Source organism: Pseudomonas sp. 24 E 13 (genome assembly GCF_900004715.1).
GTDB lineage: Bacteria > Pseudomonadota > Gammaproteobacteria > Pseudomonadales > Pseudomonadaceae > Aquipseudomonas > Aquipseudomonas orientalis_A.
Genome location: NZ_CVTO01000159.1, coordinates 57,514 through 109,429, shown reverse-complemented (window position 1 = coordinate 109,429; position 51,916 = coordinate 57,514). Strand labels below are relative to the sequence as shown.

The 51,916-nt window shown below is 61.1% G+C and carries 29 protein-coding genes, 1 pseudogene and 2 riboswitches; of the genes and pseudogenes, 14 read left to right on the top strand and 16 right to left on the bottom strand.

The features are described 5' to 3' along the window. Nucleotides 1-2,322: pseudogene (locus BFP90_RS26105) on the bottom strand (hypothetical protein); the annotation flags it as partial. 199 nt (nucleotides 2,323-2,521) lie between these two features. On the opposite strand from BFP90_RS26105, the gene BFP90_RS26100 reads away from it, so the two are divergent. After that, nucleotides 2,522-9,706: an NEL-type E3 ubiquitin ligase domain-containing protein gene (locus BFP90_RS26100; protein ID WP_065898340.1), complete on the top strand. Its 7,185-nt coding sequence runs from the start codon at nucleotides 2,522-2,524 to the stop codon at nucleotides 9,704-9,706. 16 nt (nucleotides 9,707-9,722) lie between these two features. On the opposite strand, the gene metH is transcribed toward BFP90_RS26100, so the two are convergent. Then, nucleotides 9,723-13,433 carry a methionine synthase gene (gene metH, locus BFP90_RS26095; RefSeq protein WP_065898339.1) on the bottom strand — a complete coding sequence of 1,237 codons (3,711 nt, stop codon included), beginning with the start codon at nucleotides 13,431-13,433 and terminating at the stop codon, nucleotides 9,723-9,725. Between the two features lie 163 nt (nucleotides 13,434-13,596). On the opposite strand from metH, the gene BFP90_RS26090 reads away from it, so the two are divergent. Beyond that, complete coding sequence (locus BFP90_RS26090; RefSeq protein ID WP_065895381.1) at nucleotides 13,597-15,903, top strand: fatty acid cis/trans isomerase; 2,307 nt, start codon at nucleotides 13,597-13,599, stop codon at nucleotides 15,901-15,903. 52 nt (nucleotides 15,904-15,955) lie between these two features. On the opposite strand, the gene BFP90_RS26085 is transcribed toward BFP90_RS26090, so the two are convergent. Further along, on the bottom strand, nucleotides 15,956-20,368 hold the full coding sequence (locus BFP90_RS26085) for an SET domain-containing protein (RefSeq protein ID WP_065895382.1): 4,413 nt from the start codon (nucleotides 20,366-20,368) through the stop codon (nucleotides 15,956-15,958). 201 nt (nucleotides 20,369-20,569) lie between these two features. After that, nucleotides 20,570-24,988, bottom strand: coding sequence for an SET domain-containing protein-lysine N-methyltransferase (locus BFP90_RS26080; RefSeq protein ID WP_065898338.1), 4,419 nt, complete (start codon nucleotides 24,986-24,988; stop codon nucleotides 20,570-20,572). Between the two features lie 199 nt (nucleotides 24,989-25,187). Here BFP90_RS26080 and nfuA point away from each other — a divergent pair, with 199 nt between their 5' ends. After that, complete coding sequence (gene nfuA, locus BFP90_RS26075) at nucleotides 25,188-25,772, top strand: Fe-S biogenesis protein NfuA (RefSeq protein ID WP_003190728.1); 585 nt, start codon at nucleotides 25,188-25,190, stop codon at nucleotides 25,770-25,772. 255 nt (nucleotides 25,773-26,027) lie between these two features. Here the strand turns inward: nfuA and cobM are convergent, their stop codons facing one another. The 4 genes from cobM to BFP90_RS26055 all read right to left on the bottom strand — a co-directional run bounded on the left by cobM (nucleotide 26,028) and on the right by BFP90_RS26055 (nucleotide 28,138). Further along, on the bottom strand, nucleotides 26,028-26,774 hold the full coding sequence (cobM, locus tag BFP90_RS26070) for a precorrin-4 C(11)-methyltransferase (protein ID WP_065885264.1): 747 nt from the start codon (nucleotides 26,772-26,774) through the stop codon (nucleotides 26,028-26,030). 70 nt (nucleotides 26,775-26,844) lie between these two features. Next, a complete protein-coding gene (locus BFP90_RS26065; protein ID WP_065898337.1) occupies nucleotides 26,845-27,237 on the bottom strand; it encodes a cobalamin biosynthesis protein in 393 nt (130 codons plus the stop codon). After that, entirely contained in the window at nucleotides 27,234-27,938 is a 705-nt protein-coding gene (locus BFP90_RS26060) for a CbtA family protein (RefSeq protein ID WP_065898336.1), read from the bottom strand. The genes BFP90_RS26065 and BFP90_RS26060 overlap by 4 nt, the downstream gene beginning before the upstream one ends. 11 nt (nucleotides 27,939-27,949) lie before the next feature. After that, nucleotides 27,950-28,138, bottom strand: a complete 189-nt coding sequence (locus BFP90_RS26055; protein WP_065898335.1) for a CbtB domain-containing protein — start codon at nucleotides 28,136-28,138, stop codon at nucleotides 27,950-27,952. Between the two features lie 95 nt (nucleotides 28,139-28,233). Next, nucleotides 28,234-28,451, bottom strand: a riboswitch (cobalamin riboswitch). Nucleotides 28,452-28,493: 42 nt separating this feature from the next. Beyond that, a riboswitch (cobalamin riboswitch) is annotated at nucleotides 28,494-28,694 on the top strand. A gap of 92 nt (nucleotides 28,695-28,786) precedes the next feature. Between BFP90_RS26055 and cobW the strand changes: the two genes are divergently transcribed. From cobW to BFP90_RS26035, 4 genes are read left to right on the top strand one after another with little or no spacing between them, the layout of a single operon-like run. Continuing rightward, nucleotides 28,787-29,848: a cobalamin biosynthesis protein CobW gene (cobW, locus tag BFP90_RS26050; RefSeq protein WP_065898334.1), complete on the top strand. Its 1,062-nt coding sequence runs from the start codon at nucleotides 28,787-28,789 to the stop codon at nucleotides 29,846-29,848. A gap of 2 nt (nucleotides 29,849-29,850) precedes the next feature. After that, complete coding sequence (gene cobN, locus BFP90_RS26045; protein ID WP_065898333.1) at nucleotides 29,851-33,612, top strand: cobaltochelatase subunit CobN; 3,762 nt, start codon at nucleotides 29,851-29,853, stop codon at nucleotides 33,610-33,612. Beyond that, nucleotides 33,612-34,610, top strand: a complete 999-nt coding sequence (locus BFP90_RS26040) for an ATP-binding protein (protein WP_065898332.1) — start codon at nucleotides 33,612-33,614, stop codon at nucleotides 34,608-34,610. The genes cobN and BFP90_RS26040 overlap by 1 nt, the downstream gene beginning before the upstream one ends. Nucleotides 34,611-34,663: 53 nt before the next feature. After that, nucleotides 34,664-35,266 carry a vWA domain-containing protein gene (locus tag BFP90_RS26035; RefSeq protein ID WP_065895389.1) on the top strand — a complete coding sequence of 201 codons (603 nt, stop codon included), beginning with the start codon at nucleotides 34,664-34,666 and terminating at the stop codon, nucleotides 35,264-35,266. Between the two features lie 108 nt (nucleotides 35,267-35,374). Here BFP90_RS26035 and BFP90_RS26030 read toward each other — a convergent pair whose 3' ends face one another. Further along, on the bottom strand, nucleotides 35,375-36,322 hold the full coding sequence (locus tag BFP90_RS26030; RefSeq protein WP_065898331.1) for a DUF1853 family protein: 948 nt from the start codon (nucleotides 36,320-36,322) through the stop codon (nucleotides 35,375-35,377). 156 nt (nucleotides 36,323-36,478) lie between these two features. Between BFP90_RS26030 and BFP90_RS26025 the strand changes: the two genes are divergently transcribed. From BFP90_RS26025 to pepN, 6 genes are read left to right on the top strand one after another with little or no spacing between them, the layout of a single operon-like run. After that, nucleotides 36,479-37,369 carry an NAD(+) kinase gene (locus tag BFP90_RS26025; protein WP_057725186.1) on the top strand — a complete coding sequence of 297 codons (891 nt, stop codon included), beginning with the start codon at nucleotides 36,479-36,481 and terminating at the stop codon, nucleotides 37,367-37,369. Continuing rightward, the gene (locus tag BFP90_RS26020; RefSeq protein ID WP_370671708.1) at nucleotides 37,366-38,340 is read left to right on the top strand and encodes a metallophosphoesterase; all 975 of its coding nucleotides are present in this window, start codon (nucleotides 37,366-37,368) and stop codon (nucleotides 38,338-38,340) included. The genes BFP90_RS26025 and BFP90_RS26020 overlap by 4 nt, the downstream gene beginning before the upstream one ends. Further along, nucleotides 38,337-39,206 (top strand): rhomboid family intramembrane serine protease, encoded by an 870-nt coding sequence (locus BFP90_RS26015; RefSeq protein WP_065895392.1) that lies wholly within the window; start codon nucleotides 38,337-38,339, stop codon nucleotides 39,204-39,206. The genes BFP90_RS26020 and BFP90_RS26015 overlap by 4 nt, the downstream gene beginning before the upstream one ends. 14 nt (nucleotides 39,207-39,220) lie before the next feature. After that, complete coding sequence (locus BFP90_RS26010) at nucleotides 39,221-39,481, top strand: YeaC family protein (RefSeq protein ID WP_065895393.1); 261 nt, start codon at nucleotides 39,221-39,223, stop codon at nucleotides 39,479-39,481. Continuing rightward, nucleotides 39,478-40,308 (top strand): DUF2797 domain-containing protein, encoded by an 831-nt coding sequence (locus tag BFP90_RS26005; protein ID WP_065898329.1) that lies wholly within the window; start codon nucleotides 39,478-39,480, stop codon nucleotides 40,306-40,308. The genes BFP90_RS26010 and BFP90_RS26005 overlap by 4 nt, the downstream gene beginning before the upstream one ends. Nucleotides 40,309-40,321: 13 nt before the next feature. Next, nucleotides 40,322-42,979, top strand: a complete 2,658-nt coding sequence (gene pepN, locus BFP90_RS26000; protein WP_065898328.1) for an aminopeptidase N — start codon at nucleotides 40,322-40,324, stop codon at nucleotides 42,977-42,979. Between the two features lie 673 nt (nucleotides 42,980-43,652). Here pepN and BFP90_RS25995 read toward each other — a convergent pair. The 7 genes from BFP90_RS25995 to BFP90_RS25965 all read right to left on the bottom strand — a co-directional run bounded on the left by BFP90_RS25995 (nucleotide 43,653) and on the right by BFP90_RS25965 (nucleotide 49,711). Beyond that, nucleotides 43,653-44,054, bottom strand: coding sequence for a cupin domain-containing protein (locus BFP90_RS25995; protein WP_065885278.1), 402 nt, complete (start codon nucleotides 44,052-44,054; stop codon nucleotides 43,653-43,655). 82 nt (nucleotides 44,055-44,136) lie between these two features. Then, nucleotides 44,137-45,570: a MocR-like pyridoxine biosynthesis transcription factor PdxR gene (locus BFP90_RS25990; RefSeq protein ID WP_065898327.1), complete on the bottom strand. Its 1,434-nt coding sequence runs from the start codon at nucleotides 45,568-45,570 to the stop codon at nucleotides 44,137-44,139. Nucleotides 45,571-45,639: 69 nt separating this feature from the next. After that, nucleotides 45,640-46,407, bottom strand: a complete 768-nt coding sequence (locus BFP90_RS25985; RefSeq protein ID WP_065885280.1) for an SDR family oxidoreductase — start codon at nucleotides 46,405-46,407, stop codon at nucleotides 45,640-45,642. 22 nt (nucleotides 46,408-46,429) lie between these two features. Next, nucleotides 46,430-47,497, bottom strand: a complete 1,068-nt coding sequence (locus BFP90_RS25980) for a phosphotransferase family protein (RefSeq protein ID WP_065895398.1) — start codon at nucleotides 47,495-47,497, stop codon at nucleotides 46,430-46,432. Nucleotides 47,498-47,626: 129 nt separating this feature from the next. After that, nucleotides 47,627-48,580 carry a 2-hydroxyacid dehydrogenase gene (locus BFP90_RS25975; RefSeq protein ID WP_065895441.1) on the bottom strand — a complete coding sequence of 318 codons (954 nt, stop codon included), beginning with the start codon at nucleotides 48,578-48,580 and terminating at the stop codon, nucleotides 47,627-47,629. A gap of 141 nt (nucleotides 48,581-48,721) precedes the next feature. Then, nucleotides 48,722-49,156: a hypothetical protein gene (locus BFP90_RS25970; protein WP_065895399.1), complete on the bottom strand. Its 435-nt coding sequence runs from the start codon at nucleotides 49,154-49,156 to the stop codon at nucleotides 48,722-48,724. Between the two features lie 48 nt (nucleotides 49,157-49,204). Next, nucleotides 49,205-49,711 (bottom strand): DUF4822 domain-containing protein, encoded by a 507-nt coding sequence (locus tag BFP90_RS25965; protein WP_065895400.1) that lies wholly within the window; start codon nucleotides 49,709-49,711, stop codon nucleotides 49,205-49,207. A 553-nt stretch (nucleotides 49,712-50,264) separates the two neighbouring features. Between BFP90_RS25965 and BFP90_RS25960 the strand changes: the two genes are divergently transcribed. Next, nucleotides 50,265-51,542 (top strand): serine/threonine transporter, encoded by a 1,278-nt coding sequence (locus BFP90_RS25960; RefSeq protein WP_065895401.1) that lies wholly within the window; start codon nucleotides 50,265-50,267, stop codon nucleotides 51,540-51,542. Nucleotides 51,543-51,916 lie beyond the last annotated feature (374 nt).

Genomic DNA, 51,916 nt, shown 5'->3' with positions numbered 1-51,916 from the left:
GGCATGCAGCAGCACCATTGCGGTATTGAGCAACAGGTCGATCAACGCCAGTTCGCGGGTCGTTGGGTCGTCGCTGTCCAAACCTGCCAGGTCCTGCTCCAGGCTGGCGACCAGCACCATGAACCAACCCACCAACATGGCGGGGCCCTGCACCAGCGGCAACAGCAATGTATTGAACAGCAGCCACGCGCCTTCCATCACGATGGCCCAGCGGCTCTCGCCGTTGGAAACCGACTCGCGATCAGCCAGGTCGACCAGTGCGCGTGCGGTGCTGCCGTACAGGTGGTTCAACAACTGGCCGTTGACCTGTGATTGAAGCCACTCTCCAGCGCCTTCATCGACCGCCAGGCTTGCGGGCACAGGTTGCCGGGGAGGGCTGAACTCATCCCCGGGCAGGAAGCGAATGATGTGCGGTTCTCTGAAACCGCCGTTGGCGTAGATGGGGCGAGCCCTGTCGCTCAGCCAGGTCAGCACGCTGTCTTGCAGCTCGCCCGGTGCGGCCAGTGCGTCCAGCAGCGCCGGACGTGTCGGGTATTCATGCAGGCAGTCGATATACAGCGGCCGATACAGCAGGTGCGGGCCCGCACTGGCGCCTTTGGTTTCGATAATAAAGACGTTGTTGACTTCATCGGGCTGGGCACCGCTCTTGCGGCACAAGGCCAAGGGGCGCAGGACGATCTCCTGTCCATCGACGAGCCGGTCCGAGGGCATCTCGCCCATCAATGCCTTCACATAGCGATAACCCGTCACGGTGACGCCGTGCTGCTGTCGGATCTTGTATTCCAGCGCCTGCATCGGCAGCTTGACCTTGAGTTCGCGGGTAAACAGCGTTTCCCGGCGCCGCGCGTCGGCGCTGTCGGACAGCAGCAGGTCTTTGATGGTGTGTGGATAGGTACTGCCTATGTCGACACGCTGGATCAACCCGGTACTGCCCAACAGGTAATCTTCGTCGAGCCAGGTCGGCAGCGCCTCGGCGCCTTTGGCTGAGATCTTCAGGGTGCCCTTGGGTTTGCCGGCCAGGTTCTTCAGCGCCAGTTGCGTCAGCGACATTTGCACATGGTCGATAATGCCGGCGCCTCCTGGATAGCCGGCCGCCACGGCGAAGTCCAGTACCACCTCGTCGGGGTCGAAGTCGCCATGATCGGTTTGCATCTGCTTGCGCAATGCAGCGCGGCTGAAGCTGTGGATGTTTTCAATGCCCTCGTTGAACGAGCGCCCCTGGTTTTGTCGCAGCACCCTTGCCATGTCCTGTTGGTGCCGATGGTAGGCAAAACGGTCGTCGGCGCTGGCTTGCGTGAGCCATTCGGGCAATTGGTCGATTATCTTCTGCAGCAACGGGGCGGCAGGTGTCTTGACCTGGGTAAAGAGAACCGCCGGGTCCGTGAGCGTGTCCAGGCGCCGCTCAAGGGTTTTTTCGTCCTGGCCCTGGAACGTCAGGGTGGCGAGGTCTTCCAACTGCTGATTGAGGATCAGGCCGGCCTGTTGTTCGAACACGTTGCCATCAGGTTCGTTGCGTTTCCAGGTGAGCTGGTCGAACTGGAACTGGCGCTGCATCCTGGCGCCCCAGGCGTCACTGAAGTCATCGATTGAGGCAAACGCCTCGATCACGCCGTCCACGCTTTGCAGCAGAACGTTTTGATCACGTATCAACAGCAGGTCCGGGCTCAGCAGGCGGGTTTCTTCTGCGCCTTTGGACAGTGTGCTTTCAATGAAATAGACATGGGTGGTGGGTGTGGCGTGGGGCAGGCGTTCAACGCGCACCGGCCAGGTGGCGACGGCGGTCAGCATGTCCTGTTGGTCTTTGTTCAGGCTTGATTGACCGGCCGCTGCGGCAGTCATCTGGCCGTTGAGAAACTCGCTCAGCCATTGCCAGCGACTGCGGCCGTGGCTGTCGATGGCGCTCCAGTAATCAGCCAGGTCATGCTGAAAATGCAGGTAGAGCGAAGCTCGCACTTGGTCGATGATGCCTGCGATGACCTGCATGTCGATGAGGGGCAGCGCTGCCGGCTTGAGGATTGCCGGTGGCAGTTGCGTCAAGTAGTACGGCAGCTCGCGTTTTGAGCGCCAGTCAAGCAGCTGCGGGTCCAGTACCTGCGCGATAGCGACCTCCATCAGCGGTCGGTAGGTATAAGTGCCGGAGGGGGTTGGACTGGCCAGCTTGACCCTGAGCAAGTCCAGCTCCAGGGAGGGGTAGCGCTCCAGAATGCGGCTGCGCAGCGCATTGAAGACCACTGAGTACAAGGCCTGGCGTGTGGCGAAACGTTGATGGACTGCCTGGGCAGGTAATTGGCTCAGAGGCGTGGGGGTGTTTGGAGGGGGCATGGCAAAGTCCTTTCCTGTCCTGAGGTCGATGATGGAGACACCATTAGGAAATCGACTTTCGCCATTGCCGGTGCGGTATTCGGATACCGCGAGCAGGGCCGATGTTGCGACCGCTCGCGTGCGGTGCCGACCATATATGCACCACCTGGCACCTTGAGCCCCGTGATGTTCTGTCATTCCATTTCAAAGGAGTGACACCATGCCGGATTCATCCCCTGGTTCCGCCGTTGCCAAGCCGCTCGCAGCGACGCAGAGCATTCACGGCGACTTTCTCGAAAAGGCCGTGCCCCAATGGCTGGTCGAGGCAACACCTGCGCGCCGGTCGGCGCTTAAAGACACCGTCGCGGCAGTGCCGCAGTGGTACACGGACGCCACGCCCGCACAGCGCAACAGCGTCAACGCCAGCGTCATAGCCAGCGCTATCGCCCAGGTCCAATTGGACACCACCATGGCGACGTTCAAGGACGTCGACGCATTCGCCAGGCCTTTGCTGCTCAAGGCGTTGAAAGACCAGTACCAGGTGCAGGCCGATGTCGACAAGACCTTCCTGTGCCTGCGCAAGCCACTGGAGATCAGTGTCGCTGAAGTGGAGCTCACCTCGTTCGAGGTCCTGAAACTGTCGATGCTGCAGGCGGCTCAACACAATTTCGAGGCCTGGGAATGCAAACCTGGCGCTTACCACAAGAACTCAACGTTTGTGCTGGAGACCGCCACGCCTGGCACCTTTGAGCCGGCCACCGTGAGCCTGACGGTCAGCCAATTCATGACCCTGTGCCGCAGCCTTGATATCGGCGCGCAGTATCAGACTTACCTGAAGTCGTTCTTCGCACCGGTCGACACGCGCCCTCAACCGCCTCTTGAGCAACACTTCATCGCCAGCCAGAAAGCGGCCATGAAGGCCGCCGCTGAAAGCGCCGTGGTCAATGGAGATATCGAGCCTGCGGATTACACCATGATCCTGTCGGTGATCAACGGTAACGTTTACCCCACGCTCGGCAATAAGCGGGTCTGGCTTCTCGACATGAGCCTGATGAAAAAAAGGCTGACGGGCTGCGTCTATTTTTCAATCGGTGACCGCTACAGCGACGAGTTGATCCTCTACGTCCCCAATCACCCGGATCACCCACTCAAACGCTATACCTCCCGCCAACAAATGCGCGACGAGTGCAAACGCCAGTTCACTGACCGTGCGGGCATGGCGGCCGATGACCCCGCGCCAACGGCATACCAGAAGTTCTTCAGCCAGTTCCTGCCCTATGATCAGAGGCCCTACTATTTCAGCCAGTTCACGCAAAAGTCTGCCGATTCTCCCAGTGGCCCGTTGACCTCGCCTTGGCGATCGGTCGTGGAGTTCGTGTTCGGGCTATCGCCGATCACCCGTATCAGAGAGCTACCCCCTGAAAAGCCGGCGAAGATGGAGCCGGTAAGCGACCCTTACCTGGCGCCCGGTAACTTGATGCCTTACCGCGGTACAGGCACCTTTTCCGGGCTGCTCGACCTTTGGCCCTTCCTGTACGAAAAGCACCGTGACAAGGTCCTGGCCGACGCCCGTGCCCATGCAGTGCCCACCGCTGACGTGGATGCAAAGGCGCGCGAGGCCAAGCTGGCGCACCTGTTCGAAATCGGCATGCTGGCGCTCAACGCAGTCTCCATGTTCGTGCCCGTGTTGGGTGAAGTCATGCTGGCAGTGATGGCTGAGCAATTGCTCTCGGAGACCATCGAAGGTGTGGCCGACTGGGCCGAGGGTGATAAACGGGCGGCCAAGGCGCATCTGGTGGATGTGGCGGAAAATCTCGCCCAGATCGCCGTCATGGCCGGTGTGGGAGTGGCGGTGAGCAAATTCCGGGCTGTCAAGGCTGAACCGGTCATCGAAAACCTCAGTCCCGTGACCCTGCCCAATGGTGAGATGCGCCTGTGGAAGCCGGATTTGACCGGCTATGAAAGCCCCGTGACGCTGGAGGCGGCGTCAGGGCCCAACGCGATGGGCCAATACACGCTCAATGGCAAGACCTATGTTCGCCAGGACGGTCAGGCTTATGAGCAGGTTTTCGATGAGTCGATCAAGCAGTGGCGGATCAAGCACCCAACCAACTCCGAGTTGTACCAGCCGGTTCTGCAAAGCAACGCCCGGGGCGCTTGGCGTCATACCCTTGAGCGACCTGCCGGGTGGGATCGCCTGACGCTGTTGCGGCGCATGGGCCATGAAACCGAAGCGTTTTCCGATGCTGAGTTGCTCAAGGTCGCGGATGTCAGCGGGGTGAGCGACAGTGCTCTGCGTAAGATGCACACGGACCTCGCGGCTCCGCCGCCGGAACTGCTGGACGCCATGCGTCTGTTCAAGGCCGACGCAGGCAGTTCGCAGGTGATCGCGCAGTTGCGGGGCAGCCAACCGATCGACGACCATTATTTATTTGCACTGCCTCTGGTCACCGAGATGCCACGTTGGCCGAGGACTCAGGTACTGGAGGTATTCGAAGGGCCTGAACTCGTTGGCAACTCGGTGAAATACGGTTCTGGTCGCTTGGCGCGTGGAGCGGTTGCGCAGGCGCCGATCCAGATCACCCGCGCCGATGTACTGGGCGGGAAACTGCCCTCGGTGATTCTGGCCGCGCTGGATGAGGCTCAGGTGACCCGTCTGCTGGGCGGCGAAGGTGCTCGCGTACGTGATCTGCGGCCACAGGAGTTCAGCAAGCAAATCGCCGAGTATGCCCAGGCACGCAAACCGGATATTTTTGACAGTATTTACGCGGGAACCGAGCCGCCGGGCAGCCAGGTCAAACTGCTGCAACGTATCTGTCCCGGGCTCAGCGAAGCTGCCGGCGAGGACACCCTGGCTCACGCTTCCGCGCTTGACCTCAAACGTCTGGAAGCGACGCGCCGGGCGCCTTTGGCCATGCTCGAAGAGGCGCGCTGGTACGCGCTTCAAGGGCGACAGACGCGGGCGTATGCCGGTTTACGCAGCGAAACCATGGCCTCGGCGGACAGCCGTCGGCTGGCATTGCACACCCTCGAGAAACTGCCCGGTTGGCCGGACACCTTGCGCCTGGAAGTACGCGAAGACACTGACAGTGGCGTGTTACTGGACAGCATCGGCAGTGATACGGCCCGAAGCAAGAAGTATCTGGTGAAAAAAGGCCCGCGCTTCCAGGCGCTCAATGAGCGTGGGGAAGAACTCAACAGCCTGCCCACCCAGGGCGATAACTTTTATGCCTCGCTCATGCATGCCATGCCCGATGAGGTGCGTCAGGGCCTGGGTGTGCCGGATGTGAGTCAAAACGCGCTGCTGCGCGACAAGATCATCGAGTCCGCAGACCTTTATCGTAACCAGACAGTACGGCTGCTCGAGCCGCAGCGCAAAGGGTTCAAACCACCCGTACGGGTCAAGGACAAGTTGCTGGGCTATTACGCCAGCGGACGAGGTGCGGGCCTGGGCCCGAGCCTTGAGTCACGCGTGCAAGCGCTGTATGGCTTGAGCGATGAGCCGGCCGCGGACTATATCCGCCGCCTGCGAGCGCAGGGCAAGGACAACAGGACAATCTTCAACTATCTGCAAACCCGTGAGCGTGAATACACCACGCTGGTGTCGACACTCGACGGGTGGGTCGGTACCCAGGGCGGCACGGCTGCCGGCACTGCCCTCTTCAATGAAAAAGCCCGCTTGGCACATCAGTTGAAGGAGGCCTGGCGGATGGAGCCGTTGGCAGGAAAGGTGGCTGGCGCCGATCGCTTGCAGCTCTATATCGAAGAGCATCTGCCGCCCTTGACGACCGATTTTTCCCATATTCGTGATTTGACGGTACTCGGAAGGACGATGAACGATGCTGCGATTGACGCTTTCCTGGTGCGTTTTCCTGAAGTGCAGACGCTGTCGATTGGCGATACGTCCCAATTTTGGGGGGCGTTCTCCCAGACGCCCCGATTGTCGCTGACGACACTGCCCCCGGCGGTCTCCAGGATGACCGGTCTCAAAAGCTTGACGTTCGGCTCGGGAGCGGAGCACCTGGCGCCGGAGTTTCTCTCGAGGCTCAATACCCTGACTTCGCTGGAGGCGTTGCATATCGATTATCGCGGCTTCTCCATGGATGCACTCAAACCCCTTGACGTGTCCGCGTTGACGCAGTTGCGCCGGCTGAAAATTGACGCACCTATAGGCCTTTCCCACTGGCCGACCAATGTCGAGAACCTGCCTCATCTGGAGCGTCTCGATTTGAGCCGTACCGCAATTAGCGCGCTGCCTGACACGCTGTATAGCGGGCATGAGCGACTGTGGGCGGGGCTGTCGATGGACTGGTCGAAGTTCACCCGCGAAACCTTCCGACCGGCCTTTGAGTATGCCAGCGCTTATCGCGAGCTCGGGCACCTGGTCGATTTGCACCAGATGGTCAGTGGCTATGCCAAGGGAGAGTTGGCCTCCCTGAGTGGCAATAGGGTTTTGGCTGACGCACTGAATGAAAAAATAATGGCCGCCGCGCAGACCCCAGAGGCACGGGTGGCCCTGATTGACGGCATAAGCGATCAGTACGCCAGCCTTTTTGAGTCGTTCTACTACCCGCCTGTCAACACTGTGCGGCAGTTGAGGTTACGGTCCAGGCCATGGCAGGTGGGACCCAGTGCTCATGTGGTGACCGAGCTTGAAGCCAATTGGTGGGAGGCGGTGGGTGAGCGATATGGCATAGCGGGCAAGGCGTCAGTACTCGAATTACCAGGACCGGTGTATCCAGTGATGAGCTCTGGGGGGCAAGTGAGCAGCGTTGAGCTGCCCCAGTTACCGGCAGCCAGTTTTACTCATGTACGCACGTTACGCATGGGCTGGGTGGGGGAAACGCCCGAGCAGACGCGCGCGTTCATCGGTACATTCAGCGGTGTGCAATCCCTCGAACTCAACGGGGTTGGCTTGACTGAAATACCCATTGGTGCTGGCGATCTTCCCGGCTTGACCCGGCTCGACCTGGCTAATAACAGCCTCGCGATGCCTGCACTGCAGGCACAACTCAGTGATCTGGGCAGCCTGGAACTGCTGGATTTGAGCCGTAGCAACACGCCGCTCGAAGGGATCGATGTGAGCGCGTTGAGGCAGCTCAAGGCGCTGAATATGCGCGGTTCAAGCTTGCAGACCTGGCCGATTGGCGCAGAGAGTCTGCCGCAATTGGCTTGGCTGGACCTGCGGGACAATGGGCTGGTGACCTTGCCGCCTCAGGTGTTGGCCAACGAAACGATTCTGATGAAAACCAACCTGTCGGGTAACCCCTTCAGTACCTCGGGTGAGGCTGCGCTGGCGGCTGCGCGCCAGCGGGTCGAGAGCGCCCAGGGTTTACCGGCGGGCGCACTGGCAGGTTTTGAAGCGCAAAATATACCGCAGGTATTTCCCCCGCGGGAAACGGCCATGACGATGGCCCGTTATCTGTTGCCATTGCCCGAGCCGATTGCAGTGGCCGAAGGGGCTGAAGGGTTTGTCCCACGACTGCAGCAGATCAGCCCATCGGTAAGTGAACAAAGCGCGCAGCAATGGATCGAGAAACTGCGCGAGGGAGGCATGAGTGACTCACAGATCGATAGCCTGTTGACTGCCTGGCACGAGGAATACACGTCTGTGACGCGCCAGTTGAACGGCTGGCTGTATAAATGCGAATTGCCCGATACCGATCTCGCAGACTTCAGCCAGGTGGCTGACCAGCGTCGACGGATCGCGCTCAATATTGTTGAGTGCTGGCAAACCGGTGTTTCAGCCGAGGACGGTTATGCGCTGAGCCTGCACGGCCTGCAAGCCCGTGACCTGCCCGAACTCACGGTGCAGTTCAATAATGTGCATACGCTGAATTTAACCGGTGTGCAGTGCACCGTGTCGGGCGCCGAAGGTTTTCTGCATAGTTTTCCCGCGTTGCGCAAACTGATGCTCAGTGGTAATAGCCTTGGCGCCGTTCCTGAAGCGGTGGCGCGCATGACTCAGCTCGAGGAGCTGGAACTGGCTTCCAATGCCATCAGCGATCCTCAGCCTTTGTATCGCCAATTGGGGGGCGATCACTTGCGCCGGTTGGACCTGTCCAGAAATGACCTGCGTGAGTTCAGCACCCAGGCCTTCACTCGGCTTGAGCACCTGGACCTTAGCTACAATAGCCTTGCAAACTGGCCAGGCGGCGCATTGAACACGCCGAGTCTGCGCACGCTGAACCTGTGCGGCAACGACCTGGAAACATTTCCCGAGGAATTGCTCGATGGCAGCCACGACGTACTGGTACAGGGCACCGACCTGTCCGAAAACGAGTCCCTTTCACGTGAAAGTTTCGAACTGCTAAGGGGGTATGGCACAGGGGCTGTGATGGGGTGGAGCAGGAGCGAGATCGACGGATCGATTGCAGGGTTCGATGAGGACGGCCTGGGTTCTCGCAGTGAGGATGACGAAGGCGATGCTTACGAACCGCTGGAAGTCATTCTTGATCCAGTCGGGGATACGGGGGAGACGGTATTGGCGTCGTGGCTGGAGCACTCGCCGCAGGACCTGGCCGTCTCCAGGCGGCAGTTGTGGCAGCAATTGGTCGATGAACCGGGGCATGAGCGGTTTTTCCATCTGCTCGAACGACTGCGCGATACCGATGAGTACCGGTATGTGGCGGCTGACCTGACCCGGCGGGTATGGACTGTGATTGACGCGGCTGCCGGCGATGCGCAGATGCGAGAGCTGTTGTTCGTGGCCTCTGAAACCCACGGCACCTGTATCGACGGACGCATTCTCACGTTCAGCTCAATGGAAGTGCTGGTGTTCGAATCGGATGTGCTGAGCGGGGTTGCGACGCTCGATTTGCAGACAAGGGGCCAACGTCTGCTGCAACTGTCCCGGCAATTGTTCCGGCTGGACCAGGTCGATGGATTGGCCGAGACCAATGCCGTAGGGCGGGACCGAGCCGAAGTGAGGCTGCAATACCGGATCGGCATGACGCGTGGCTGGCCCGACGGGCTTGAGCTGCCGGGTCAACCCAAGCATATGGCATTTGGTCGACCGATCAGCGGGCAGTTGGTGATCGATACCCGTGCCCGGGTGCTTGCGGCCGAAGCGTCGGATGCGTTCTATGAAAGCCTGGTTGCCCGCGACTATTGGGCCAAATACCTGGAGGAACGCTACCCCGATGAGTTTCAGACCCTGAGCAACGAAGCTGCCGCACGCCATGAGGGTGTGGAGGACGAATATGTTGGCAGGCTGCCGGGTACCGACCTCCAGGCGCGCTACGACGCGGCAATCACCCAGCTGGAGGTTGAGCGAAGTAGCGCACGGGTGCAGCGGCTGCTGGATTTGTCGCGCAGGGAGGTCGAGGCGTTGCAGGCGGCAGGCCCGGCGTTACCACAGTCAGGCCCGGCGTCGCCACAGCCGGGTCCGTCGTCACGGCAGTGACGAGCCGGGCAGGCCGTCAGTTGTCATAGCCCAGGTTCGGCGCCAGCCAGCGCTCCGTCACGCTGAGGTCCTGGCCTTTGCGTGCGGTGTAGCTGGCAACCTGATCCTTGTCGACCTTGCCCACCGCAAAGTACTGCGCCTGCGGGTGGGCAAAGTACCAGCCGCTGACCGCCGCCGCCGGGAACATCGCGTAGTGCTCGGTGAGGAATACGCCGCTGCGGCCGGCCTGCATTTCACGGGCCTCAGGGTCGAGCAGTTGGAACAACTGGGCTTTTTCAGTGTGATCCGGGCACGCCGGGTAGCCGGGGGCAGGGCGGATGCCGCTGTACTGCTCCTTGATCAGCGCGTCGTTGTCCAGTTGCTCGTCCCTGGCGTAGCCCCAATAATGCTTGCGCACTTGCTGGTGCAGCCATTCGGCGCAGGCTTCGGCGAGGCGGTCGGCGAGGGCCTTGACCATGATCGAGTTGTAGTCGTCGCCCGCGTCCTGGTAGGCCTTGGCCACTTCCTCGGCGCCGATGCCGGCGGTGGTGATAAAGCCACCGATGTAGTCGGTCACGCCACTGTCTTTAGGCGCGACGAAGTCGGCCAGGGAGAAGTTCGGCTTGCCGTCGGTCTTGATGATCTGCTGGCGCAAATGATGCAGTTTGGCAATCGGCTGGCCGTCGTCACCGTAGACTTCCAGATCATCGTCCTGCACCTGGTTGGTTGGCCAGAAGCCGAACACCGCACGGGCGCTGATGAGTTTTTCGTCGATCAGCTTCCTGAGCATTTCCCGGGCGTCGGCGTACAGCGCGGTGGCGGCTTCACCCACCACTTCGTCGTCAAGGATGCGCGGGAATTTGCCGGCCAGGTCCCAGGAGATAAAGAACGGTGTCCAGTCGATGTACTCGGCCAGGACATTGAGGTCGATATTGTCCAGCACTTTGGCGCCGGTAAAGGTCGGCACCACCGGGGTGTAGCTGCTCCAGTCGAACTGCGGCTTCTTGGCGATGGCCGCCGGGTAGCTCAGGCGCTCGGTGCGGGCGCTGCGGTTGGAGGTGCGCTCGCGCACGTCGATGTATTCCAGGCGGGTCTTCTCGACGAAACCGGCCTTCAGTTCCTTGGACAGCAACTGGGTGGCCACGCCCACGGCACGGGAGGCATCGGTGACGTAGATCACCGCGTCATTGCTGTACTTGGGCTCGATCTTCACCGCCGTATGCGCCTTGGAGGTGGTGGCGCCACCGATCATCAGCGGCAGGTGGAAGTCCTGGCGCTGCATCTCACGGGCCACGTGCACCATCTCATCCAGGGACGGCGTGATCAGGCCGGACAGGCCGATAATGTCGCACTTCTGCTCTTTGGCAACCTGCAGGATCTTCTCCGCCGGCACCATCACGCCGAGGTCGACGATGTCATAGCCGTTGCACCCGAGTACCACGCCGACGATGTTCTTGCCGATGTCATGCACGTCGCCCTTGACCGTGGCCATCAGGATCTTGCCCTTGGCTTCCGGCTTGTCGCCTTTCTCCAGCTCGATGAACGGGATCAGGTGCGCCACGGCCTGTTTCATCACCCGGGCCGATTTCACCACTTGTGGCAGGAACATCTTGCCGGCGCCGAACAGGTCGCCAACGATGTTCATGCCCGACATCAGCGGGCCTTCGATCACTTCGATCGGGCGCGCGAACGACAGGCGCGACTCTTCGGTGTCTTCGACGATATGGGTGGTGATGCCCTTGACCAGCGCATGTTCCAGGCGCTTGTTGACGTCCCAGCCGCGCCACTCTTCGGTCTCGGCTTCCTTGACACTGCCGTCGCCCTTGTACTTGTCGGCAATCGCCAACAGGGCGTCGGTGCCGTCCGGGGTGCGGTTGAGCACCACGTCTTCCACCGCGTCGCGCAACTCGGCCGGGATCTGGTCGTAGATCTCCAACTGGCCGGCGTTGACGATGCCCATGGTCAGGCCGTTGCGGATCGCATACAGCAGGAACACCGAGTGGATCGCCTCGCGCACCGGGTTGTTGCCCCGGAACGAGAACGACACGTTGGACACGCCACCGGAGGTCAGCGCATACGGCAGCTCGTCACGGATATAGGCACAGGCGTTGATGAAATCGACGGCATAGTTGTTGTGCTCCTCGATGCCGGTGGCGACGGCGAAGATATTCGGGTCGAAGATGATGTCTTCCGGCGGGAAGCCGACTTCATTGACCAGGATGTCGTAGGAGCGCTTGCAGATTTCTTTCTTGCGCGCCTCGGTGTCGGCCTGGCCGGCTTCGTCGAACGCCATCACCACCACGGCGGCGCCATAGCGCTTGCACAGTTTGGCGTGGTGAATGAACTGCTCGACGCCTTCCTTCATGCTGATGGAGTTGACGATGCCCTTGCCCTGGATGCACTTGAGGCCGGCTTCGATCACTTCCCATTTGGAGGAGTCGATCATGATCGGCACGCGGGAGATGTCCGGTTCGCCGGCGATCAGATTGAGGAAGGTCACCATGGCTTTCTTCGAATCAAGCATGCCCTCGTCCATGTTGATGTCGATCACCTGGGCGCCGGCTTCCACCTGCTGCAGGGCGACTTCGAGGGCTTCGGTGTAGTTGTCTTCACGGATCAGGCGGGCGAACTTGGCTGAGCCGGTGATGTTGGTGCGCTCGCCGACGTTGACGAACAGCGAACTGCGATCAATGGTGAAAGGCTCCAGGCCGGACAGGCGGCAGGCCTTGGGAATGTCCGGGATCGGCCGTGGTGCGTAACCGGCCACGGCCTTGGCGATGGCTTCGATATGGCCCGGCGTGGTGCCGCAGCAGCCGCCGACGATGTTGAGGAAGCCGCTCTGGGCGAATTCTTCGATGACCTTGGCGGTTTCCGAGGGCAGTTCGTCGTACTCGCCGAATTCATTGGGCAGGCCGGCGTTCGGGTGGGCGGACACGTGGGTGTTGGCTTTGTTCGACAGCTCTTCCAGGTAGGGGCGCAGTTCGCTGGCACCGAGGGCGCAGTTCAAGCCGACCGAGATCGGCTTGGCGTGGGCCACGGAGTTCCAGAACGCTTCGGTGGTCTGGCCCGACAGGGTACGGCCGGAGGCATCGGTGATGGTGCCGGAAATCATGATCGGCAGTTCGACGCCCAGTTCCTCGAACACGCCTTGCACGGCGAAGATCGCGGCCTTGGCGTTAAGCGTATCGAAGATGGTTTCGATCAGGATCAGGTCCGCGCCGCCTTCGATCAGGCCCTTGGTGGCTTCGGTGTAGTTTTCCACCAGTTCATCGAAGGTCACGTTGCGATAGCCAGGGTTGTTCACGTCGGGTGACAGTGAGCAGGTGCGGCTGGTGGGGCCGAGTACGCCAGCGACGAAGCGCGGCTTGGCCGGGTTCTCGGCGGTCTTGGCGTCGGCGATCTTGCGGGCCAGGCGTGCGCCTTCAACGTTCAGTTCGTAGGCCAGTTCTTCCATGCCGTAGTCGGCCATGGAAATGCGGGTGGCGTTGAAGGTGTTGGTTTCGAGGATGTCCGCACCGGCATCCAGGTAGGCCTTTTCGATCCCGCCGATCACATCCGGGCGGGTGAGCACCAGCAGGTCGTTATTACCCTTGACGTCGCTCGGCCAGTCGGCGAAGCGTTTGCCACGGTAGTCCTGTTCCTCGAGCTTATAGCTCTGGATCATCGTGCCCATGCCACCGTCCAGGATCAGGATACGTTCCTTGAGGGCGTGGTGAAGGGCTTGCAGACGAACGCTACGATCGGACATGGGACTACTCTGGTCAGGCATTTCGGGGGGCGTGAATGATAACAAACCTGTGCCGGATTTAAGCAAGATGGGTTCTGCATGAATATCGCTCATGTTGCAGGCAGTCATGGCTAGGTAGAATCATCGCAACTTTCACTGCACGCCTTGAATCGGGACCGGATACATGTCACTTCGTTTAATTGTCAGCGCCGTTCTGGCCTTGATGGCCAGTACCGTGCAAGCAGAGGCTGTGCCGGTAAATCACCCCGCTTCGACGATTTCCTATACCCGCGACATCCAACCGATCTTCACCGAGAAGTGCGTGGCGTGCCATGCCTGCTACGACTCCGCCTGCCAGCTCAACCTGGGCAGTGCCGAGGGTGCGACGCGGGGCGCGAGCAAGATGCCGGTGTATGACGGTGAGCGCAGCACGGCCACGCCGACCACGCGCTTGTTTTATGACGCGTTCGGCAAACAGGCCTGGCAGCAGAAGGGCTTCTATTCAGTGCTGGATGCCCAGGGCAGCCAGGCCGCCTTGATGGCGCGCCTGCTGGAACTGGGCCATAACGCGCCGCTGCAGCCCAATGCCAAGCTTCCCGACGAGATTGTGCTGGGCTTGAACCGCGCCAATATGTGCGCGACACCGGGTGAGTTCAGTGCCTACGCCGGTAGTCACCCCAGGGAAGGCATGCCGCTGGCGGTCACCGGCCTGACCGACCAGCAATACCAGACGCTGCAACGCTGGCTGGCCTCCGGTGCGCCGATCGACGAGCAAGGCCTGGCCCCCAGTGCCAGGGAAGCCCTGCAGGTACAGCAGTGGGAAAACCTGTTCAACCAGCCGGGCGCTCGTGAAAGCCTGGTGGCACGCTGGTTGTTCGAGCATTTGTTCCTCGCCCACCTCTATTTCGAAAACGGTGAACCGGGGCATTATTTCCAGTGGGTTCGCTCACGCACGCCGAGCGGCCAGCCTATCGATCTGATCGCCACGCGGCGCCCCAACGACGACCCCGGCACCCAGGTGTACTACCGACTGTGGCCGGTGCAGGGCGTGATCGTGCATAAAACTCATATTACTTACCCGTTCAGCGCCGCGAAAATGGCGCGTATCAAGGCGCTGTTCTACGCCGGTGACTGGCAAGTGACAGCCCTTCCGGGCTATGGCCCCGGCAGCCGTGCCAACCCGTTCGCCACCTTCGAAGCCATCCCGGCCAAGGCCCGCTACCAGTTCATGCTGGATAATGCCGAGTACTTCGTGCGCACGTTCATCCGCGGGCCGGTGTGTCGTGGGCAGATCGCGACCGACGTAATTCGCGACAACTTCTGGACCCTGTTCCAGGACCCGGACCACGACCTGTACATCACCGACGCCCGCTATCGCGGCCAGGCCACGCCGCTTTTGGCCATGCCCGGGCAGAACGATGACGTGGGCAGCGTGCTGAACCTGTGGTTGGCTTATCGCGACAAGCGCAATCAATACGAAGCCCTGCGCCGTGACAACTATGCGGACCTGCCGGCGCCAGGCTGGTCGACCCTATGGGCGGGCAATGACAACGCCTTGCTGAGCATCTTTCGCCATTTCGACAGCGCCTCGGTGAACAAGGGCCTGATCGGCGCAGTGCCGCAGACAATGTGGCTGTTCGACTATCCGCTGCTGGAGCGCACCTATTACCAGTTGGCGGTGAATTTCGACGTGTTCGGCAATGTGTCGCACCAGGCCCAGACACGCTTGTACTTTGACCTGATCCGCAACGGCGCCGAGCAGAACTTCCTGCGCCTGATGCCGGCCGATACCCGCGAGGATTTCCTCGATGACTGGTACCAGAACAGCGGCAAGCTCAAGCTGTGGCTGGACTACGAAGCCATCGATGACGACAAGCCAAGCGGCTTGCACCTCAACGAAACCGATCCGAAACGCGACTTCGCCAACCAATTGTTGGCCCGCTACGGCAACCTCAATGCCAGCCCGGACCCGATCAACCGCTGCGCCGGCGCCTTTTGCTCGCGTGACGGTATCGCATCGGCCCTGCAGGACGCGGAGCAGGCGCTGAGCCGCCTGACATCGCGCCCGGCGGCGGGTCTCAAGGTTATCGAGCAACTGCCTGAAGCCACCATGCTGCGCATTGAAACGCCCAGCGGCGAACGGGTGTTCTACAGCATGCTGCGCAACCGGGCTCACAGTAACGTAGCGTTTCTGTTGGGCGAGGCCTACCGCTATCAACCGGGGCTGGACACTGTGACTATCTACCCGGGCGTATTGAGCAGTTACCCGAACTTCATGTTCAACATTCCCACCCAGCAAGTGCCGGAGTTTGTGGCGCAGATGGAGCAGGCCAAGAGCGCCAAACGCTTCGAGAAAATTGTCGATCGCTGGGGCGTGCGCCGCAGCCATCCGCAGTTCTGGAACTACTTCCACGACCTGTCACGGTACATCCACGAAACCACGCCCGAGGAAGAGGGCGTATTGGACATGAACCGGTATGAGAACCTGTAGCTACGTTTATTGATACGGTCGGCTAATCGGTTGTGGCTGGCGCGGCGCTGGATCACTGGCCGATGTATTTCCAGTAGTGTTTGCCGTAGTCCATCAGCAACTCTGTCCCGGCAGGAATTTTCTTCGAGGCGACGAGAAAAATCATATAGTTGCCGACCCTCACGGACCTTACGTTTTCGATCCCCTGGCTTACAGCATTAGGCACGCGGGTCGCGTTGATCAGGCTCAGCACATTGCTGTTGCCGTGGCCGCTGAGGGTCGCACCCTGGGTGGCCGTCTCGAATAAAAAAGTGCTGACGGCTGTCGCTCCCTCTTTACCTTTCGCCACTATTTCTTCATTCAGCGAGTGCCGGTTGACATGCAGTTTGCCGGTATAGGGCCCAATGACCTCAAAGGGTTCAATGTCCACCCTGGCGACTACCGAGAGGCCTCGTTCCGGGCCGTAGGGTAACTTCGCCACCTGCAGGGTACGGTCGAGCCTGTCATGATGCCGGCCTTCTTCGGTGACCCATTGCTGGATACTCTTGGTCACCGCATTGCGCACTTTCATACGGCGCGGGGCAGGCAAGCTGTTGAACAGGTTGTGGTCGGCAACGATTTCGATGTTTTCAACCGGCCCTTCCAGACGACTCGTCAAGCTGAGTTCGACGTTGTTGGGGTCCTGGAGAATCGCAGCATTGTTGTTGATCTGATGACCGTAGGACGGGGCAACTGATGTCGAGGGGAGTTGGCCGGCTATTTCCGGGTCTTCGGTACGCGGGCGCTTCGGACTGCCTGGCCCGTCGATAAGTAGCGAACCTTTGCGCGCGATCAACGGCCCTGACGGCGTGTTGGGCCAGAGCTGCAGTAGGTTTTTACCAGCCCTGGTCAGGCTGCCGTTCTCTTTGACATAGATACTCCATTGCACTGGGTTGAGGTCATGCTGTTCGACAAACGTCGTCATCAAAGGCTTCAGGTCCCTGGAGTTTCGAAGGTTGTTCCAGTCGTTCAAGTGTTTGTAGGTCAGCAGGTTGAACGACTCGTTTTTGGCGTTTTTGGCGAAGACTTTTCCATGAGCGCTATAGACACCCTGCAGGTTTATGTACTCGCCAAAGAGTCTGGGGTCCAGGTTGCGTTGGGCACAGAACCCTGAAAGGGTCAGTGCATTACGTTCTGTTTGCGACAGCGCGCGCCAGCTTTCTGTGTCGGTGTAGGTCACCTCCGTGCGAGCATGGGTTGCACGGTCGAGGACCTTGCGCCCAAGGGGTGTCAAGTGGTCTGAAGCGTGAACGAATTGTCGAAATACAGAGGGGTCCAGCTTGTGTTTTCTTTCGAATGCACGCATCGCGCGATTCAGCGTATTTTCACTTTCTTCGGACCATTTGGTCAGCACTGATGGTGGGATGATGCTGTCCTTGTCTGGCGCCCCGCCTTGCAATCTGACCGAGTACCAGTGCCCAGATTTCACCGACGTCAGATTGACAGGCAGGGTCAGGTTGTTGCGCCGGTTTACCAGGGCCACCGAAAAACTGTTCTGCGTGCCTTCTGCAATCTCCTCCAGGTAACCGTAGCCCTGCTCTCTGATCTGGTATACCGCAATGCGGCCTTTGTGATCGACGTTGCAGATGAACTTCTGGTTGTATTCTGGTCGGAAAAACACACCGCGGATGTCTGGCTTGAGGCCACTGATCAAGTGTGGCTTGACCGCGTATTGTTTGATCAGCGGGTTATTGTTGCTGATGACTGTCACAGGCTCGCGAAAGCGTGGGCCGAATACGCTATTGGAGTCAGCGTTGATCAGCCGGTAGTCGGGGGCGTCAAGGGTGCCGACGTTGCGCATGGGGATGTTCGCAAAACCATCCACTGTAAACAATTGATCACCGACCTGACGCGGCGTCCATACCGCCGGGTCGACTGAAACCATATGGCGGGCCGCAACCGCTCCGTCACGCAACTGCGCAATGCCCAGGCGAGCATGCCGCAGCGCAATGCTGCCCAGGCTGATGAGGCCGAAGCGTCCCAGTTTGAGTATCGCGGATACTGCCGCCAGAGGGTTGAGTTCCTGAAAAATGGAAATGACCAGCTTTTTGGTCAAACTGGACAGATGAGGTAAAGCGAGACGGATACCCGACTGGCCGGCGTGGACCACCCACCGCGTGCACCCTGCAATGTATTTGCCGACAGGCACACCAAAGGACACGATGTCGGTGAAAAGACCAAGGCTTCCAGACTCGATTCGCTGTGGATCGCCGGAGCTCAGCTCATCAATTGATCCCCAGAACGGCACAAACATTTTTCCCCAAAACGAAATGTCTTCCACAAAGTCGCGGCTGATATCCATCTCTCTGGTGGCTTTGCGGGTTTGCTCGAGCAATGTTTGTTCATCGCAGAAGAACAGTTCGCGCGCGATCATGCTCGCCAGCGCCTCGGCACGCGTCGAGTGCAGCGTGTTGGGGGCAAACGACTGCACCTGTGCCGGCTGGCCGGATGCGCTCGGCGGCTGTGTGGGTGGGGCGGTGATGACGCCGGGCAGAGGCTGGCCGAGTTGCTCGATGATCAAGGTAGCGGTCTGGTCGAGGGCAGGTCTTGCGGCGTGGCGATAAGCATTCCAGTCAAAGGGTACTTCGGTGCCTTTCCTGAAGCTGCCTCGGCCCGGTCGGGTGCTGGAACCCACCCGTTCAACTTTGATTTCTCCGCCTGTCAGCAGGTTTTTGATGTCATCACGCAGGCGAACGGCGCCGATGCCGGGGAACATTTCGATGTACTTGGGAGGGCCGGGAAGCAGCGGGCATTCCATGCGGATGATAAACCCGGCGCGCCCGCGTACGGCATCGGTGTTGCGTTTGTTTTCGTGTTCAAGCTGCGTGTCATGCAAGGGCTCTCTCAGGGTATAGATCGTTACTTCATCGCAGTCGATGTTGCCTTGCCACAAGGGTAAATACTGCGCAAGCAACCCCTTGATCAGGGTTTTGTAAGCTGCACGGGGGGTTTCCAGGTACTCACCAAATGCCCGATCAAACTCGACATCCGAGGCGAAACGAAAGCGGCTGGGCGGCTTGAGTACAAGGTTCTGCACGGCGGTCTTCATTTCGCTTTCGTGTTGCTCCAGCGCGTGCAGTGCCTTTTCGATGTCGCCGCGCGAATAGCCTGAGCGGCTCACGGGAAGTACGCCGTTTTCCACTGCCCAGGTCAGCGTCGGTGTGACTTTGGCGGCCGCCACCAGCGCCTGCTGCCTCGGGCTGTCAGCATGCACGCGTAAAAGCTCGGCCGGCAGGTTGAGCAATTGCTCGAACGTCAGGTGCCGAGACGATCCGGGAGCAATGGCCTCGGCCAGGATAAAACCGCTTTTGAAGTTGACCCACGCACTGGAGGTGCCATAGGGCAAATCGTCAGGAACGTCCTCAACCCACACTTCGCTGGCAACGTTTGCCTTGGCCACACACATGGCGAGACGCGCGGCGTGCGGGCTCAGCGCCAGTGTGCGTTGGTAGTCCTTGATTAATGATTGACGAATCCGCCGGTAGTCGACCGCAGGAGGTATGAACGCTTTGAGTTCATTATCGTTGTAGGAGTGGGGATCGGGCGTGATCGTCAACCAGAGCGCCCGCAATAGAAGCTTTACCTTGACCTCGCTCGGGCACTCTTCGCCGTCTTCGGCGCCATACCAGTCCAGCGCCGTGGCGATACGTTGGCCCAGCGCCAAATTCCTTGGCCGACTGAGAATCCACTCCAGCAGCACAGTGGGCCGGCTGTCGAGGTCGGTTTGCTGTGCAGGCGTGAGCAGTTTGGGCATTACCCGGGCGAACAGCGCCTGTTGCGCCTCACTCTCTATTTGCCGTATGACGCTCAGGATGCTCTTGTCATCTTCGGGGTCCAGCAAGTGCTCCAGGTCACTGACATGCCCATCATGCCCCAGGGCATACAGCGCCCGATGTTCTCGCAGGTTATTTTCAACGGCCTTCCAGTGCGCCTCGGTGGTGGGTGTGAAGGGGGTGATCGAGTAATACGCAAGGACCAGATCCACCCGTACGGTGCCATCGCTTTTGATCCCGTTCCCGACGGTTTGGTGGATCGCCAGCAACACATCAATCTGGTTGGCGAAATACAGCGGGGCGTGACGTAGCACCACCGGCTTGCCGCCGATGTCGAACACTTCGGGCAGCGAGGGAATGGGCGACCTGCTCGAACTCAGCAGTTGGGATAGAAAGTCGTAAGGGAAGTCACCGAGTGGAGAGTTGTTGGTTTTCGGTGTTTGATTCACAAACGCCAGGAAATCTTCATCGGCCTCAAGGAGGCCGAGAACGCGAAAGGCGTCTTTGCATTCGCGGCCTAATTCGGAGTCCACCGGGGGCCGATAATAGGCGGTGGACGCCGTTGCGCCGGGAACGTCGAACATCAGTTTTGTTACGAAATCGAGTAGATGATCAATGTCCGATGGCCGCCTCGGTGCGGTTCTGGACAGAAGTTGGGAGAGGGTACGGTTCATTAAAACCTCGTGAGGTGTTCAGGAACGCTGATGTAGGGGACAGGGAGAGCGTCGCGCGCCATGAATCCCTTCAAAGCGCTGGATGTGAGAGTTGACGCGCCCCCGGAATCAACGGTTTCCCAGGGAAAAAGGAGTGATGCGGTGAACAATCCCGCTGGGCCTGCCGGAGTGACCTGCTGTACGGGCAAGGGGGGGACGGTCTCAGGGCTTTATGTACTTCCAGTAATCTTTCCCATAGTCCATCAGCAACTCCGTCCCGGCAGGAATATCCCTCCACGCGAGCAGGAACACCATGTACTTTCCTACATGCAAGGAACCCACGTTCTCGATACCGACGTTGGGGATGCCCGGTACATTGACCGCGTTAACCAGGCTAAGGATATTGCTGTTGCCGTGACCGCTGATAAACGCGCCGTTGGTGTTTGTCCTGAATAGATAAGTACCGACGGCCTCTTTACTTTTTTCCATTATCTCGGCATCCATCGACGCCTTATTCAAGTGCAACTTGCCGGTGTAGGGGCCGAGGACGTCGAAGCGTTTGATATCGGTCCTGGCGACCACCGACAGACCCCGTTCCGGGCCCTCACCGAGCTTCTTGACCTCAAGCAATCGATCCAGCGTGCGATGGTGACTGCCTTCCCTGGCGATCCAGTCGCGAATGCTTTTGGTTGCAGCGCTCTTGACCTCCATATGTTGGTGGCCCATGAACTCATCAAAAAAATGATTGGCATCGGTGATCTTGATTTTCTCAGGTGCGCCTTCGAGCTCCCGGGTCAGGCTGTGCCGGACATCGTTCGGGTCCTGAAGGATCGGCGCGTTATTGTTGATTCTGTGATCGTAGGAAGCGGTGATAGACGTGGATCGGCGCCGTAAGGGGGGCGTATCGTTTTCCAGGCGCGGCCGCTTCGAACCGCCCGGCCGGGGCTCGGGCGGGGCTGGGCGTTTCCTGGCGATCTGCTCGTCGACGATGTCTCCTGAGCCGAAAACCCGCATTTCTCTTCCCGCACGGGTCAGGCTGCCGTTGTCGTTGACATAGGTGCGCCAGATCAACGGGTTGAGATCGTTTGCTTCAACAAAGGTGGCCATGGAAGAGCTTGAATTATTGGAGTTGTAGAGGGTGTGCCACGCTTGCAGATGGGTGTGGTTCACCGGGGTGAACTGCCCGCCGCTGGCATGCCGGGCGAGTACCTTTCCGGCTGCCCGATAGCTGCCATCCAGGTTTACATACTCTGCAAAGGCCCTCGGGTCCAGGTTGTGGTCGGCGGCGAATCCCTCCAGGGTGAGCGTGTTGCGGTTTTTCTGGGAGGTCGTGCGCCAACTCTCCAGATGATCAAAGGTGACATCCGTGCGCGCGGTGCCTGCTCGGTCCGGCATCGTGCGCCCACGACTCGTCAGGTTGTCGCCGGTATGTACAAACTGCCTGAATGCGTCGGGGTGCAGGTTGTAGGTCCTCACAAAGTCATCCATGGTTTTTTTCAGGGCATTTTCACTGGTTTGCGTCCATTTCGTCAGGATCAGGGGCGTGACGAAGTCGGGCTTTTCCGGAGCGCCACCCCTGACTTTGATCTGGCTCGAATACAAGTGTCCCGGCTCCACGGACGATAGCGTGATCGACAGGTCCCGGTTTTTCCTGGGGTTGACCAGCACCACGGAAAAACTGTTGTCGGCGCCAGCGGCGGTCTCCTGGATAAAACCGTAGGAGTTGTCCCGCACCTGATACACCGAGATCGTGCAACTGTCATCGATATTGCAGATGAACCGTTGGTTGTACTCCGCACGGAAAAAGATCCCGCGGGAATCGGGCTTGAGCCCGGCAATCCAGTGAGGGTCCACGGCGTACTTGCGGATCAGCGGGCTTGTGTTGCTGATAACCGTGACCGGCTCGCGAAAGCGTGGCCCGAAAACGCGGTTGGAGCCGGCGTCAATCAGCCGATAGTCCGGTGCCTCCAGGCTGCCGACATTGCGCATGGGGATGTTGGGGAAACCGTCCACCGTAAACAAGCGGTCGCCGGCCTGGCCCGGTGACCAGATGCGCGGGTCGACGGAGATCATGTGGCGGGCTGCGACACTCCCGTCGCGCAACTGCGCGAGCCCCTTGCTGGCCTGGCGCAGGGCTGCCGTGCCGAGTTTGATCAGGGCGAATCGCCCCAGCTTCAATACCGCGGCCACGGCAGCCAGGGGGTTGAGTTCCTGCAACGTGGCGGTGATCAGCTTTCTGGTCAGCGCGGTGAAGTGCGGCAACGCAAGGCGGATACCGGCCTTGCCTGCCTGGACCACTACGCGCGTGCAGCCGGCAATGTACTTGCCGATGGGCACACCGAACGACACGATATCGGTAAAAAGGCCGAGCCCACCTGACTCGATACGTTGAGGATCGCCTGAGGCCAGGTCGTCGATGGAGCCCCAGAACGGCACGAACATTTTTCCCCAGTAAGAAATGTCTTCAAGAAAGTCACGGCCGATATCCATGGTCCGTGAGGCTTTACGTGTTTTCTCCAGCAGGGTCTTTTCATCGCAAAAGAACAACTCACGCGCGATCATCTCAGCCAGTGCCTCAATCCTGGGGGATTGGCGGAAATTGGCGGCCCGTGACAGGGGTTGTGCAGGGGGTAGCGGCGGTGGGGCTTGTGACACTTGCTCATCCTGGGATGCGATGAGCGCCGGCATCACCTGCCCGACTTGCTCGACGATCAGGGTGGCTGTCTGGTCGGGCTTAGGCTTCACGGCGTCTTTATAAGCTTTCCAGTCGAATGGCAGTTCGGTACCTTTTCTGAAGCTGCCTCGACTTGAGCGGGTGGCCCCGCCAACACGTTCGACTTTTACCTCGCCGCCCACCAACAGCGTTTTGAGGTCTTCGCGCACGCGAACAATGCCGGCGTTCGGAAATACCTCGATGTAGCGCAGGGTGTACGGATGGTCAGCCCTCGCCAGACGCAGGATAAACCCCGAGCGCCCGCGAACGGCGTCAGTGTTGTGCTTGTTTTCATGCTCGACCTGGACGTCATGCAGCGGTTGGCGTAACGAATACACCGTGATCTCGTCACGGTCGCTATTGCCCGGCCATAACGGCGCAAACTGCGCCAGCAAGCCTGTTATCAGGGTTTTGTAGGCCGCTCTTGGGGTTCGCAGGTAGTCATTGAAAGCCTGGTCATACTCAGTGTCCGAGTTGAAACGAAAACGACTGGGTGGTTGCAGTACGAGGTTTTGCGTCGCCGTCACCGTCTCGCTTTCATGCTGCTCCAGGGCAGCCAATGCATGTTCGATATCTTTGCTGGAGTGGCCGTTCCGGCTTACGGGCAGCAGGCCAGTGTTTACTGCCCAACTGAGCGTCGGTTGGATTTTTGCCGCAACCACCAGCGTTTGTTGTGCTGGTTCGTCGGCATACACACGAAGGAACTCACCTGGCAGATTGAGCAGTTGCTCGAACGTCATATGCCTTGATGAGCCCGGGGCGACCGACTCGGCCAGGATAAATCCGCTTTTGAAGTTGACCCATGCGCTGGAGGTGCCGTAAGGCAATTCATCTGGAATGCCCTCGACCCATACTTCACTGGGAATATTGGCCTTGAGCACGCAGACGGCCAGGCGCGCCGTCGAGGCATTGAGGCGTAATGAGCGCTCATACTCCTTGTTCAGCGACTGACGAATGAACCCATAGTTGATCGCCGGGGGGATGAACGCTTTGAGTTCGTTGTCGTTGAGTGAATGGGCGTCTGGCGTGATCGTCAGCCAGAGTGCGCGCCAGAGCAGTTTGACCATGACGGCTTGCAGGCACGCTTGGCCATCGCTGGCGCCATACCAGTCCAGGGCCACGGCGATGGATTGGCCCAATGCCAGGTTTTCGGGGGTATTGAGGATCTGTTCCAGGAGTACGGTGGGGGTGGTGTCGAGTGCTGCTTGTTGCGCAGGGGTCAACCGCTGGGGGACGACTTGTGCGAACAACGACTGGGCCTTGTCGCGCTCGAGGTCGCGCACGACTTGTTTGATGATTCTGTCATCCTCAGGCCCTAGCAAGTGTTCCAGGTCGCTGACATGGCCATCGTGACCTAGTTGGCAAAGCGCCCGATATTCCTGCAGGTAATATTGCACAGCTTTCCACTGGGCCAGGGTTGCTGGGGCGGCGGGTATGATTGCGTAATAGGCCAATACCAGATCAAGGCGCACTGAGCCGTCGCTTTTGACGCCGTTGCCGACTTTGCGGTAGACGTCCAGCAGGATGTCTATCTGGTTGGCCCAGTAGAGCGGCGCTTTGCGCAACACAACCGGATGACCGCCAATGTCGAACACCTCCGCCGGGTCAGGGATAGGTGATTTCGACGTACTGAGCAGGTCGGACAGAAAGTCGTAAGGGAAATCGCCGAGCGGAGAGTGGTTGGGCGAGGGTTTTGCACTGAGGAACGCCTTGAAGTCGTCATCTTCTTCCAGGATTTTAAGCACGCGAACAGCGGCTTTGCATTCACGGCCCAGTGCCGAGTCTGCTGGAGGGCAGTAGTAAGACTTCAGCGCGTTCTCAAGGGTCGGGCCCTGGATCAGGCTCGCCAGATGGTCCAGCAGGTGATCGAGGTCCGACAGGCGCGCAGGTGGGCTCTTGGACATGAGTCGGGAAAGTGTGGGCTTCATTAAAACCTCGCGAGTGAGCAATTAAGATCGCGATGTCATGCTAGAGAGATGTGCATTCTCGCAAGTGCTACATAGATAGGTATTGCTGAAGGACTCAGCAGGACGCGGCCCCCGGGATGCTTTTCCGACAAAAACACTCGGACTTTGTACCTGCGTAATAATTTGGCGTAAACTGCCGGCAAGCCTGTGAGGAGTTTCCATGACTGCCATAACCATTACCGACGCCGCCCACGATTACCTGGCTGACCTGCTGTCCAAGCAGAACACCCCGGGTATCGGTATCCGCGTCTTTATTACCCAGCCTGGTACCCAGTACGCCGAGACGTGCATTGCCTACTGCAAGCCTGGGGAAGAGAAGCCTGAAGACACCGCATTGGGGCTCAAGAGCTTCACCGCGTACATCGATGCCTTCAGTGAAGCCTTCCTTGACGATGCCGTGGTCGACTACGCCACTGATCGTATGGGTGGCCAATTGACCATCAAGGCGCCCAATGCCAAGGTGCCGAACGTCAACGCTGACAGCCCGGTCAATGAGCGTATCAACTACTACCTGCAAACCGAGATCAACCCGGGGCTGGCCAGCCACGGCGGCCAGGTGAGCCTGATCGATGTGGTGGATGACGGTATCGCCGTATTGAAGTTCGGCGGCGGTTGCCAAGGCTGCGGCCAGGCGGACGTGACCCTGCGTGAAGGCATCGAGCGCACCCTGCTCGAGCGCATTCCCGAGCTCAAGGGTGTACGTGACGTGACCGACCATACGCAGAAAGAAAACGCCTACTACTGAGTAAGGTGTTCACTGCGACGAAAAAACGGCGCCCCGTGAGCGCCGTTTTTTTATGCTTAAAAAAGGATTAAGTGTGGGAGGGGGCTTGCCCAATATTGTAGGAGCGAGCTTGCTCGCGAAAAACTCACAGGCGCCGCGTTGATTCAGAAAGCCCGCGTTATCGTTGACGTTTTTCGCGAGCAAGCTCGCTCCTACAGCTTTATTGGATTTATTGATTTAAATCAGCGGATTGATTGGGTTTTGTGAAGTAGAAACTCAAGGTCGGTACAGGTGCGCATGCCCCGCCCGATACAGTGACGACTCGCTGAACGTGTCACTGGCCAGCACTCGACCCACCACAATCAACGCGGTACGCCGAAACCCCTTGGCCGCGACTTTTTCGGCGATATCCGCCAACGTTCCCACCACCCAATCCTGATCCGGCCAGGTCGCGCGGTGCACCACGGCGATCGGGCAATCGGCGCCATAGTGCGGCAGCAGCTCCGCGACGATCTTCTCCAGGTGGTTGACCCCCAGGTGAATCGCCATGGTCGTGCCGTGGCGGGCCAGGCTGTCGAAGTCCTCGCCGGCGGGCATGCTGGTTTTATCGGCATAGCGGGTCAGGATCACGCTCTGGGCGATGTCCGGCAGGGTCAGCTCGGTTTCCAGCAGCGCCGCGCAGGCCGCCACTGCGGTGACGCCGGGAATGATCTGGAAGGGGATGCCCAGCTCACGCAAATGGCGAATCTGCTCGCCAATCGCCCCATACAGGCTCGGGTCGCCGGAGTGCACGCGTGCCACATCCTGGCCTTGCGCATGGGCAGCCTTGATCAAGTCGATGATCTGTTCCAGGTGCAGCTCGGCGCTGTTGACCACCTGGTGTGCCTGATGACCTTCGAGCACCGCCGCAGGTACCAGTGAGCCGGCGTAGATGATCACCGGGCAGCTGCGGATCAGCCGCTGGCCCTTGACGGTAATCAGTTCCGGGTCGCCGGGGCCTGCGCCGATGAAGTAGACGGTCATGGGGAATTCCTGTTGTAAAACGGGCGAGCATGAAGATTGCTCATGATCGAGAGCGGCAATTATCGGGATTTTAACCGGCGCAGGCTAATGCAAAGGTAGCCTGGGCGGTTTTCCTGCGGGTAATCAGCAGGCGAGCCGGGCCGTGGGCGAGTCGCTCGGCCAGGGCCAGTGCGGCGCTTTCGGCGATGCCGTAACAGCCGGTATGGCTGAACGCGACGGCTGATTTGTGGCTCAGCCGATGTTCATAGCCCGCCAGCTCTTCGGCGCTGAAACACTGCAACGGCAGGTTCAGCAACCGGGCCAGGGCCAACAACCCTGGCTCAGCCTGTTTGCGATCAATGCTCGCCAGCGCGGTAATGCGTTGGCGTTCAATGCCACTCTCGGCGAGGGCGCTATCAAGGAGCTCCAGCAGGGTGCGCACGTCACAGCCGCGCTGGCAACCCAGGCCGACGACGAGGGTCATGCCGCGTAGTGTTCATCGCGGTTACGGCGAAACAGCCAGGCACTGTTCAAGCCAAGGGCCAGCCAGAACGCCACATTGGTCAACTGCGATGCGATCTTGAACTGGGCCTCTAGGGCCTCCGGGGCCAGCATGGCGTGGACTTCCGGCTGCGGAGCGCCGATTAGGTGGGGTACGGCAAGGATCGCCACACCCAGCACCTTGAGCACCCCGCCGCGACCGAACACCAGCAAGGCAATACCGGCAGCGGTAGACGCAGCGGTGCCGATCCACCAGATCTGTCGTTGCGCCAGATCAGCGGCGGCGGTGCCCGGCAGCTCGGGCGGCAGGCCCAGGGTCGGCGCGAGTACGAAGGTGGCATAACCGGCCAGGCCCCACAGCAGCCCTTGAGCTGTGCGGGTGGGTGCGCGCAGGGTGTACAGGCCGGCCAGCATCAGCGCAAACCCGACCGCTACTACCAGGTTGCCACCGGTGGTCGACAGCACGCGCTGCCAGCCATCTTCCGGTTCCCAGGCTTCGGCGTCGTGGGTGTGGGCAGCAGCCCCTGCGGCATGTTCATGGGGCACTTCGGCCACGGCTGGAGCCTTTTCAAAGGTCTCCGCCTGCAAAATCAACGGCGCGACCCACAGGCTTTGCAGCAGGGTCAGCAGCAGGGCGGCCAACAAGCCGGTGAAGCCTGCGGTTTGGGCAATACGCTTGATCATGTCGACAGGTCTCAGTGGCACGGGAACGCGGCGCTGTGGCGGGTATCGTGGGCCGCGTTGTGCACGGCCTCGATATGGGAGAAGCCGGCGAAATACACCAGGCACGCGCCGAGGATCGACGCACCGATAGCGGCGGTCAGGCGTTGGCTCAAGGTGGCAGTGCTGCTGGCTGCGGGCGAAGTGCTGCTGATGATCGACATGGCGCGTCCCTTTCAGGTGTCAGGGTGGAACGAGCGCATGCAAACCCCACGCGCCAGGCACGCAGGGTTTCGAACAGCGCCCGCCCACCGCGGGTTTGTTATCTGATTTTTCGGGCCGGTCTCCGGGCTTGCGAGGGGCGCTCTTGAACAAAGAGTGGGCCTTATCAAGCATCTCCTTCCCATGCATACGCACAGTGGATTTGACGCTTCGCTCGCTTACCGTTGCGGGGGCAGCACCGGACTTGCCATGGGTCTATGGCGCACCGGTTTCCCGTTTCACCCTGTGAAGGGCACCCGAAACAAGATGAGTAGGAGAGCATGGGCCGGGGACGGTAGTCAAATGCCGCGAGCCCCTGTAGCCTTGCACCCTCGAGGTTCTTCGGCTGCGGTCGAAGCTAAGAAGGGAACGCGGTTCAAGCCGCGGCTGCCCCCGCAACTGTGAAGGGTTCAGTTGACTGCCACGCCACTGCCGAGACGGCGGGAAGGCGCAGTCAGCATGGGTCGCAAGACCTGCACGCCCCAAGCCAGGAGACCTGCCTCGTCACTGATTTTTCAATTCAACCGGGCGGGGTGATCCGGTGACGAAATCCGCTGCTGCGCGTCGCCGCAGGGCCTGTCGTCCCGTATGCCCGCCCCAAAGGGCATCCGATGAAAACACTGGCCAAACTCCCCGTCACCATCGTTACCGGCTTTCTCGGCTCGGGCAAAACCACCTTGCTGCGCCATATGCTCGACAACGCCCAGGGCCGTCGCATTGCCGTGATCGTCAACGAGTTCGGCGAGCTGGGCATTGACGGTGAAATCCTCAAGCAGTGCTCCATCGGATGCACCGAAGAAGAAGCCAACGGCCGCGTCTACGAGCTGGCCAACGGCTGCCTGTGCTGCACCGTGCAGGAAGAGTTCTTCCCGGTGATGCGTGAGCTGGTCGCCCGTCGCGCCGACCTTGACCACATTCTCATCGAAACCTCGGGCCTGGCCCTGCCAAAACCGCTGGTACAGGCTTTCCAGTGGCCGGAAATCCGCAGCGCCTGCACCGTCGACGCGGTGATCACCGTGGTCGACAGCCCGGCCGTGGCCGCCGGCACCTTCGCCGCGTTCCCCGACCAGGTCGATGCCCAGCGCAAGCTCGACCCGAACCTGGACCACGAGTCGCCGTTGCACGAGCTGTTCGCCGACCAATTGGCCAGTGCCGACCTGGTGATCCTCAACAAAGCCGACCTGATAAGCGCCGAAGACCTGGCCCGCGTGCGCCTGGAAGTGGCTGAAGAGCTGCCTCCGGCGGTGAAGATCATCGAAGCCAGCAGCGGTCGCGTGCCGTTGGACGTGCTGATTGGCCTGGGCGCCGGCTCCGAGGAGCACATCGACGCGCGCCACAGCCATCATGATCAGCACCACGACGGTGAGGACGACCACGATCACGATGCCTTCGACTCCATTTCCATCGACCTGCCTCAAGCCGATGAAGCCCTGTTGCTCAACGCCTTGACCCAATTGGTGGTGCAGCACGGCATCCTGCGCGTCAAAGGTTTCGCTGCGATCCCGAACAAGCCGATGCGCCTGCTGATCCAGGGCGTGGGCACGCGCTTCGACAAGCACTTCGACCGTGCCTGGGGCCTGGAAGAAGCACGCACCACGCGCCTGGTGCTGATTGGCCAGGAACTGGATGCCGTGGGCCTTGAAGCGCAACTGCGCGCCGCCCTCAGCGTTTAACCATGCACCTGCTCAGGACCCAACCCGGTGGCTTCGTCGCGGACGACAATATCGCCGACCTTGGCCAAACCCCCGCCGAGCTGGTGATCCTGTGCAGCGGCGATTCCAGCCTGGCGCTGCTCGCCGAAGCGGCGCAGCAACTGCCCGAGGATTACCCCAGCCTGCGCCTGGCCAACCCGATGCAGGTGCAGAACCACGCCTCGGTCGACTTGTACGTCGATGAGGTGTTGCGCCACGCCAAGGTCATCCTGATTTCCCTGCACGGCGGCATCGGTTATTGGCGCTACGGCATCGAGCGCCTGGTGGAACTGGCCGGACGCGGCGTCACGCTGATCCTGGTGCCGGGGGACGATCGTCCGGACCCGGAACTCAGCGGCCTGAGCACCGTCGCGGCCGAACAGCGCGAGCGTCTGTGGCACTTTCTGCGCCAGGGTGGCCTGGGCAATGCGCTGGACTTTTATCGCTGCCTGGCCAGTGCCCATCTGGGCCGCGACTATGCCTGGGCCGAACCGCAAACCTTGCCGCGTACGGCGATCTATCACCCGCACACCGCCAATGCCCGCCTCAATGACTGGCAGGCGCAGTGGCACGCCGACTTTCCCGTGGCTGCGGTGCTGTTCTACCGCTCGCACTTGCAGGCGGCCAATACCGGGTTTATCGATGTGTTCTGCCAGCGCTTGCAGGCCGCGGGCCTGAACCCGTTGCCCATCGCAGTGGCCAGTTTGAAAGAGCCCGGTTGCCTCACGGTGGTCGAGGACCTGTTGGACGACGTGCAAGCCGCAGTGATACTCAACACCACAGGCTTTGCCCAATCCAGCCCGGAAGCACCGCACCTGCGCCCGTTTCGGCGCAATATCCCGGTGATCCAGGCGATCTGCGCCCAGGATAACCAACCCGGCTGGGAGGCCAGCGCACAGGGGCTCGGCCCCCGCGACCTGGCGATGCACATTGCCTTGCCGGAGCTGGACGGGCGCATCATCAGCCGGCCGATCAGCTTCAAGGACCTGGCCTGGCGCAGTGAGCGCAGCCAGTCGGACGTGGTGTGCTACCGCGCCGCGCCCGAGCGCATGGATTTTGTCGCCGAACTGGCGCGCCGCTGGGTCGAGCTGGCGCGGCTGCCGAATGCGCACAAGCGTGTGGCGCTGATCCTGGCCAATTATCCAACCCGCGACGGCCGTATCGGCAATGGCGTGGGCCTGGATACGCCGGCGGCAGCGCTGAACATCCTGCGCGCGTTGCAAGCCGAAGGGTACCCGGTGCCGTCCACCTTGCCGGACAGCGGCACCGCTTTGATCCACGCCTTGCTGGGCGGCGTCACCAACGACCTGGACAGCCTGGACCTGCGCCCGTGCCATCAAAGCCTGGGCCTGGACGACTATGACGCAATGTTCCAGCGCCTGCCCGAGGCCAATCGTCAAGCGGTGCTCAAGCGCTGGGGCGCGCCGCATCAGGACCCGATGTGCCGCGACGGCCGTCTGATGATCGCCGGCCTGCGCCTGGACCAGACCTTCGTCGGCATTCAACCGGCGCGCGGTTATCAGGTTGATCAGAGCGCGGTGTATCACGACCCTGACCTGGTCCCGCCCCACGGCTACCTGGCGTTCTACTTCTGGCTGCGCCAGACCTACGGCGCCCATGCGCTGATTCATGTGGGCAAGCACGGTAACCTCGAATGGCTGCCGGGCAAGGGCGTGGGCCTGTCGGAAAACTGCTGGCCGGACGTGCTGCTCGGCCCGCTGCCGAATATCTACCCGTTTATCGTCAATGACCCGGGAGAGGGCGCCCAGGCCAAGCGGCGCACCCAGGCGGTGATCATCGACCACCTGATGCCGCCCCTGACCCGCGCCGAAACCTACGGCCCGCTACGCGACCTGGAATTGCTGGCCGACGAATATTACGAAGCGCAGTTGCTCGACCCGCGACGCGCGTTGGAATTGCAGAAAGACATCCTCAAGCTGGTGCGCGAAACCCGTATCGACCAGGAACTTGAGCTGGACGGCGAGGCCGATGCCGACATCTGGTTGCCGCGCCTGGACACCTACCTGTGTGACCTGAAGGAATCACAGATCCGCGACGGCCTGCATATCTTTGGCGAATCGCCGGCGGGGCGCTTGCGTATCGATACCTTGCTGGCCTTGCTGCGCATTCCCCGTGGCGATGGCCGTGGCGCGCAATCGAGCTTGTTGCGCGTATTGGCCAAGGCGTTCGAGCTGGGTTTCGATCCGCTGGACTGCGCACTCGCAGAACCGTGGACCGGGCGTCAGCCCGAGGTGTTGCGCAAGCTCGACGCACAGCTGTGGCGCACCGCCGGTGACACCCGCGAGCGCCTGGAGCTCTACGCGACGCGCCTGATCGAGCAGGCGCTGGAGGGGCCGCTGGAGCAGTTGGAGGAAGCCGGCTGGGAAGAGGTGAAGGCGGTGGTCGAGAGCCTGCGCATTGTTGTGGCGCCGCGCCTGGATGCCTGCGGCCCGGCAGAAATGCGCGGCCTGCTGGATGCCCTGGGCGGTCGCTTTGTGCCGGCCGGTGCCAGTGGCGCGCCGAGTCGCGGCCGCCTGGATGTATTGCCCACGGGGCGTAATTTCTTCACCGTGGATGTGCGCAACTTGCCGACCACCACGGCCTGGCGCATCGGTTTCCAGTCGGCCAGTCTGTTGCTTGAACGGCACCTGCAGGACCACGGCGACCATCTGCGCCAGCTGGGCCTGTCGGTGTGGGGCACTGCCACCATGCGCACCGGTGGCGACGATATCGCCCAGGCCATGGCGCTGATGGGCGTGCGCCCGGTATGGGCCACCGGCAGCCAGCGCGTGGACGACTTCGAGATTCTGCCGATCAGCCTCTTGGATCGTCCGCGTGTCGACGTGACGCTGCGCGTCTCCGGTTTCTTTCGCGATGCGTTCGCCAATCTGATCCGCCTGTTCGATGCGGCGGTGCAAGCGGTGGCGGCCCTCGACGAGCCGGATGACATGAACCCGCTGGCCGCCAAGGTGCGCAGCGAGCGTCAGGCGTTGCTTGAGTCGGGCCTTGACGAAGCGGCCGCAGCGAAACAGGCCGGCTGGCGCATTTTCGGCGCCAAGCCAGGCGCCTATGGCGCGGGCGTGCAGGGCGCAATTGACGGTCGCCTGTGGCAAAGCCGCGAGGACCTGGCCGAGGTCTACCTTAACTGGGGTGGCTACGCCTATGGCGCCGCCGACGAGGGCACCGCCGCCCGTGGGCAATTCGCCCAGCGCTTGAGCCAGGTGCAGGCGGTGCTGCAGAACCAGGACAACCGCGAACACGATGTGCTCGACTCCAACGATTACTACCAATTCCAGGGCGGCATGCTCGCCGCCGTGGAAACCCTGAGCGGCAACAAGGCCGCCAGTTATCATGGCGATCACAGCCAGCCGGACCTGCCGAAAATCCGCACCTTGAAGGAAGAGCTCAATCGGGTGGTGCGCTCCCGTGCGGCCAACCCGAAGTGGATCGAAGGCGTGAAGCGTCACGGCTATAAAGGCGCGTTTGAAATGGCCGCGACCGTGGACAACCTGTTCGCCTTCGACGCCACCACCGCGTTGATCGATGATCACCAATACGCGCTGCTCGCCGACGCCTACCTGCTTGACCCTGACACCCGCGCGTTTGTGCAGCAGCACAACCCCGACGCCCTGCGCGACATGACCGAGCGCATGCTCGAAGCCCAGCAGCGCGGCATGTGGCAAGAGCCGGGCGCCTACCGCGAAGCGTTGGAAAACCTGTTGCTGGATATGGAAGAAGACAGCTGATGACCGATATTGCGCATTTCCCGCTGGCCGCCGTGGTCGGTGCCGATGAGCTGAAACTGGCGCTGTGCCTGAACGCGATCGATCCCCGGATCGGCGGTGTGCTGATCGAAGGCCCGCGCGGCATGGCCAAGTCCACCCTGGCCCGTGGCCTGGCGGACCTGCTCGCCAGCGGGCAGTTTGTCACCTTGCCCCTGGGCGCGACCGAGGAGCGCCTGGTCGGCACCCTGGACCTGGACGCCGCGCTCGGCGAGGGCCGTGCACAATTTTCCCCCGGCGTGCTGGCCAAAGCCGATGGTGGCGTGTTGTACGTTGATGAAGTCAACCTGCTGCCTGATCATTTGGTCGATCTGTTGCTCGATGTGGCCGCCAGCGGCACCAACCTGATCGAACGTGACGGCATCTCCCATCGGCATGCGGCGCGTTTTGTGCTGATCGGCACGATGAACCCGGAAGAGGGGGAGTTGCGCCCGCAGTTGCTCGACCGCTTTGGCTTCAACGTGGCCTTGAGCGGGCAAACGGTGCCGGCCGAGCGCGGGCAGATCATCCGTCGTCGCCTGGATTTCGACAGTGACCCCGTCGCGTTCTGTGAACAGTGGGCCGAGCCGCAAGCCGCATTGCGCGAGCGCTGCATTCAGGCGCGCGCACGCCTGGACAGTATCGAGCTGGATGACCAGGCCCTGGCGCAGATCACCCAGCGCTGCTTTGCCGCAGGCGTGGACGGGATGCGCGCCGACCTCGTGTGGCTGCGCGGTGCCAGGGCCCATGCCGCCTGGCGCGGGGCCGACGCTATCACCGAGGAAGATATAGACGCGGTCGCGGAATTTGCCTTGCGTCATCGACGCCAGGAGCAGGCACCTGCGGCCAGTCCGCCCAACCCGGCCCAAGCCCCGCAACCCTCTGACTCCTCGCAGGGCCAGGGCCAATGGGGCGATATGCCCGCGCCAGCGCTGCCCACCGGCCCGCGCCGCGATGTGCCCGCCTGGCCAAAAAAGCCCTAGGCATTCGCCCTCGACCTGACGCGGGGGCGGATGCGCGGCCCCAGGCGGGGCAATTGGAAAACGGCAGGCAAGGCAAGGCGCGCAGTGCGCGACAGGGCCTGGTCAATTGGCCGGGCACCTTGCTCGGCGGCAGGCCGCAGCGCCGTGAAGATTTACGTTGGCATCTGCGCAGCCGCTCGGCGCATGAACTCTGGCTGGTGATTGTCGACGCCTCGGCTTCCACTCGGCGGCACCGGGCCTTGAGCGATGCCAAAGGCCTGCTGGCGCAAGTGTTTGATGACGCCTACCGGCAACGTGCGCGCCTGGCCTTGCTGACGGCCAGCGGGCAATCGCCGCAGTGGCAGGTGCAGGGCTTGAAAGCGGCAAAAAGTTTGGCGCACTGGCTTGAACAACTGGGCGCCGGTGGCGGTACGCCGCTGCTGGCAGCCTTGACCGAGGCGGGGCATTGGCTGGTGGCGCGGCGCAAGCGTTACCCGGCAGAGCAGCAGCGTTTGCTGGTGATTACCGATGGGCGGCTCAAGGTGATTGAAGGGTTGCCACCGCTGGCGTGCCCGGGATTGCTGATGGATATCGAGCGCGGGCCGATCAGGTTGGGACGGGCGCGAGAGCTGGCTATCGGGTTGCAGCTGGATTATCGGCATATCGATGATGTGTAGTGCCTGGCCAGCCGCCATCGGGGGCAAGCCCCCTCCCACCGGGAAACGCATTCCAAATGTGGGAGGGGGCTTGCCCCCGATGGCGGCCTTCAATACACCACAGATTGATCAGCCTGCCCCCGGTACATTCGGCCAAAGATCGGCGACCAAAAACAGCCGCTCAGCTTCTTCCCAATCGTCACCGCTCTGCACCAGCCGCACCAGCAACTGCGCGGGCGCCATCGGGTCCAGGTCTGCCAGCCAGCCGGCCATCTGCTCCTCACGCCATACCTCATCCGTCCGGTAATGCGCCGGCGCCAGCCATGCATGGCGAGGCAGGGGTTGCCAGCGGCCGGCGGGGCGGGTGTTCACAAAGTCCGGCCAATCGCGCTGATGCAACCAGCGCCCACGCAAATGCTGCGGGTGGGCGCCCAGCGGTGGCTCGGCCTGGCCCGGCCACGGGTAAAGCAGGTACCCGCCCAGCCACAGGTGCGCATCGAACTGCTGGATATCCAGCGCCGCCAGCGCTTCGCGGCTCTCCGGGCGTGCCGAGATCGGTAATTGATGCTGGGCCAGGTGCGCCAGCTTGCGGTCCAGCCGGTCATGGCAGCCGGGGCCGAGCCATTGTGCGGTGTCCTGGCCGTTGCCGTCCTGCGGCCCGAGATAGAGCTTGATCGCCAATTCCAGGTGATGCACGCCATCGCGGTCACGCAGCAGCATGTCCAGCTCGCCAAGAGTGTGTCCGGCGCGGCGGATCGGCAGGTTGGCCGCCAGCAGCTCCACGCCGGGCGCATGCTGCACGGCGAACTGCCACAGGCGCTCATAGTAGAGGCCCAGGCGCCGGGTGCGCGACAGGCTCAGCCACTGCTGTAATGCGCGGCTGTCCTGATCGAGCGCACGCAACCAGGCGTCGAGCACGTGCGGCGCCTGTACCCAGTCACTGCCCGCCAGCGGGTGGCGTTGCGGCCACGGCGTCCGTGCGAGCATGGGGGGCGCGAGCATTACCCACGCCAGGTCGCGCACCTCGGGGTGTCGCAGTTGGCGGGGCAGGGCGTGCAGGTCAGGGAACAGAGTCATGGTGCGAGCATAGCCTCTTAAGTCGCGTGCAGGTGCCTGAGGGCCGCCTGAGAACCATTGTCATCACAGCTGGGCGGCGACAAAGGATTTTGCCTGACGCGGCCTTTCGCCCATAATCCTTTCTTTTTGCCACACCCCTACGCCCGCAGGAGCCCCATGGAGCAATTTCGCAATATCGGCATTATCGGTCGCCTGGGCAGTACCCAGGTGCTGGACACCGTCCGCCGACTGAAAAAATTCCTGCTGGAACGCCACCTGCATGTGATCCTCGAAGACACCATCGGCGAAATCCTGCCGGGCCATGGCCTGCAGACCTCGTCGCGCAAAATGCTCGGCGAAGTGTGCGACATGGTCATCGTGGTCGGCGGTGACGGCAGCCTGCTCGGCGCGGCCCGTGCCCTGGCGCGGCATAACGTGCCGGTGCTGGGGATCAACCGTGGCAGCCTGGGGTTTCTCACCGATATTCGCCCCGACGAGCTGGAAGTCGAAGTGGCCAAGGTGCTCGACGGCCACTACCTGGTGGAAAACCGCTTCCTGCTGCAGGCCGAAGTGCGTCGCCACGGCGAAGCCATCGGCCAGGGAGATGCCCTCAATGACGTGGTGCTGCATCCCGGCAAATCCACGCGGATGATCGAGTTCGAGCTGTATATCGACGGCCAGTTCGTGTGCAGCCAGAAGGCCGACGGCCTGATCGTCGCCACGCCCACCGGCTCCACCGCGTATGCACTGTCGGCGGGTGGCCCGATCATGCATCCCAAGCTCGATGCCATTGTGATCGTGCCGATGTATCCCCATATGTTGTCGAGTCGGCCGATTGTGGTCGATGGCAACAGTGAGCTGAAGATCGTGGTGTCCAAAGACATGCAAATCTATCCGCAAGTCTCCTGCGACGGGCAGAACCATTTCACCTGCGCCCCCGGTGACACCATCACCGTGAGCAAAAAGGCACAGAAGTTGCGTTTGATCCACCCGCTGGACCACAACTACTACGAAGTGTGCCGCACCAAGCTGGGCTGGGGCAGCCGCTTGGGGGGCGGAGGCGACTGATGCTCGATCCCGCGCGCAGCTACGACCTGATTGGTGACGTGCACGGTTGCGCCCATACGCTGGAGCACTTGCTCGACCGGATGGGTTACCACAAGCAGGGCGGCACCTGGCGTCATCCGTCGCGCATGGCGGTGTTTCTCGGCGATATCATCGACCGTGGGCCACGCATCCGCGAAGCGCTGCACATCGTCCACGACATGACCGAGGCCGGCCAGGCGCTGTGCATCATGGGTAACCATGAGTTCAATGCGCTGGGTTGGACCACGCCGGCACCGCCGGGCAGCGGCAAGCAGTTCGTGCGCGAGCACAACCCACGTCATGCGCGGTTGATCCAGGAGACACTGACCCAGTTCGAACAGTACCCGGCCGACTGGCACGACTTCCTCGGCTGGTTCTACGACATGCCGCTGTTTGTCGACGCCGGGCGTTTCCGTGTGGTGCATGCGTGCTGGGACGAGGGCTTTATCCAGCCGCTGCGCGCGACCTTCCCGGATGGCTGCATCGATCAGCATTTCCTGCAGGCCGCCGCCGTACCGGGCAGCTTTGCCTGCAACGCGTTCGATCGCCTGCTGCGCGGCACCGACATGCGCCTGCCCCACGGACTCACGTTGACCGGTGGCGATGGCCTGACGCGCTCGTTCTTTCGCACCAAGTTCTGGGAAGACGACCCGAAAACCTACGGCGATATCGTGTTCCAGCCCGACGCCTTGCCCGAGCCCGTGGCGCGCACGCCTTTATCCTCCACTGAAAAGAATTCCCTGCTGCGCTATGGCGTCGACGAGCCGCTGTTGTTCGTCGGTCATTACTGGCGCAGCGGCAATCCGGCGCCGATCCGCCCGAACCTGGCCTGCCTGGACTACAGCGCGGTGCTGTACGGCAAGCTGGTGGCGTATCGCCTGGACCAGGAAACCCGACTGGATCCGCATAAATTCGTCTGGGTCGACGTTGAGCGACCTGAGGTTATCCAATGAGTACCGTGGCTGTATTGCGCCTGCCCTTGAGTGTGGATCTGGGCGGCTTCGTCAAATTGCTGCAACGCATGCAGGTGCCCCATCGCGTCAGCGAGGAAGCGGGCGAGCAAGTGCTGTGGGTGCCCGAAAGCATCAGTGACGACGTGCGCGTGTTGTACCAGCGCTTTCCCGCCGGCGACCCGGACCTGCAACTGGATATTCCCGAGCAGGCGCCGGTTGCGCGCCCCGGCTTTATCCAGCAGGTCCGGCATAGCCCGGTCACGACACTGGTGCTGCTGGCAAGCCTGATTGTTGGCGCGGTGACGCTGCTCGGCGAAAACCTGCAAACCATGGCCTGGCTGACGTTCCTGCCGTTCCGGGTGCTGGGCGAGTACATCCAGTTCACGCCGTTGGCCGACAGCCTGGCGTCCGGGCAGTGGTGGCGGTTGGTCACGCCGATGCTGATTCACTTCGGCATCCTGCACCTGGCCATGAACGGCATGTGGTACTGGGAACTGGGCCGACGCATTGAAGCGCGCCAGGGCGGCATCAACCTGCTGGGCCTGACCCTGTTGTTCAGCCTGGTCTCCAATTACGCGCAGTACGCTTACGGCGGTCCGGGCCTGTTTGGCGGATTGTCCGGCGTGTTGTACGGCCTGCTCGGGCATTGCTGGATCTTTCAGTTACTCGCGCCCAACCCGGCGTATCGCCTGCCCCGTGGGGTGCTGGTGATGATGCTGGTGTGGCTGGTGCTCTGCCTGTCGGGGCTGGTCTCGATGATCGGCTTCGGTGAAATCGCCAACGCGGCCCATGTGGGCGGCCTGGTTATCGGTTGCCTGACCGGTTTGCTGGGCGGGCTGTACAACCGCCGCAAATCGTCTATTTGATAAGGAAGAGCCTTATGTCCTCTTTTGCTGAAATGATCGAAAACATCACCCCGGACATCTATGAGAGCCTCAAGCTCGCCGTGGAAATCGGCAAGTGGTCGGATGGGCGCAAGCTCACCGCCGAACAGCGCGAGCTGTCGTTGCAGGCGATGATCGCCTGGGAACTGCAGAACCTGCCCGAAGACCAGCGCACCGGCTACATGGGCCCGCAGGAATGCGCGTCGAAATCGGCACCGGTGCCGAACATCCTGTTCAAGTCGGATGCGATCCATTGATTGAAATCGGTCGCGGTGCAGTCAGCAAAATGTCGGCGAAACTAGGTGTGCCGACCGTTCAATACGCGTTTCGTCTTGGCGACACCGAGGTGGCGGTCAACCCGTTGATCGGTACCCATATCCGCCTGGAATACCTGGGTGCCATTCATTGCAGCCATTGCGGCCGCAAGACCAAGAACAGCTTCAGCCAGGGTTATTGCTACCCGTGCATGACCAAGCTGGCCCAGTGTGACCTGTGCATCATGAGCCCCGAGCGCTGCCATTACGACGCCGGCACCTGCCGCGATCCGGGCTGGGGTGAAACATTCTGCATGACCGACCATGTGGTGTACCTGGCCAACTCGTCGGGGATCAAGGTCGGCATCACCCGCGCCACGCAGTTGCCGACCCGCTGGCTCGACCAGGGCGCCAGCCAGGCGCTGCCGATCATGCGCGTGGCCACGCGCCAGCAGTCGGGCTTTGTCGAAGATCTGTTTCGCAGCCAGGTAGCCGACAAGACCAACTGGCGCGCGCTGCTCAAGGGCGACGCGCAGTCCGTCGACCTCAAGCAGGTGCGCGATGAACTGTTCGCCACCTGCGCCGAAGGCTTGCTGGGTTTGCAGGAACGCTTTGGCCTGCAGGCCATCCAAACCATTGCCGACGTCGAGCCGATCGAGATCCGCTACCCGGTGGAGCAGTATCCGGCCAAGATCGTCAGCTTCAACCTGGACAAGAATCCGATTGCCGAAGGCACGCTGCTGGGAATCAAGGGCCAATACCTGATCTTCGACACCGGCGTGATCAATATTCGTAAATACACGGCCTACCAGCTCGCCGTGCATCAGTAGAAGGATGCCACCCATGCGCACCGAACAACCGAAGATGATTTACCTGAAGGACTATCAGGCGCCGGACTACCTGATCGACGAGACGCACCTGACCTTCGAGTTGTTCGAGGACCACAGCCTGGTCCACGCGCAACTGGTGATGCGCCGCAATCCCGAGCGTGGCGCCGGTTTGCCGCCGTTGGTGCTGGATGGCCAGCAATTGGAGCTGTTGAGTGTCAACCTGGCCGACCAGCCGCTGACGGCCGCCGACTACCAGTTGACCGACAGCCACCTGACTGTGCAGCCCACGCGTGAAACCTTCACCCTCGACACCACGGTCAAGATTCACCCGGAAACCAACACCGCCCTGGAAGGCCTGTACAAATCCGGCGGCATGTTCTGCACCCAGTGCGAGGCCGAGGGTTTTCGCAAGATCACTTACTACCTCGACCGTCCCGACGTGATGAGTGTGTTCACCACCACGGTGATCGCCGAGCAGCACCGCTATCCGGTGCTGCTGTCCAACGGCAACCCGATTGCCAGCGGCCCCGGCGAAGACGGTCGGCACTGGGCGACCTGGGAAGACCCGTTCAAGAAACCCGCCTACCTGTTTGCCCTGGTGGCCGGTGACCTGTGGTGTGTCGAAGACAGCTTCACCACCATGACCGACCGCGAGGTCGCGCTGCGCATCTACGTCGAGCCGGAAAACATCGACAAGTGCCAGCACGCCATGACCAGCCTGAAAAAATCCATGCGCTGGGATGAACAAACCTACGGCCGCGAGTACGACCTCGACATCTTCATGATCGTGGCGGTGAACGACTTCAACATGGGCGCCATGGAGAACAAGGGCCTCAATATCTTCAACTCCAGCGCCGTGCTGGCCCGCGCCGAAACCGCCACCGACGCCGCGCACCAGCGCGTCGAGGCCATCGTCGCCCACGAATACTTCCACAACTGGTCGGGCAACCGCGTGACCTGCCGCGACTGGTTCCAGTTGTCGCTCAAGGAAGGTTTCACCGTGTTCCGCGACTCGGGCTTTTCCGCCGACATGAACTCGGCCACGGTCAAGCGCATCCAGGACGTGGCGTACCTGCGTACCCACCAGTTCGCCGAAGACGCCGGGCCGATGGCCCACGCGGTGCGCCCGGACAGCTTTATCGAAATCTCCAACTTCTACACCCTGACCGTGTACGAAAAGGGCTCGGAAGTGGTCGGCATGATCCACACCTTGCTTGGCGCCGAGGGCTTTCGCAAAGGCAGCGACCTGTACTTCGAGCGCCATGACGGCCAGGCCGTGACCTGCGACGACTTCATCAAGGCCATGGAAGATGCCAATGGCGTCGACCTCAGCCAGTTCAAACGCTGGTACAGCCAGGCCGGCACGCCGCGCTTGGCGGTGAGCGAGTCCTACGATGCGGCAGCCAGGACCTACAGCCTGACCTTCCGCCAGAGCTGCCCGCCGACCCCGGACAAGGTGGAAAAACTGCCCTTCGTGATCCCGGTCGAACTGGGTCTGCTGGACGGGCAGGGCGGCGCTATCCCCTTGCGTCTGGCCGACGAACCGGCGGCTGGCGCTACCTCACGAGTGATCTCGGTGACGCAAGCCGAGCAGACGTTCACCTTCGTCGATATCGCTGAAAAACCGCTGCCTTCTCTGCTGCGCGGTTTCTCGGCGCCGGTGAAACTGAGCTTCGCCTACACCCGCGACCAACTGATGTTCCTGATGCAGCACGACAGCGACGGTTTCAACCGCTGGGATGCCGGCCAGCAACTGTCGGTGCAGGTGTTGCAGGAACTGATCGGCCAGCATCAGGCCGGGCAACCGCTCAAGCTTGATCAACGCCTGATCGACGCGCTGCGCACCGTGTTGAGCGACGAAAGCCTGGACCAGGCCATGGTCGCCGAAATGCTCTCGTTGCCGAGCGAAGCCTACCTGAGCGAAATCAGCGATGTGGCGGATGTGGATGCGATTCACGCTGCCCGTGAGTACGCCCGCAAGCAACTGGCCGAGAACCTGTTCGAAGGCCTCTGGTTGCGCTACCAGGCCAACCGTGAGCTGTCCCGGCAAACGCCGTACGTGGCCGAGGCCGAGCACTTTGCCCGGCGTGCCCTGCAGAACATTGCATTGTCGTACCTGATGCTCAGCGGCAAACCTGAAGTGCTGGCGGCGACACTGGATCAGTTCGACACCAGCGATAACATGACCGAGCGCCTGACGGCCCTGGCCGTGCTGGTGAACTCGCCGTTCGAAGCGGAAAAGGCCCAGGCCCTGGCGGTGTTCGCCGAGAACTTCAAGGACAACCCGCTGGTCATGGACCAATGGTTCAGCGTGCAGGCCGGCAGCACCCTGCCGGGCGGGCTGGCACGGGTCAAGGCGCTGATGGAGCACCCGGCGTTCACGATCAAGAACCCGAACAAGGTGCGCGCCCTCATCGGCGCATTTGCCGGGCAGAACCTGATCAACTTCCATGCGGCGGATGGTTCGGGCTACCGTTTCCTGGCGGACCTGGTGATCCAGCTCAATACGCTGAACCCACAGATTGCTTCGCGCCAATTGGCGCCCCTGACGCGCTGGCGTAAATACGACGCCGCCCGGCAAGCGCTGATGAAAGCGGAGCTGGAACGCATTCGTGGCTCGGGCGAGTTGTCCAGCGATGTGTTCGAGGTGGTCAGCAAGAGCCTTGCCTGACCTGGCTGTCTTCCTGAAGATGGGGGCCAATGTGGGAGGGGGCTTGCTCCCGATGGCGGCCTCTGGGCTGGCCGGGATGTTGGAATGGGTTGAGTACATATCCGTTTCTGCGGTAACGGCTGCTATGGGTTCCGCTTTTACAGCGGCTCACTTTTGAAAAGCGCAAAAGTAAGCAAAACGCTCTTGCCCCACCACTCGGCACCTCGCTTAGGCTCGGTGTGCCCGAACGCAGGCTTGAATCCGTGGGCCGCCGCAATGGGCCATCCATGGCCCAGTGCGGCTAACCCGGCGTCCTGCCGAGTTACCCACGGATTCAAGCCTGCGTTCGGCCAGCGTGGTTTAACGGGGCGCCTAAGATCAAGAGCGACTCGCTTCGCATCGTGGTTGCCGTTGAGCGCTACAGAGTTGTGTAGATACCTATGCCCGATAGCGGTGGGTCAGTATTCAGTGACTGACACGCTGCCATCGGGGGTAAGCTCTAATGCCAGTCAGTTAAGCGTAGACGGCCCTCTGTAGGAGCGAGCTTGCTCGCGAAAAACTCACAGGCACCGCGTTCATTCAGGAAGCACGCGTTATCGTCGACGTTTTTCGCGAGCAAGAGCTAGGCGCCCCCCTCGCTCCTACACGAAGCCAGGGCAAGCCCCCTTCCACATTGATCGGAACGGGATGCCGCTTATTGGGCAAGCGGCGTCAACACCTCGGCCTTGTCATCCAGCACCATCACCACCAGTAGCCTGGCGGGCCGGGTCTGGCTGGCGTTGCTCGACTCGAAGTGCCGCGAGCCGGCGGGCTCGTAGAACGAGTCGCCGGCCTTGTAGGTAATGGCTTTCTCATCGTTGACCCGTGAGGTGATTTCGCCTTCCAGTACATACGCCACGGCGGTGCCGGTGTGGCTGTGGGGCACGGTGGCCTGGCCGGGAGCGTAGTCCACGGTCAGCATGATGGTTTTCTTGCCGGGCACGTTGGCCAAGGCGTGCTCCTGCAGCACCTTGAGCGTTTCCTGGTGGTACACCGGTTCGTGGGCGTAAGCGTTGAGCGAGGCCAGTATCGCAGCGGTGGCGAGCAGTCGTTTCATGGGGATTTCCACGTAGTTCGAGGCCCGTTCACCCTACGCTGGCGGTCTTGTTCGACCAATGACCAATCCTGCGCAAAACCACCTAGCCAATCTGCCGCAGAATGTCGCGGACCTTGTCCAGCGCCGGGTCGATATCAAGGGTTTCGATGGCGCCGAAGCCGAGAATCAGCCCGGCGCGTGGCGCCGTTTCGTGAAAAAACACCTCCAGGGGGTACAGCCCCACTTGGGCCTTGCGCGCCAGTTGCATCAGCAACGGGATATCCACCGGCACCTTGCACAGCGCGGCCAGATGAAACCCGGCCACCGTCGGCACCGCCTCGAACCAGGGCGACAGGTCACCTGCCAGGCGCTGCAGAATCCGTTCGCGGCGTCCCGCATACACGCTGTGACAGCGGCGAATATGTTTGAGCAGATAGCCTTCGCTGATGAACTTGGCCAGCGCCCACTGCGGCAGGGTAGAGCTGTGCTGGTCGGTCAATTGCTTGGCCTTGAGTACCGCGCCATGGATCGCCGGCGGCAGCACCGCATAGCCCAGGCGCAACTCGGGCAGCAGGGTTTTGGAAAAGGTCCCGACGTAGGTCACCACGCCTCGCGTGTCCATGCTTTGCAGGGAGTCGGTGGGACGGCCTTCGTAGCGGAACTCACTGTCGTAGTCGTCTTCGATGATGATGGCGCCGAGCGCGATGGCGCGGTCGAGCAGGGCCTCGCGCCGCGCCAGGCTCATGGGCATGCCGAGGGGGAACTGGTGCGAAGGCGTCACATAGATCAGGCGGGTGCCGTCGGGGATCTGGTCGACCTGTATGCCCTGCGCATCGACCGGCACGCTGGCGACCCTGGCCCCCATCGCCACGAACAACTGGCGCGCCGGGCTGTAGCCGGGGTCTTCCATGGCGACGATGCTGCCTGGCTCCAGTACCACGCGGGCGATGAGGTCCAGCGCCTGTTGCGCGCCATTGGTCACCACGATGTCGCCGGCGCGACCTTTCACCCCGCGGGAAAAGGCGATATGCCCGGCGATGGCTTCGCGCAGCGCCGGCAAGCCTTCCGGTTGGCTGTAGAAACCACTGTTCTGGGCGATACGCCGCAGCGCATCCAGCGTGCAGCGCCGCCATTCTTCCTGGGGAAACTGATTGCGCGTGGTTGCGCCGCCGATAAATTCGTAGCGCAGGACTTCGTCGTGGGCGGGATGATGCATGGGCGAGGGCAGTGCGGCCCATCTGCCCAGGTGGGCGGCGCAGGCCAGGTCGGTGGCGGTCTGCACGCGGTCGGGCTGAGGCGCCCACGCATTGACGAAGGTGCCCCGGCCAATCCTGCCGATCAGCAGGCCTTCGTACGTCAAGGTGGCGTAGGTGTCCGACACGGTTTTGCGCGAGACCCCCAGTTGCTCGGCGAGCAGCCGGCTGGGCGGCAATTGCGCGCCGGCTGAAAGACGCCCGCCGGTGATGGCTTCGCGCAGTTGCTGGTAAAGCTGAGCAGCCAGGTCCTTGCGGCCGTTGATGACGAGGTGCAGTTCCATGTTTCATCCCGGGACAGATCGATCTGCGCCAAGGTTACGCGCAAATCGATCTGAAGAAACCAGGCGGGGTCAGGACAGGAAACCACCGTCCACATTCAGCGACACCCCGGTGGTGTAGCTGGACGCATCGCTGGCCAGGAACAACACGGCGCCGGCCATTTCGCTGGGGTCGGCCACGCGCTTGAGCGGGATCTGCGCCAGGGCCATCTTCAGGATCGCGTCGTTCTTGACCAGCGCCGAGGCGAACTTGGTGTCGGTCAGGCCCGGCAGCAATGCGTTGCAACGGATGCCGAACGCGGCGCATTCCTTGGCGAACACCTTGGTCATGTTGATCACGGCGGCCTTGGTCACCGAATAGATGCCCTGGAATACACCTGGGGAAATGCCGTTGATCGAAGCCACGTTGATGATGCTGCCGCCGCCGTTGTCGCGCATCAGCTTGCCGGCTTCCACCGACATGAAGAAGTAGCCGCGGATGTTCACGTCGACGGTCTTCTGGAACGCACCGAGGTCGGTGTCCAGCACGTTGCAGAACTGGGGGTTGGTCGCGGCGTTGTTGACCAGGATGTCGAGGCGGCCGAACTGTTCGCGGATGCCGGCGAACACCTGGGTGATCTGTTCCATTTCACCGATGTGGCAGGCAATCGCAGTGGCCTTGCCGCCGTCGGCGATGATCGCGTCGGCAACGTGCTGGCAACCCTCCAGTTTGCGGCTCGAGACAATCACGTGGGCGCCTTGCTGGGCCAGCAACTTGGCGATGGCCTCGCCGATGCCACGGCTGGCGCCGGAAACGAAAGCAATCTTGCCGTCGAGGTCGAACAGGTGGGTCTTGGACATGAGCGGTTCCTTGTGATTGTTATCAGAGGGCGGATTTGCCGATGACTGCCAGGCTCATCTGCTCCAGCAGCTTGTTCATGTGGATGAACTGGGCAAAGCGTTTGTCCTGGGTCTGGCCGTGGAAGAAACGGTAATAGATTTGCTGCACGATGCCGGCCAGGCGAAACAGGCCGTAGGTGTAGTAGAAGTCAAAATTATCGATGCGGATGCCCGAACGTTCGGCGTAGTAGTCGACGAACTGGCGTCGGGTGAGCATGCCGGGCGCATTGCTCGGCTGGCGCCGCATCAACTGTACGGGCGCAGGATCGGCGGCTTCGATCCAGTAGGCGAGGGTGTTGCCCAGGTCCATCAACGGGTCGCCGAGGGTGGTCAGTTCCCAGTCCAGCACACCGATGATCTGCATCGGGTTGTGCGGGTCGAGGATCACGTTGTCGAAGCGATAGTCGTTGTGCACGATGCTGGAGGTCGGGTGGTCGCCCGGCATCTTGTCGTTGAGCCAGGCGCGCACGGCTTCCCAGCGCGGGGCATCGGGGGTCAGGGCTTTTTCGTAGCGCTCGCTCCAGCCACGGATCTGACGCTCCACATAGCCGTGCGGCTTACCCAGGTCGGCCAGGCCGCAGGCGCTGTAGTCGACCTGATGCAGTTCGACGAACTTGTCGATAAAGCTTTTGCACAGGGCTTCGGTACGCGTTGGGTCCAGGCCCAGCTCGGCGGGCAGGTCCGAGCGCAGGATGATGCCGTTGACGCGCTCCATCACATAGAACTCGGCACCGATCACCGACTCATCGGTGCAATGCACGTAGGCCTTGGGGCAGTAGGGAAAGCCGTCTTTGAGCTGATTGAGAATGCGGTATTCGCGGCCCATGTCATGGGCGGATTTGGCCTTGTGTCCGAACGGCGGGCGACGCAATACAAATTCCTGGTCCGGGTATTCCAGCAGATACGTGAGGTTAGAGGCGCCGCCGGGGAACTGGCTGATCTTGACGGTGCCGTGCAGGCCGGGAATATGCGCCTTGAGGTAGGGATCAATCAGGCTGGCATCAAGCTCTTCGCCGGGGCGAATCTGGGTTGATTGGTCGTTAAGCGCCATGCTTATCCCTTCTGCTTATTTTAAAGGCCTTGGACTATTGGCTAATCTAATGCGCGTCGACATGCATCGACAAGGTTGAGGCGGCTTAATAGGCTAGCGTGTTGAAGCAGGATCAGCGTGCCTGATGGGTCATTTATTGGGCGTCGGCAAGGCTACCGGCGTAAGCACCGGGCGGCCGGCAAAGTATTCCACCAGGTTGTCCGCGACCCGTTGCACGGTATCGTGGGCGGCTTCCGGCGACAGGCCGGCCACATGGGAGGTCAGCACCGTGTTGCTCAGGTGCTTGAGGGCGTCGGGCACCTTGGGTTCGTCATCGAATACGTCCAGCGCGGCGCCGCCGATGCGCCGCTGTTGCAGGGCCGCTACCAGGTCGGCGGTAACCACCACGCTGCCTCGGCCGATGTTGACCAAAAAGCCGTTCGGCCCCAAGGCGTCGAGGGCGTGCCGATCAATCAGGTGCCGAGTGCTGGCGCCGCCGGGCGTGGCCAGGATCAGAAAATCCGAGGTGCGCGCCAGCTCCACGGCGGTTGAGCAGTAGGTGTAATCCACGTCATCGCGAGGTTGGCGGTTGTGGTAACTCACCTCCATGCCAAAGCCCAGCGCCGCGCGCTTGGCGATCTCCAGGCCGACCGCGCCCAGCCCGAGGATGCCCAACTGCTTACCGCCCAGGGAAGGGCGCATTACTTTCGGCCATTCGTCGCGGCGCACGGCGGCGTCAGTCTGGGTGATACCGCGCACCAGCGACAGCAGCAACGCCATGGCGTGGTCGGCCACCGACGGTGCATTCACCCCGGCACCATTGGTCACCACAATTCCACGGTTGGCCGCCGCCTGCAGGTCCACATGCTCGTAGCCGGCGCCGATCACGCAGATGATTTCCAACAGCGGCAGCGCGGCGATTTCTTCGGCATACAGCCCCAGCGGCCCACGGGTCAATACCGCCTTGATTTGCCCGCCGTGGAGCTTGATTGCCTGCGCGCGTTCAGCGGGCGTCGGCGCCAGGATCACATGGAAATCATTGCTCTCGATGATTTGCAGGTATTCATTGATGGTTTCAACCAGGACCAGAACGGTGGTGGGCATGGGCAGCTCTCCGGTGAGTTCGATGCCCGGATTATGCTGCATTTTCGCTGCATGAAATGCCGCAGGCCTGAGAAAGCGCCACTGATTTTGCGAAAAGTACCAGCGTCTCGGCGAGTACGAGACGCTGTTTACGCGCGCTGATTATTTGGCGGACGTGGTTTTTCGTACCTTGCTCTGTTCTGCCGCTACGATGTCCATGTAATCGTAGGTAGGAAAGAACTCCGTCCTGAACGGCCCCCACGCAGAGCGCTCGATCGCAAGATTCACTTCGCGCAGGCGTGAGGCGGGGAAGCGTAGAACGATGACGTGACCGATTCCCATGGCAATGTTCCAACTGACAATTTCTACCCCTTCAGGAGGAAACACCTTGAAGAGTTCCTGCTCCGTGAGTTTGGCTCTTATTTCGTTCAAGTTGCGAGATTGATCATGCTTGAGAAAGACGGTCAACATGACGGCATTGTCAGCACTGACGGCGACAGGTTTTCCAGGGGCGGAGGCCTGTGCATGAATGCCGGTTGAAACAAGGGTAGATAGCAGTAAAACAGAAGCGAATAAAGGCTTTAATATTGTTTTCATTGGGTGAGGCCTTTTATGAGTGTTGTCTTTAGTTGTGAAGTTCAAGGTTCAAGGCAGGCGTGTCGGCGTGGTTTCTATTGAACCTGTATAAGGCGCATGCACAACATATATTCGAGCCAGTGGGTTGGAATCGATCATGTCGCGCGGCACTTCGCGGGAGTAAGTGAATTCTTGCGTATTCAATGTCTCAAGTTTCCGGACGATGGTTCTTGTTGTCCCTTTGTCAGGTATCAGGATATGGCTTTTTTTGTCACCGGTTACCATGAAGTAACCGCCGCCGCCGTTCTCGTACTTGGACAGCCCGGTATCGCTGTAGAAAAATTCATAGCGGTTGCGGTCGGGGTCCCACAGTGATATTCCGACCACGCCTGGGTACTTGTCCTTCACGTCGATGTCCGGCGCGCCCTCTACATATACTTTGGTCGTCAGCCAGCGGGGGGACGTCGCCAGGGCGCTGGCGTCGGAGTTTTCGGCTGTTGACCGTGCCTGGCTGGTAAGTGGGGAGATTATTCCAACGAAAAGTAACAAGGTAAACAGTAGGTTGTATTTTTTCATAGAGTCGCTCCTGGCGAATTCAGTGTTCGCTTTTGTTGTCATGGTTTCAGAAAGGCGGCTTGTTCGTGCTGGGTTGGAATATAGGCTTGACACGATGAGCGCTCAATACCTGGGCAAATCCTTGTAACAAAAGCGGCGGTTAATAAATTTATAGGAAGTGCGGTGATAAACTTTATGTAGGAATTATCTTACTTGGGCTGATTAATTAAATACTAGTGGGTGCCTGTCAGTGGGTTTAAATCGCAGAACAATGAGCGACTGGGCTGATTTAAATAAATCGAGTTGTGTCAGTGTGCTCATTTTCATCGCGCGTCATGCCCGGCGGGCGGAATCGGCGAATGAGGCGCTCGGCTCAGCCTGGCAGGTAATGGCATAAGCGCGAGATCAACGAACAAAAATCGCTCTCAAGCCCCTGCACTGAGTTGCCGTTCCTCAGCTAAGTCTTTGCTTATTCTCAATAATCCCGGACAATCGCGCCCCTGTTGAGGTCGGGGCGCTGCCTGTCAGGTTTTTCTGACTCGTCCCGGCCGTGTGAATGCGGAGATCCGACCGGATGAATGATCAGGCCAATAGCGTCAACGATCGCTATGCAACGACACCTGCAACGCTCACAAGCTGGAGCCGCCAGGACACCACCTGGATGCTTGGGCTGTTCGGCACCGCCATCGGCGCCGGCACTTTGTTCTTGCCGATCAACGCGGGCCTGGGGGGCTTCTGGCCGCTGGTGATCCTCGCGCTGCTGGCCTTCCCGATGACGTTCTTTGCCCACCGTGGGCTGACGCGTTTCGTCCTGTCCGGCCGCGAAGGTTCCGACATCACCGATGTGGTCGAAGAGCATTTCGGGCTCAAGGCCGGTGCTCTGATTACCTTGCTGTACTTCTTCGCGATCTTTCCGATCCTGCTGATCTACAGCGTGGCCCTGACCAACACCGTCAGCAGTTTCATGGAACATCAACTGCACATCATGCCGCCGCCGCGAGCTGTCCTGGCGTTTGTGCTGATCCTGGGCCTGCTGGCGGTGGTGCGTTGCGGTGAACAGGTAATCGTCAAGGCCATGAGCCTGATGGTGTACCCGTTTATCGTGGCCTTGCTGTTCCTCGCCGTCTACCTGGTGCCGCATTGGAATGGCGGCATCCTCAGCACCGCCAGTGAGGTTCCGGCGCCGTCGGCCTTGCTCAACACCTTGTGGCTGGCGATTCCGGTGATGGTGTTTTCGTTCAACCATTCGCCAATCATCTCGGCCTTTGCGGTGGACCAGAAGCGTCAGTACGGCGCACATGCCGACGAGCGCAGTTCACAGATCCTGTGCCGCGCGCACCTGTTGATGGTGGCAATGGTGCTGTTCTTCGTGTTCAGCTGCGTACTGACCCTGTCCCCGGCGCAGTTGGCCGAGGCGAAGGCACAGAACCTGTCGATCCTGTCGTACCTGGCCAACCATTTCGATAACCCGACCATTGCCTTCGCCGCGCCGTTGATTGCGTTCGTGGCGATTGCCAAGTCGTTCCTGGGCCACTACATCGGTGCCAGCGAGGGCCTCAAGGGCCTGGTGCTCAAAACCGGCCGCCGCCCGGCTGCCAAGTCGCTGGACCGCATGACCGCCGCGTTCATGCTGGTGGTGTGCTGGATCGTCGCCACGCTGAACCCGAGCATCCTCGGCATGATCGAGACCCTCGGTGGGCCGGTGATTGCGTCGATTCTGTTCCTGATGCCGATGTACGCGATCCGCAAGGTGCCGGCCATGGCCAAGTACCGTGGGCAGGCATCGAATGTGTTTGTCACCGCCGTCGGCCTGGTGGCGATTACCGCGTTGGTATATTCGCTGGTTGTCTAAGTGCTGCCACTCGCTTCAAAATCGGCAGAGATCCAAATGTGGGAGGGGGCTTGCCCCCGATAGCGGAGTATCAGTCACTTGTGAGTTGACTGAACCACTGCTATCGGGGGCAAGCCCCCTCCCACATGTGTTTTGTGGTGTTGCTGATACTTTATTCCAGGCATAAAAAAAGCCGGTTATCTTGCGATACGCGGCGTTTGTTTACCCGGTGCGTTGGTATATTCGCTGATTATTTAAGTGCTGACACGCGCTTCAAAATCGGCAGAGATCCAAATGTGGGAGGGGGCTTGCCCCCGATAGCGGCGTATCAGTCACTTGTGAGTTGACTGAACCACTGCTATCGGGGGCAAGCCCCCTCCCACATGTGTTTTGTG

Bases quoted from the DNA above. Each gene is read 5' to 3' on its own strand.
- BFP90_RS26100 (WP_065898340.1), top strand. From the start codon at position 2,522: ATGCCGGATTCATCCCCTGGTTCCGCCGTTGCCAAGCCGCTCGCAGCG.
- metH (WP_065898339.1), bottom strand. From the start codon at position 13,433: ATGTCCGATCGTAGCGTTCGTCTGCAAGCCCTTCACCACGCCCTCAAG.
- BFP90_RS26090 (WP_065895381.1), top strand. From the start codon at position 13,597: ATGTCACTTCGTTTAATTGTCAGCGCCGTTCTGGCCTTGATGGCCAGT.
- BFP90_RS26085 (WP_065895382.1), bottom strand. From the start codon at position 20,368: ATGAACCGTACCCTCTCCCAACTTCTGTCCAGAACCGCACCGAGGCGG.
- BFP90_RS26080 (WP_065898338.1), bottom strand. From the start codon at position 24,988: ATGAAGCCCACACTTTCCCGACTCATGTCCAAGAGCCCACCTGCGCGC.
- nfuA (WP_003190728.1), top strand. From the start codon at position 25,188: ATGACTGCCATAACCATTACCGACGCCGCCCACGATTACCTGGCTGAC.
- cobM (WP_065885264.1), bottom strand. From the start codon at position 26,774: ATGACCGTCTACTTCATCGGCGCAGGCCCCGGCGACCCGGAACTGATT.
- BFP90_RS26065 (WP_065898337.1), bottom strand. From the start codon at position 27,237: ATGACCCTCGTCGTCGGCCTGGGTTGCCAGCGCGGCTGTGACGTGCGC.
- BFP90_RS26060 (WP_065898336.1), bottom strand. From the start codon at position 27,938: ATGATCAAGCGTATTGCCCAAACCGCAGGCTTCACCGGCTTGTTGGCC.
- BFP90_RS26055 (WP_065898335.1), bottom strand. From the start codon at position 28,138: ATGTCGATCATCAGCAGCACTTCGCCCGCAGCCAGCAGCACTGCCACC.
- cobW (WP_065898334.1), top strand. From the start codon at position 28,787: ATGAAAACACTGGCCAAACTCCCCGTCACCATCGTTACCGGCTTTCTC.
- cobN (WP_065898333.1), top strand. From the start codon at position 29,851: ATGCACCTGCTCAGGACCCAACCCGGTGGCTTCGTCGCGGACGACAAT.
- BFP90_RS26040 (WP_065898332.1), top strand. From the start codon at position 33,612: ATGACCGATATTGCGCATTTCCCGCTGGCCGCCGTGGTCGGTGCCGAT.
- BFP90_RS26030 (WP_065898331.1), bottom strand. From the start codon at position 36,322: ATGACTCTGTTCCCTGACCTGCACGCCCTGCCCCGCCAACTGCGACAC.
- BFP90_RS26025 (WP_057725186.1), top strand. From the start codon at position 36,479: ATGGAGCAATTTCGCAATATCGGCATTATCGGTCGCCTGGGCAGTACC.
- BFP90_RS26015 (WP_065895392.1), top strand. From the start codon at position 38,337: ATGAGTACCGTGGCTGTATTGCGCCTGCCCTTGAGTGTGGATCTGGGC.
- BFP90_RS26010 (WP_065895393.1), top strand. From the start codon at position 39,221: ATGTCCTCTTTTGCTGAAATGATCGAAAACATCACCCCGGACATCTAT.
- pepN (WP_065898328.1), top strand. From the start codon at position 40,322: ATGCGCACCGAACAACCGAAGATGATTTACCTGAAGGACTATCAGGCG.
- BFP90_RS25995 (WP_065885278.1), bottom strand. From the start codon at position 44,054: ATGAAACGACTGCTCGCCACCGCTGCGATACTGGCCTCGCTCAACGCT.
- BFP90_RS25990 (WP_065898327.1), bottom strand. From the start codon at position 45,570: ATGGAACTGCACCTCGTCATCAACGGCCGCAAGGACCTGGCTGCTCAG.
- BFP90_RS25985 (WP_065885280.1), bottom strand. From the start codon at position 46,407: ATGTCCAAGACCCACCTGTTCGACCTCGACGGCAAGATTGCTTTCGTT.
- BFP90_RS25980 (WP_065895398.1), bottom strand. From the start codon at position 47,497: ATGGCGCTTAACGACCAATCAACCCAGATTCGCCCCGGCGAAGAGCTT.
- BFP90_RS25975 (WP_065895441.1), bottom strand. From the start codon at position 48,580: ATGCCCACCACCGTTCTGGTCCTGGTTGAAACCATCAATGAATACCTG.
- BFP90_RS25970 (WP_065895399.1), bottom strand. From the start codon at position 49,156: ATGAAAACAATATTAAAGCCTTTATTCGCTTCTGTTTTACTGCTATCT.
- BFP90_RS25965 (WP_065895400.1), bottom strand. From the start codon at position 49,711: ATGAAAAAATACAACCTACTGTTTACCTTGTTACTTTTCGTTGGAATA.
- BFP90_RS25960 (WP_065895401.1), top strand. From the start codon at position 50,265: ATGAATGATCAGGCCAATAGCGTCAACGATCGCTATGCAACGACACCT.